Genomic DNA, 56256 nt, shown 5'->3' on the forward strand with positions numbered 1-56256 from the left:
TCGGAGCTGGGGCGGTAATCGCGGCGGCGGCCCGCGCGGCGACCGCGGTCGCCGCTGATCGACAGGGGCGCCGCGCTGCCGGCGCCCCTATCGCTCGCGGGTGGCGATCAGCCCATTGGACAAGAAGGTCATCACCGGTATGTCATGCTGGTTGAACACCGTCATCCGACTCTTGAATATGCCCATTTCCGGCCGGCTCGCCGACCGACGCTTGTCCAACACCTCGCTTTCGCAGCGTAGCCGATCGCCCGGATAGACCGGCGTCAGCCAGCGCAATTCGTCGATCCCGGGCGATCCCAGCCCCGCCTGGTCGTTCGCCTTCAGATGCTCGACCAGCATCGCCATCGTCATCGCGCACGTATGCCAGCCGCTCGCCGACAGCCGCCCGAAATGCGTCCGCGCCGCCGCTGCGTCGGACAGGTGAAAGGGCTGGGGGTCGTATTTCTCGGCAAAGGCGATCACCTCGTCCCGCGTCACGGCATAATCGCCGAACCGTGCCGTGCTGCCGACCTCGATGTCCTCGAAATACTGCACCCGTCGCTCTCCTATCGTTTGAGCACCTGCCTAAACGGTGCGTCGTTTCCGTCCAGCCCCTGGCCCGCGGGCAGGTTCAGCAGATCGCGCAGCAAGGGATTGATGTCGGTATTGTCGAAGCTGGCCAGGCGCTTGCCGCCGACGAAGGCCGGGCCGTTGGCGATGAACAGCGCCGCCATGTCGGGCGCCTGATTGTCGTAACCATGCGCGCCGCCGCTGAACGCGGTTTTCACCGCCGTCTTGGTGATCATCCACCCCGGCTCGGCCAGGCAGATATAGGGCGGCACTCGCGGATTGGTGCCGTAACGCAGCCGCGCCGGGATCTCCCCCTTGCGCCAGCATTGCATGTGCGCGTGGGGTTTCAGCAGCGCCGCCTCCAGCGCCTGCTGCCGCCCCGGCATCGGATACAGACCCATATAAGGCCCGCTGTTGAGCGTGCGATACGTGCGCGGGTCCGCGATCCGGTCGATCGCGATCGTGCGCGTGCTGCTGGTCGCGGACATGCCGTGGTCGGCGACGATGACCAGATTCGCCGGCAGGTTGAGGTCGCGCAGACCCGCGACCAGCCGCCCGATCTGGCTGTCGACCTTCGCGGCCGCCTGCGTCACCTCGGGCGATTGCGGTCCATACGCATGGCCGGCGGTGTCGACGATGTCGAAATACAGCGTCACGAAGCGCGGCCGTGTGGCCGCCGGGCGGCGCAACCAGTCGATCACCGAATCGACCCGCTGTTCGCCCGTCACCGCCTGGTTGAACTGCTGCCAGTCCTCGGGCCGGGTGGCATGCGCGACCGTGCCATGGCTGTCGGGCAGCAACGTGCCGCCCCAGCCGACATTGGCGCCCGGCCAGAACATCGTCGCGGTGCGGACGCCCGCCTTTTCCGCGGTGACCCAGATCGGTTCGGCCTGGTTCCACCAGAAGGGATCGTCGTTGGCCATGGTGAAGGTCTCACCGGGGCGTGCGGCGTCTTCCATCGAGTTGCCGACGATGCCGTGGTGGTCGGGCACCTTGCCCGTCACCAGCGTCCAGTGGTTGGGGAAGGTCACCGACGGGAAGGACGGCCGCATCGACGCGGACACCCCGCCCGCGGCCAGCGCGTTGAGGTTGGGCGTAACGCCACGGTCGAGATAATCGGGCCGGAAGCCGTCGATCGACACGAGGATCGTCACGGGCGGCGTCACCGTGCGCGGCAGCGGGGCGGGGGGCGCGTCCGGCTCGGCAGGCAAGGCCGCCGTTTGCAACGGCGCGGGCTGCGTCACCGGCGACAGCGCCGGCGGCGTGGCGGGCAGCGCGCAGGCGCCGAGCGCGAGCGTGGCGAGAAAAGCGGTCGGACGAAGGTTCACGCGGCGATCACCCCGATCATGGCAGGCATGCTTGCCTTTAGCCGCGAGCGGGGAGGGGCGACAAGGGCAGAGCAGGCGGCGCCTCCGGCTGCCCATCGCACGTCCTTCCCGCGAAGGCGCGAACGATGAAGAGGGGGCAAGGCGAGCCCGGCAGGCCGCCTCAGCCCCGCCCGCTTACACGTTGAAGCGGAACAGCATCACGTCGCCGTCGTGGACGACATATTCCTTGCCTTCCTGCCGCAGCTTGCCCGCTTCGCGCGCGCCCGCTTCGCCCTTGCAGGCGACGTAATCGTCGTACGCGATGGTTTCGGCGCGAATGAAACCGCGTTCGAAGTCGGTGTGGATCTCGCCCGCGGCATTGGGGGCCTTGGCGCCGGCATGGACCGTCCAGGCGCGCGCTTCCTTGGGGCCGACGGTGAAGAAGGTCAGCAGCTTCAGCAGCTTGTACCCGGCGGTGATAACGCGGGCGAGGCCGGTTTCCTCCAGCCCCAGCTCGCTCAGGAACTCGCCGCGATCCTCGGGCGCCATCGTCGCGATTTCCGCTTCGATCGCCGCGGAAACGACGACCGCCTCGGCGCCTTCCGCCTTCGCCTTTTCGAACACCTTGGCCGACAGCGCATTGCCGTTCGCCGCATCGGCTTCGTCGACGTTGCAGACGTAGAGGACGGGCTTCGCCGTGATCAGCTGCGCCTGCGCGAAGACGCGCGCCTCTTCGGCATCCTTGGGCTGCGTCAGGCGCGCGGGCTTGCCGTCGCGCAGCAGCTCCAGCGCCTGACCCAGCACGGCCGCGCCGATCTTGGCCTCCTTGTCGCCCTGCTGCCCCTTCTTGATGAGATTGGGGACGCGCTTTTCCAGGCTTTCGAGGTCGGACAGCATCAGCTCGGTCTCGACCGTCTCGGCATCGGCGATCGGATCGACCTTGCCCTCGACGTGCGTCACGTCGCCATCGGTGAAGCAGCGCAACACATGGACGATCGCGTCCACCTCGCGGATATTGCCCAGGAACTGATTGCCCAGCCCTTCGCCCTTCGACGCACCGCGGACCAGGCCGGCGATGTCGACGAAAGCGAGCTGCGTCTCGATGATCTTCGCCGAGCCCGCAATCTCGGCAAGCTTGTACAGCCGCGGGTCAGGCACCGCGACGTTACCGACGTTGGGTTCGATCGTGCAGAACGGATAATTGGCCGCCTGCGCCGCTGCCGTTTCGGTCAGTGCGTTGAAAAGCGTGGACTTGCCGACGTTGGGCAGGCCAACGATGCCGCAGCGGAAACCCATGGGTCGTGCTCTGTTTTCTGCAAAGGGAATGGAGGCCGCGGCCTTAGCCATATGGCGCGCGATTGACCAGCCGTTCCGCGGTTTTCGCATCTCGGCGATGGAATCCACCGGCTCGTCGCAGCGGCACGCTGCCGCAATTGTGCCTTGATTGATACCGCGTCGTCTATGTCGTGCAGCGGATACGTCGCGGGAACGACGGCAGACAGATACGCACGCTGCAACGGGGGCTTATGCGTCGGTCGGGGTGGATGATGGCAGGGCTGGCCGCGGCGACGGCCGCGGGGGCACAGGCGCAGGTCGCGCCGCTTGCGATCCTGACCGCGCCCGCGCCGATGGCGGCGCAGCGAACGCCGCTGCTCGCGCCGATTGCGCTCGGCGGTACGCTCGACCGTTCGACGCCGCTCACCGCACGGCTGCGGCTGCGGGTCGCGACGATGACGACCAGCGCGGGCCCCAATGAGCGCGTGCATCAGCGTCTCGCGAGTTCGATGGTCGAATATTATCCCTTCGCGGACAGCGGCTTCCACCTGTCCGCTGGGGGCCGTCTGTACGACGTGCGGGCCGGCGAGCAGGTCGGCAACCGTCCGCTGATGCTGTCGCAGCGTCCGACGCTGGGCGCCGGTGGCGGCCGCATCGGCCTGCGCCGCACCCCGGCGCTGACCTTCGGCTACACCGGCACGATGCTGGCCGACACCACGATCGGGCTGGAGGTCGGCGCGATGAAGGGCCGCGCCTATGAAATCGGTGGTCGCCTGACCCGCCCGACCGCAGGCGAGCGCGGCGGCGTGGGCAATGGCCCGATCAACCCCGTGGTCAACGTCTCGTTCGGCCGGCGCTTCTGATCCGATCCTGCTATCGCGGCACGCGACCCGTTCAATCGCGCCGCCGCTTCGCCTAGGGTCGCCGACGATGCTGCCGCCCTTGCCCCATGGCGAATTGTCCGCCGACCTGATCCTGCCCGCCTTCGCACCCTGGTTCGATGTCGCGGGCCTCGCCGTGTTCGCCGCCTCGGGCGCGCTTGCCGCGGCGAAGCGCGGGCAGACCGCGGTGACGCTGGCCTTCTTCGCGCTGATCACCGGCGTCGGCGGGGGGACGGTGCGCGACCTGTTGATCGGTGCGCCGGTCTTCTGGGTCCACGATCCGCGCGCGGCGACCGTATGCCTCGCGATGGCCGCGGCGATCTGGGTGACGCCCGAACGCTGGTGGCGGGACGAGGCGCTCGCCTGGTTCGACGCGATCGGCCTTGCGGCCTATGCCGTCTATGGTGCGGCCAAGGCACTGGGCTATGGCATCCCGCCGCTGCCCGCCGCGCTGATGGGCGTGGTGACCGCCTGTGTCGGTGGCATCATCCGCGACGTGCTGGCGGGCGAACCGTCGATCCTGATGCGCCCCGAACTCTACGTCACCGCCGCGGCGCTCGCGTCGGGCCTCTACGTCGCGCTCGGGCTGGTCGGCCTCGCCGGCGCCCCCGCCGCGATCATCGCCGCCGCCGCCGGCTTCACGCTGCGCGCTTTCGCGATCCGCTACCACCTCGCGCTCCCCGCCTATCGCGGGCGGGGGTAAGGGCGGCCCGCCGTCGATCCGACACGAATCCGCCACCAACCGCGCGCATCCTGACGCCACCCGCATACGGCGGCTGGAGACGGTCATGCGCACGACGATCGGTACTTTTCTCGCCCTACTCACGCTCGCGGCATCTCCGGCGACCGGCCAGACGCCGCGAGATCCGGTCGGCGACCTTTGCGCCGCGCGCGCCGATATCACCGTGCCTGCCACGCAGGTCTACCATCGCCGCAACGGCGCAACGATCGTCTTCGTCGCGGTCGCGCATGAGCATGACGCGCAATCGCCCTCCGCGCAGGCGATCAAAGCGGCATTCGATCGCGCCCACCCGACGATCGTGCTGGTCGAGGGCGCCTCGGCGGACAAGAGCGCCGACTCCGCCTATCGCGCCTTCCTGTCGCAGCGCGCCGCCGACCAGTTTGCGCACGGCCATATCCAGGAGAATCTCTACGCGGTGAAGCTCGCGACCGACGCGAAGACGGCGTTTTCCGGCTGGGATATGAGCCCCCGCGACGAATATCGTGCCGATATCGACGCCGGCTACGACATGCGCGACGCCCTCGGCGCACATCTGCTGCGCGCGCACGTCGATCCCTTCGGCCCGGTCCCCGCCAACCGCATCGCCGACGAAATGCGGTCGATCCCGCATCTGCGCCAACCCAAGGACTTCGACTTCGCCGCCTGGTATCGCGGCGCGTATGGTGCGCGTCTCGACCTGATGGCCGGCACGCCCTGCGGCACCGGTCCGGCGAGCGCGATCGTCAAATTCGAAAGCATCGCGCGCACCCGCAATCTCGCCCGCCTGATCGATGCGAATGCCACCTCCGGCGCGGTGGTGCTGGTGGAAGCGGGCGCCAACCATTGGCTGGCGCTGCGTGACTATTTGGACCGCACATCCTGACGGATGGTCAGGCGGCGGGGCGCCAGCAGGGTTCCAACTGCTTCATGCTGGCCTCGGCCCAGTGCGCCAGCGCGCCGTCGTTACTGAACACGGTGATGCTCGCACTCGACCCGTCGGGTTGTTCGCTGGATAAGAGCTTTAGGGTATACCCCGTCCCGTCTGTCCAGACGACCGGCGGCCATAGTGGATGGGCAGGAGCGGTGGCCGGAATCACCGAAAGGGCGGTGGGTACGTCGTTCAAATTTCTCAGCACGCCGATCAACGCCGGACAGGCGGCGGAGTCGGTCACCGTCACGGTCAGGCGACCTAGCGGGTCCATCACCTTGCGCCGTGCCCGCCACACACCTGATGCGGCGTACCCGCTCCGCCACATGTCGATGATCTCCCATCCTCGGCACAGCGAATGGCCCGCCATCAACTGCACATCGGTGGCATGCCTGGGTTCGGGAACGCCTTCCTCACGGGACGTCATGGCGGCCCGCTCGATCTGCCCGCAATCGAGCAACGGCTGCGGCGCGGCCGCTTGCGCCGCACCCAGCAACATGGCCAGGATCATTGCCCCGCCCCCGCGCACGCTGTTCCGACCGTGGCGGCGGGGCCGGTCACGCCCGGCGGCAGCGGCGTCGCGCCGCCCGGTCCGATATGCAGCGTCGCATTGGCGACCTGCCACGGCGTGCCGGCGGGAAAGCGCACGCCGTCCAGCGTCACGTCCAACGGGTGCCGCGCGTCATAGCCGCGCGCGATCAGCTGCCCGCCGTCGCCCTGCACATTCGCCAGCACGATGTCGCGATAGACGGGGATCGATCCGCCCTGCGCCTTGGGATCGTAGCGCGTGTCGAAATCGATCGGCCGCGCCACGCCGCGCAGGCAGATGTCCTGATAGCGTATGCGCTGCACCAGCCCGCCGCGGCTGGGGTCGCTCTTGATCCGCAGGCCCGATGTCGTGCCGTCGAACGTCAGCCCGCGCACCAGCACGTCGGACACGCCGCTCACCGTCTCGCTGCCGATCGACACGCCGTGCCCGGCATGGACGTGGCTGTCGAGGATCGAGACGTAGCGCACGCCGCCGCCGTTGCCGGCCTTGATCGCGATATCGTCGTCGCCGGTGCTGAAGCGGCTGTGCGCGATCGTCACGTCCTCGCTCGCGCCCGGATCGATCCCGTCGGTGTTGCGCGCATCGGCAGGCGCATCGATCGTCACGCCCCAGGCGGTGAAACCACGCACGTGATTGACCGCGACGTGGAAATTCGCCGCATTGGCGAAGCGCGTGGCGTACAGCACCAGATTGCGTCCGCCATCCACCGTCACCAGCCGCGGCACGTTCTGCTTGCCGCCTTCGCGTTGCGCGCGGCGTGCGAGCTGCCACCACGTCTCGGTGCCGCCCGCCATCGTCGCGCCGCCCGCGCCGTCGATCGTGCCCGCCCCAATGATCGCCGCATCGGTGGCATCGGAGAAGTGGATCAGCGGGCGACAGCCATGGCCCTTGGTATCGATCGTCCCGCACAATCCCTGTCCGGCATCGAACCGCCGCGGATCGGGGATCGCGCGCAGCGTCGCAGCGGGGTCCAGCCACAGGGTCACGCGCGACGGCATTTCGATCGGCCCGCTCTCATACAGACCGGGGCCGAGCCGCACCGCGGCTCCGCGACACCGCCGCAACGCCGCCTCGATCTCGCGGCGCCGATCGCCGGACGTGGGGGACAGCGTGGCGCAGGCGGCGGTGGGCAGCTGCGGCTCCACCACGGTTCGCCGATCCTGTGCCGCGGCCGGTGCCGCCGCCACGCCCAACGCAAGCACGACCGCAGCACACCGACGCATTGGCTCAGACCCTTACGACACCCACATCCGCGAAGCGCTTCGGCTCGGCAGGCGGGCTGGCGGGGTCGGCCAGCTCGCATTGCCAATAGCCCACGTCGATCCACTGGCCCTGTTTGTAGCCGATCTCGCGGAACACGCCAGCGCGGCGGAAGCCGACCGTCTCGTGCAGCTTGATCGACTGGTTGTTGGGCAATGCGATCCGCCCGATCGCCTGGGTAAAGCCCTGCGCGCGCAGCGTGTCGATCAGCGCTTCGTACAGCAGCCGCCCGACGCCCTGCCGTTGCGCGACATCGGCGACGTAGATCGTCGTCTCCACCGCCCAGCGATAGGCGTCGCGCTCCGAAAAGCGGGTGGCATAGGCATAGCCGAGCACGCCGCCCGTCTCCGCGCCGTTGGTCGCGACCATCCAGGGGTAGAGCCCCTGCGACGACGCCATCCGCGTCCGCATCGCACGCGCGTCCGGCGCCTCCGTCTCGAACGACACCGTCCCGGCGAGCACGTGCGGCGCATAGATGGCGGCGATCGCGCCGGCATCCTCCGGCGTCGCGGCGCGCACCCCGATCATGCGCCGAAGCCCAGCTTCGCCAGCACCAGGTCGAACAGCCTGGCGTCGCTGTCGGCGGTCGCGCTCGGCCCGATGCCGCCGCATTCCAGGCAGCGCGCCTGCACCGATCCGCTGCGCGCGAGGCGGCTGACGTCGCCCACCGCCTGCGCGACGAGGCCGCGGCGCTCGGCCGCGATGCGCCCGAACACGTCCGCCGACGGGCTCGCCGCATCGTCGTCGTCCTTGCGGCTGGCCAGCGCGGCGGCGAACTGCGCGGCGGCGCTCGGTTCCTTCTCCAGATATTCGGCGTGGACCTTGGCGGGGTCGAGCTTCGCGCGCTTGGCGGCTTCCGCCACCGCATCGTCCAGCCCGCCGAAGCGATCGACCAGCTTGATCTGCCGCGCGGTGCCGCCGTCCCACACGCGTCCCTGCGCGATCGCATTGACCTGATCGACGGTCATGTGGCGCGACTGTGCGACGCGGGTCAGGAACTGGCGATAGCCGTTCTCGATCCCCGCCTGCAGGATCGTGTCGAGCTCGGGCGTGGTGCCGGCAAACACGTCGGGCTGGCCCGACAGCGGCGTCGTCTTCACGCCATCCGTCGTGATGCCGATCTTGGCCAGCGTCTTCTCGAACGTCGGGATGATGCCGAAGATGCCGATCGAGCCGGTGATCGTCGACGGTTCGGCGAAGATCACGTCGCCCGGCGTCGACACCCAATAGCCGCCCGATGCGGCCAGCCCGCCCATCGACACGACGATCGGCAGCCCCTTCTGCTTCGCCTGCAGGATCGCGAGTCGGATGCGTTCCGACGCCATCACCGATCCGCCCGGCGAATCGACGCGCACCACGAGCGCCTTCAGGTCCTTCTTGGCGAGGCCGTTCAGGATCAGCTTGGCGATCGTGTCGCCATGCGCGCTGCCCGGGCCGCCTTCGCCGTCGACGATATCGCCCGCGATCGTGATGACGCCGATCGCGTCGCCGGTCTTGGGCAGCGGATGCGCCGCGACCCAGCTGTCATAGCTGATGCGGTTGTAGAAGCCCGCCGCCTTCTTCGCATCGCCGCCGACGATGGCCGCGACGCGCGCACCGAAGGCGGTGCGATCACCCAGCGTATCGACGATGCCTGCCGCCTTGTTGGCTTGCGCGATGTCACCGCCCGCCGCGACGATCAATGCGTCCGGGCTGGCGAGGAACTGCGCCACCTGCGCCTTCGGCCGGGCCTTGGCGATCGCCTCCTTCCACTGGCTGAAGATCGACCCCAGCAGCGCCTGGCTCGCCTCGCGCGCCTCCGGGCTCTGGTCGGTGCGGGTATAGGGTTCGACGAAGCTCTTGAACTTGCCGACGCGATAGACGTGCGTGGTGACGCCCAGCTTGTCGATCAGCCCCTTGTAATACAGCTGGTTGCCGCCCGGCCCCATGAAGATCGTGCCGCCCAGCGGATTGACCCAGATCTCGCTGGCGTTGGCGGCGAGGCGATAGCCCGCATCGGTATAGGCGGTGGCATAGGCCAGCACCGGCTTCTTCGTGTCGCGGAACTTGCGGATCGCGTCGGCCACCTCGTTCAGCGTCGCCGGATAGCCGCCGCCGAAGCGATCGAGGTCGAGCACCAGCGCCTTCACCCGGTCGTCGGTCCGCGCCTCATCGATCGCGCGCAACACGTCGCGCGCGCGATACTGGCGCGGCCCCTGCTGGCCCGACAGCATCGCGAACGGCGCCTGTTCCTCGGGCTGTTCGACGATCGTGCCGTTGAGGTCCAGCACCAGCGCCCCCGGGCTGATCGCCTTCATCCCCGGTCGCGCGCTCAGCGCCGCGAACAGCAGACCGAAGAACAACAGCATCGCGATCAGGACCAACCCGTCCTTGATCGCCACCAGCAGCTTCCATGCGCCCCGAACCAGCTTCACGCGATGCTCCTTATCGTTGCCTCTAGCGCTAGAGCAGCCGAGGGCGCCGCGCAACGGGGCGTGTTGGGCCGGTAATACGGATGTATGATCCGGTTCGTCAGTTCGGATTGATCCAGCTCGTCTTCTGATAAAAGTAGCGGACTTTCCTGTCCGATGGCGAAAACCGGCCACGGGTCATCATGGCGGTGCATGTCGCTGTGTCCAACGACGGCACACCAGAGCTTCTTGCGACCTTGCAGGCGGTCGGCCTGCCGTTCGCATCGACCGTCACCAGAATGCGCACAATGCCCTGCTGACCGCTACGGAAGGCGTCTGCCGGGTAATCGGCAACCTGTATCCAGTCGCGGTTCAGCTGACCTCCCGTGTCGATCATGGCATCGGGATCGGCCCCCCAGGACTTGAGCAGGTCGCGGCCGCACGCCTTCGCGGCAGCGAAGGCTTTGTCGATACCCCCGATCGGCACGGACACCGGAAAAATTGCTGCAGCGTCGATCGACAGCTGCTTGGCCGTCCTGATCTGCTGCCATTTTTCAGGCTCCAGCAACAGGCGCAGCGCATAGCCGCCCTGCTGCGTCGGCGCAGCGATCCACGACGCTCGCAGCGACGGTCCCGTCGGCGCAAGCGTGATGGTAGCGACGCCGGACTTACCCCGAGACACGGGCGTCGCCGTCAACAGGACGAGGTCACCGCCGCCGTACACGGGATCGACGTCGATCGCCAGAATTGCAGGCTTCGGCCCATCCCCGAACGCGCGGTTGATGATGCACTGGTTCGGTGCATATTCGACGCCCCATTTCGTCGCCGATCGGTCGACATGCGCCGCCGGAGTCGCGGCTTGCAGGGCGAGGGCGATGATCGCGCCCGCGATCATTGTGACACCCTCCATGCGACGGGATCAAATACGTAGCGGGTCTCTTTTGACGAGGGTTCGAACGTGGCGCGCTTCATCATGATCCGGCACGTCGTCGCATCGAGCGACGGCGAACGCGAGCTGACGACCACTTTGCAGTCGCGTGGTCGTCCCTTGGGATCGATCGTCAGCAGGATCCTCACCGTGCCCGATTCGCCATTGCGCAGCGCTTCAGGCGGATAGTCCAAATTGGTTATCCAGTCTCCGGGACTCTTCGAACCGGAGGTGTCGATCATCGCATCGGGGTCCGCGCCCCAGGATGTCAGCAGCGTCCGGCCGCACGTCTTGGCAGCGGCGATCGCCTTGTCGATCCCCTTGACCGGTACGGATACGGGCGATGCGAACGGCCCCTGGATCGTCAGCGTGTCGCCCGCCGTAATCGCGGCCCAGCCGTCCTGGCCGACCCAGATCTCGATCGCCGCCCGCGCGTCCTTCGATCTGCGGGCGAACCATATCGGCCGCAGCGTCGCGCCGCCCGGGGCGACGGTCATCGTGGCAGTGCCGAAAGTCCCCTTCGTCGCAACGCCGGGAATGAGCAGGACGATATAACCGGTGCCGGTCATCGGATCTGCATCGACGGCAAGGAACGACTTGACCGGGCCGGACCCGAACTGCCGGTTGATGATGCACTGTCCGGGGCTGTAGTCCACGCCCCACTTGCCTGCCGCATCTATACTGCCGCCCGAAGGTGCGGCGGCCTGCAACGCCAGCGCGACCAGTCCGATCATCATGCTTATCCCCCGATATTTTTTGCGAGCCTAGCATTGCTGCGCGCCGCTGCAACGGGATGCCACTGGCAGAACGATCGCGTCTCGCCTAACCTGCCGCCGCGCACCGCGAAACCGGCGTCGGGCGCAAGTATTGGGGGGAAGATGTATGCGTATCGTGCTGGGCGGCGTGGCGGTGTTGGCGTTGGCGATCGGCGGGGCGGGCGCCTCGCGCGCGCAGATCGGGGCCGGTGCTGTCGATGCACGCGCGTTCGGTGCGCGTGAGGACGTCCGGCAGGTCAGCATTTCCCCCGACGGCAAGCGGCTCGCGATGGTTCGCGCCGCGGCGGGGGCGGGCACCGCGCTCTACGTCGCCGATCTCACCGGCGACGCAACGCCCCGACCGATCCTCACCTCGAGTGGCCGGCCCGATCAGCTGACGGGGTGCAGCTGGTCGACCGCGACGCGGCTCGTCTGCAATATCTCGACGCTGATGACGACCAACGGCATGCGGCTGGGCTACAGCCGCGTGCTGACGCTCAACGCCGACGGCAGCGACATGAAGCCCCTGTCGGGCGAGACGCGCGACCGCATCGATGGCTTCGGCCAGTTCGGCGGCGGCATCATCGATTTCCTCGCCGATGATGCGGCGGGCGGTGATGCGAAGGGCGGCTCGGTGCTGATGACGCGCGATTACGGTGCGCAGATGACCACCGGCTCGATCACCGCGTCCACCGCGTCGGGCCTAGGCGTCGAGCGCGTCGATACGACGACGCTGCGCCGCCAGCAGGTCGAACGGCCCAGCGGCCGCGCCAGCGAATATATCACCGACGGCCACGGCACCGTCCGCATCATGGGCATCACTGCCGCCAGCGACAGCGGCATGCTGCGCGGCCGCACGACCTATATGTACCGCAAGGCGGGCGATCGCAGCTGGCAGCCGCTGTCCGTGGTCAACGACGATGGCGGGGTATCGCACGGCTTCGATCCCTATGCCGTCGATCGCGACGCCAATGTCGCTTATGGCTTCGACGATCACGGCGGACGCCAGGCGCTGTACCGCGTCGCGCTCGACGGCAGCCTGAAGCGCGAACTGGTGCTCGATCGCCCCGACGTCGACGTTGATTCGCTGATCCGCATCGGCCGCCAGCAGCGCGTCGTCGGCGCCAGCTTCGCGACCGACCGGCGCGAACGCGTGATCTTCGATCCCGCGCTGAAGGCGCTCGCCGCCTCGCTCGGCCGCGCCTTGCCGAAACAGCCGATCGTCAGCATCGTCGATGCCAGCGCCGACGAACAGAAACTGGTGCTGTTCGCCGGCAGCGACGTCGATCCCGGCAGCTTCTACCTGTTCGATCGCACCGCGAAGAAGCTGTCGCCGATCCTGTCGGTGCGCCCGCCGCTTGGCGGTCGCACGCTCGCCAGCGTCAAGCCGATCAGCTTCAAGGCGGCGGACGGCACGATGATCCCCGCCTATCTCACGCTGCCCGCCGGCAGCAGCGGCAAGGGGCTGCCCGCGATCGTCCTGCCGCACGGCGGCCCCGGCGATCGCGACGAATGGGGCTTCGACTGGTTGCCGCAATTCTTCGCGGCGCGCGGCTATGCGGTGCTCCAGCCCAATTTCCGCGGCTCGACCGGCTATGGCGCGGCGTGGTTCCAGAAGAACGGCTTCCAGTCGTGGCGCACCGCGATCGGCGACGTCAACGATGCCGGCCGCTATCTGGTGTCGCAGGGCATCGCCGCGCCCGACAAGCTCGCGATCGTCGGCTGGTCGTACGGCGGCTATGCGGCGCTGCAATCGGCGGTGCTCGACCCGGCATTGTTCAAGGCGATCGTCGCGATCGCGCCGGTCACCGACCTCGAAACGCTACGCGGCGAACATCGCAACTTCACCAATTTCGAACTGGTCGACGGCTTCATCGGCCATGGCGCCCATATCCGCGACGGCTCGCCCGCGCAGAATGTCGACCGCATCGCCGCGCCGGTGCTGCTGTTCCACGGCGACCTCGACCAGAATGTCGGCATCGGTGAATCGCGCCTGATGGCCAGCAAGTTGCGCGGGGCGGGCAAGCCCGTGACCTTCGTCGAATATAAAGGCCTCACCCACCAGCTCGACGATAGCGACGTGCGCACCGACATGCTCGGCAAGAGCGACGCCTTCCTGCGCACCGCGTTGCATATCGAAGGGTAAGGGCGTTGGGAGCCAGCCCCTGTGGCCGGCTCCCCCTTTTGCCTTTAGTTGGTCGCGATGCGCAGCGTCGCCATCAGGCGGCGGCCCGGCATCACCACCAGGTCCTTGTTCAGCGCGGTGCTCAGCCGCTGCGTGTCGTTGGTCAGGTTCTGGCCGACCAGCGCGATCTCCATATTGGGATGCGAGGCGAACGGGCGCACCGCCAGCTGGCCGTCGAGCGCCACGTAACCCGGCGTCGGCGTATCGAACACGCCCGCTTTGTCCTGTTTGCCGGCGTAGATCAGGTTGAACCCGGCATCCAACCGGTCGCCGGTCCAGTTCAGTCCGCCGCCGATGCGATAGGGCGGGATGCGCGGGACGTTGTTGCCGTCGTCCAGCGTCGCACGCGTATAGTCGGCGAGCACGTTGAACCGGTATACGCCGTGCGACGTGTGGACGAGGTCGTAGCTCGCTTCGCCCTCGAACCCGCGGAAATGCGCGCCCTGCTGGCGGTAGTTCAGCTCGCGCAGGTCGTGGTCGTCGTCCTGAGTCGCCTGGCACGCGCCGTCGTCGGTGCAGTACAGGCCGGTCAGGTCACCATAGATGTAATTCTTGAACCACGAACTGTAGACGCTGCCGTCGAAGCGGAACTTGCCCGACCGGATGCGCAGCGTGCCCTCCAGCGAATTGGCACGCTCGATCTTCAGCCGCGGATCGCCCGTCTCGAACGTGTTAGGTCCGTCATGCCCGCCGCGCGCGAACAATTCGGTCAGCGCCGGCGCGCGGCCGGTGCTGGAGAAGGTGACGCCCAGCTTCACCGCGGGGCTGACCGTATACAGCGCCCCGATCGCACCGCTCAGCGGCGTGTAGCGCGGCGTGGCGGCGACGTTCGATGCGGGCGTGCCGGTCAGATGCACCTGCTCGATCCGGCCCGACGCCTCGACGTGCAGCGGCCCGGCGATCTTCGTGTCGGTGAAGACGTATCCTGCGATGCTCTCCATCGTCGCGGGGAACAGGTACGAGCTGTCGTCGCCCACCGCCGAGAAGTTGCGGTGCTGATATTCGACGCCCAGCGCGGTGTTGTCGATGAAGCCGATCCGGTTGGTCAGCAGCTCGGCGCGCGCATTATATTCCTTGTTGCGGAACGTCGTGTCGATCGTGCCGTCCGGTTCCTTTTCGTCATGGCTGTAATTGGCGTAGCTGCCATCCAGGCTCAGCGACTTGAGCAGACCCGATCCCAGCGCGAACGACGATCGCGTCATCACCTTGGTCTGGCGCATGTCGATATAGGTGGTGTCGCTGGGGATGCCGTATTGCGCGTCATATTGCGTGATCGCCGCGCCGACATGGCTGTCCTTGTTGCTCCCGAAGAAATACGACCCGCCGACCGATCCGCCGAAGCCCTTGAAGAAGCTGTTCTGCTGGACGCCGAGCGGGGTGTCGTAATTGCCCTCGTGCCGGCCGAAGCCATCGGCGTGCAGCGCCAGGTCGCCGACCGTCGCATCGACCAGCGCGGCGCCCTGATACAGGTTGGACACGGTGCCATAGGTGCCGTTGACCTCACCCGAGAACGGCCGGTCGGACAGGTGCATCGGCACGCGATCGTTCAGCACGTTGACGACGCCGCCGATCGCCTGGCTGCCGTAGCGCAGCGTGCCCGCGCCGCGCACCACCTCGATGCTGCGCGCGGCGAGCGGATCGATCGGCATGCCATGGTCGGGCCCGATGTCGGACACGTCGGAGGAACTGAGGCCGTCTTCCAGGATGCGCACGCGTGTCGCGTCCATGCCGCGGATGATCGGGCGGCTGGCGCCGGTCGCGAATCCGGTCGCGGCGATGCCGGGCACCTTGGCCAGCGCATCGGAAATGCTCGCGCCGCCGGCCTTCAGGATGTCCTCGGCATCCACCTTGGCAGAGATGGCGGGCGTGTCGTCACGATCGTGCTGGATCGGGCTGGCGGTCACGATGATGTCACGGCCGGTGTCGGCCGTCTGGGAGGCGGGGGCGGCGGTCTGGGCGAGCGCGCAGGCGGGGAACAGCGCGGCGCTGGCCGCACCGAGGAACAGGAAAGAACGCATCGACGTCTCCGGGAAATCGGGCACAGGCGCGCATCGGCCGCAATCGGCGACGCGCGAGGGGGGAGGGATCAGAGCGGAGAGTCGATCGGCGGCGCGCGACTGCGCCAGCCATGGCCGCGCGGTGCGGGCAGGGGATAAGCGGCGACGGCGTGGACGGGCCGGATTGCCGCCGCGGGCACTGGGGCCACCGTCGCCGGCGCCGCATCGGGCATCAGCGGTTCGAACGCCGCGCGCGCATAGCAGAGCGTGCAATCCGCGTCCGCCGTCACCAGCGTCGTCGACCGGTCCGTGCCGTCGCGGGCGGTGAGATGCAGCGGATGCACGTGCGCCTGTGCGATGCCCCCGCCGCCCAGCAGCGCGCACAGCGCCAGCAGCGCAAGCATCAGCATGCCCGGCTGCGGCCGGCGCTGGCAGGGTCGCGTGTGTCTCATCCCGCCCCGTCCCGACACGAGCGAACCTGTCTAAAAGCTGAATGAGAGACAACATATCATCCTTGTCATGTTGCCCCACACGCAAGTTGCTGAAATCGCTCGCCCACGCGGATTGCGGCCGGATTGTTGCCGCCTGTCATCATCCCGTCGCACGCCGCGCGCAGACTGCACCGCCATCGGATTCGGATCGTTCCGGACGGCGCACATTCCTGTTACGATCGCGTAGAACCGCAAGGGGGACCCAAGGCCATGATCCGCGCCCGCTGCCATGCTGTCCTGCTCGCCTGTACGATGGCGACCCCCGCCACGGCCCAGCAGGCGACGACCGCGCCCCCGCCCGTGGCCCAGGCTGGCAACAAGGCTCCCGGCCCGGATATCGTCGTGCGAGGGCTGAAAGACCGCAAGCGCGGCACCTGGCGCCGGGCCGATGGCGCGCACATCATCGTCTATAGCAAGGGAAGCGCCGACGAACTGGTCCGGGTCACCCGCAACATCGAACGGCTGCATCAGTTGCTGACCCGTCTGTACCGACGGGGCGGCGGCGCCGACGACATGGTCCGGCCGCAGATCACGCTGCTCGATCCCGACACCGATCTGTCGAGCCTCGGTCTGCAGAATGCGCGCTGGCAGCAGGGGCCGTTCATGGCGCCCTTCGCGGGCACCGTCTATTACGACCCGCGCGAGGACGGCGAGGTGATGGCCGTGTCGCGTCGCGATACGTCCATCAAGCTCAATACCGTGCGTGCCTTCAACGAGGATTGCGACGACGTCGTGCAGTATGCCGGGACCGACGCGGTCGGACTGTGTTCGAAGATGGCACCGCATCGTAATCCGCTGGGCGTGGCGTGGGAACGCTCGCTCTACGCCGCCTACGCCGAACGCTTCATCCTCACCTATGCGCCGGCCAGCGATCCGCGCTGGTATCTGGATGGTATCGGCGCGCTCTTTTCATCGATCGCGATCCGGCCCGACGGCGCGATCGACTATGCCCGCGTGCCCGATCAGTTCCAACAGGTGCTGACCGCCTATGGGCCGGCTGACGTGGCCGGCGTCCTGACAGGCCGCTACCTGACCGACACCGGCGACGCCGCGCGCTGGTCCCCCTATCACGCGTGGCTAGTCAGCCACTTCTTCCTCTATTCGGCGCTGTCGTCCCAGCGCAGCGACCAGTTCCGCCGCTATATGGCCGCGGTGCGACAGGGCAAACCCCTTGCCGAAGCCGCCACCGTCTTCGGCGACCTTGCCGCCTTGCAGCGCGAGATCGGCCGGTACGCGCGCCGCGACTTCGCCTACGCCCATGGCCAGGCGCCGCAGCCTGATGTGCCGCCGCCCGCCGTCACGCAACTCTCGCCCGCAGACTCCGCACTGGTCGAGGCGCGCCTCGCGCTGGGCGGCCGTGGCGACGGCTGGCTCGACACCATCCGCGCCGCCACCACCGGTGTCGACGATCCCGACGCGCTGCGCGTCGCCGCGACGGCGGAATGCGGCAGCGGACATGCCGACGCCTGCCTCGCTGCCGCCGATCGTGTGCTGGCCAGCCGCCCCGACGATGCCGCGGCGCTCGCGTCGAAGGGGCGCGCGCTGACGCTGAAGGCAATCGCCGCGACCGGCACCGATCGGACGACCGGCCTCGCCGCCGCGCGGCAGCTTCTCGCCCGGGCGATCACGCTCGATCGGGACGCGCCCGCGCCGCGACTCGCCTATGTGCGAAGCTTTCTCGACGCGGGGCAGGCGCCGCCCGACGATGCGGTGCTCTGCCTTGCGCAAGTGATCCGCCGCGTGCCCGCCGCACCCGCGCCGCGCCTGCTGCTCGCCGAATCGTTACTGAAGCAGGGCAAGGCGGATCTCGCTGGCCGTGTCGCCTTCTCGCTGACGCATGGCCCGTTCGATTCCCCAGAACGACGCACCGCGGCGACGCTGTTCGCCTCGACCGGCACCGCTGCACGCGGCAGCTAAGTCGCCGCTTTTCGGGCCAGCGCGACGAGCCGCGCCAAAACGTCGACGACTTTCTTCGGTTCCCGTCCCGCCGATCTCTTGACGGTCCCCGGCCCGCGACACATATCCCGGCCGTTGGCACTCGCGCATCGTGAGTGCCAGATTTTTGTAACACTGACTGAAAAGAGGGACTTCGCAATGAACTTTCGTCCGTTGCATGACCGCGTCCTCGTCCGCCGTGTCGAGGCGGAAGAGAAGACGGCCGGCGGGATCATCATTCCCGACACCGCCAAGGAAAAGCCGCAGGAGGGCGAGGTCGTCGCCGCCGGCACCGGGCTGAAGGCCGAAGACGGCAAGGTCACTCCGCTGGACGTCAAGGCTGGCGACCGCATCCTGTTCGGCAAGTGGTCGGGCACCGAGGTGAAGGTCAACGGCGAAGACCTGCTGATCATGAAGGAAAGCGACATCCTCGGGATCGTCGGCTGATTGTGACGTGCAGGGCTGTTTTTGGCCCTGACGTACTGTCCACTTCCACAACTTCCAATTTTCGAAAGGGTAGCCACCATGGCAGCCAAGGACGTAAAATTCGGCCGCGACGCGCGTGAACGCATTCTGCGCGGCGTCGACATCCTCGCCGACGCGGTGAAGGTCACGCTGGGGCCGAAGGGCCGCAACGTCGTGATCGACAAGAGCTTCGGCGCGCCCCGCATCACCAAGGACGGTGTGTCGGTCGCCAAGGAAATCGAGCTCAAGGACAAGTTCGAGAACATGGGCGCGCAGATGGTGCGCGAAGTGGCCTCGAAGACCAACGACATCGCCGGTGACGGCACCACCACCGCGACCGTGCTCGCCCAGGCGATCGTGCGCGAAGGCATGAAGTCGGTTGCCGCCGGCATGAACCCGATGGACCTGAAGCGCGGCATCGACATCGCCGTCGCCAAGGTGGTCGAGGACGTGAAGTCGCGCTCGAAGCCCGTCTCGGGCTCGTCGGAAGTCGCGCAGGTCGGCATCATCTCGGCCAATGGCGACAAGGAAGTCGGCGAGAAGATCGCGGAAGCGATGGAGAAGGTCGGCAAGGAAGGCGTCATCACCGTCGAAGAGGCCAAGGGCCTCGAATTCGAGCTGGACGTCGTCGAGGGCATGCAGTTCGACCGCGGCTATCTGTCGCCCTACTTCATCACCAACCCGGAAAAGATGACGGTCGAGCTGAACGATCCGTACATCCTGATCCACGAGAAGAAGCTGTCGAACCTCCAGGCGATGCTCCCGATCCTGGAAGCCGTCGTCCAGTCGGGTCGCCCGCTCCTGATCATCGCCGAGGACATCGAGGGTGAGGCTCTGGCCACGCTCGTCGTCAACAAGCTGCGTGGCGGCCTGAAGGTCGCAGCGGTCAAGGCTCCGGGCTTCGGCGATCGTCGCAAGGCGATGCTGGAAGACATCGCGATCCTGACCAAGGGCGAGATGATCTCGGAAGACCTCGGCATCAAGCTCGAGAGCGTCACCGTCGGCATGCTGGGCACCGCCAAGCGCGTCACGATCGACAAGGACAACACCACCATCGTCGACGGTGCGGGTGAAGCCGATGCGATCAAGGGCCGCACCGAGGCGATCCGTGCGCAGATCGAGAACACCACCAGCGACTATGACCGCGAGAAGCTCCAGGAGCGTCTCGCCAAGCTCGCCGGCGGCGTGGCCGTGATCAAGGTCGGTGGTGCGACCGAGGTCGAGGTGAAGGAGCGCAAGGACCGCGTTGACGACGCGCTGCACGCGACCCGCGCGGCCGTCGAAGAAGGCATCGTCCCCGGCGGTGGTACGGCGCTGCTGTACGCGACGAAGGTGCTCGAAGGCGTCACCGGCGCCAACGAAGACCAGACCCGCGGCGTGGACATCGTCCGCAAGTCGCTGACCGCGCTGGTGCGTCAGATCGCGCAGAACGCTGGCCATGACGGCGCCGTCGTCTCGGGCAAGCTGCTCGACCAGACCGACACGTCGTTCGGCTTCAACGCTGCGACCGACCAGTATGAAAACCTGGTCGCCGCCGGCGTGATCGATCCGACCAAGGTCGTCCGCACCGCGCTGCAGAACGCAGCCTCGGTCGCCGGCCTGCTCATCACCACCGAGGCGACCGTCTCGGAACTGCCCGAGGACAAGGCTCCGGCCATGCCCGGCGGCGGCGGCATGGGCGGCATGGGCGGCATGGACTTCTGATTTCGGACCGGGGCAGGCGCTGCCTGCCCCGGACACGACATCAGAACGGCCGGCGGGTCGGCTCCGCCGATCCCGTCCGACGTCACGGCAGCGGCTCCGCCGCTGCCCGCCAAGCAAAACAGGGGCCGGGGGCGCAATCCTCCGGCCCTTTGTTTGACCCCATAGTGGTGGTACGCTCGGGCTATGGAGTACGCATCCTCCTATGATCCGATCACGGCCGGGGCGTTTGCCCAGTTCGGCTTCCCCGAACACCTCAAATGCGAATTGGTCCACGGCATCATCCGCAGACGTAACGACCGCACTCCCGCCCAAGCGAAGATCAGCAGCAACGTCCTGACGTACTTGCACAGCAAGCTTCGTGGGACCGACCGTCGGCCTTACGGTTTCGACACAGGCGTCCGTGTCACGGATACCGACGTCCGCTGCCCGGATGTCAGCGTCTGTTACGACAGCTCCGCTACTCACTGTCGTGAGGTGCCGCGCGTCCTCACTAACCCGATCGTTATAATCGAAGTCTGTTCAGGCTCGACCGGCCGCTTCGACGAAACCGCGAAACTCGGCCAGTATCGCCACCTGCCGTCGCTCGACACAATCGTCTTCGTCGATCCCGAAGCGGAAACGGCCCGCGTCATCCAGCGCCTCGGCCCCCAGTCATGGCGTGACGACCTGTTCGCCCAGCCCCACGACGTCATGCTGCCGGCGCTCGACCTGACCATCCCGCACACAGAAATCTTTGCTCGGGACTGACCCCAGCAACCCCATCGCCGCCCGCTCGTTACGCCGGCCATGAACCACGACGCGACCCGTACCGACATTCCCGCTGACGGTGCCATCCTCGGCTACGGACCGATGCTGCCGCTGGTCGCTGCCGGGATCGGCGCATGGCTGCTGCCGCCGCCCTGGCCATTCTGGGCGACGCATCTCGGGATCATCTGGGGTGCGTTGATCCTCGCCTTCATCGCCGGGGTGCGGCGCGGCTTCGGCTTCGGTAATCCGGGCGCGTCGAAGCCGGTCGAGATCGCGACCTGCATCGCCTATTTCACACTCGCCGGTCTGGCGCTCGTCGTCGAACAGGCGTCGACGGCGCTGCTGCTGCTGCTCGTCGGCTATGTCGCCGCGGGCTTTCTCGATCGCCGCGCTGCGATCGCCGGCAACGCACCCGCTTATTTCGCGGCGCTGCGGCTGCGCCAGCTGTTGATCGGCGCGGCGGGGATCGCCGCGCTGTTTGCCCGGGCCGTCATCACCTGACGGCCCGGCTGGCTCCGCTTACTTCTGCATCGCCTCGATCAGTTTCTTGACGTCCTGGCTGCGACCGCGCGGCACGATCATTACGTCGTTGCCGCACGCCACCACAATCAGGTCGCTGACGCCCACCGCCGAGATGCGGACGCCGTCTGATCGGATCAGGCAATTGTTCGTGTCGATCGCCAGCACCTCGCCGCGATGGTGGTTGCCACGCTCGTCGCAGGGGCTGATCGCAAGCAGCGCGTCCCAGCTGCCGACGTCGCTCCAGCCCATAGCCACCGGCACCACCGCGACGCGATCGGCGCGTTCCATCACCGCATAGTCGATCGAATCCGACGGCGACGCCCCGAATGCGTCCGCATCCGGATAGACCCGCACGCCCTCGCGTCTGGCCTGCCGCATCGCCGTCTGCGCCGCGGTCAGGATCGCCGGGGCATGCGCCGCCAGCGCGCCCAGGAACATGTCTGCGCGGAACAGGAAGATGCCGCCGTTCCACACATGGTCGCCCGCCGCCAGCATCGCCTCGGCACGGTCGCGCGGCGGTTTTTCGACGAATCGCGCGACGCGATGCACCCCTTCGGCCAGTTGGTCGCCGACCTGGATCCAGCCATAGCCGGTTTCCGGCGCATCGGGCGCGATCCCGAACGTCACCAGCCAGCCCTCCGCGACCATCGGCATCGCGGCGTCCACCGCGGCGCGAAACGCCTCGACATCCGCGATGACGTGATCGGACGGCATGACGAGCAGCGCGTCCTCCGCCCCCGCCGCCAGCGCGGCGAGCGCGATCGCCGGCGCGGTGTTGCGGCCGACCGGCTCCAGGATCACCGCCTGCGGTTTGGCGTCGGCGGCGGCGAGCTGTTCGTCGATCGCATCGGCATGCCGCGCATTGGCGACGACGATCGGCGCTGCGAACGCCTCGCCATGCGCCCGTCGCGCGGTCAGCTGCAGCATCGTCTCGTCCGCCGTCAGCGGCAGCAGCTGCTTGGGCATTTCGGGGCGCGACATCGGCCACAGCCGGGTGCCCGATCCTCCCGAAAGGATCACAGGAACGATCGTCATATAGGTCAGGAAACTCCTAGGAAGTCTCTTCCTAAGCCAGAAAAGACCGGAAACGTAACGATAATCCTCGCCGCTTGTTCAAGCTTTCTTCGTATTTTTCTGCGACGCCGCTGACAGCCTGTCGGAAAAGCTTACAGGACGGCGTCGGAGGAGCCGGGCATGATCCGCCTGTTCAAGCATTACGTGCCGCATGTCGTGCTGTTGCTCGGCCTGGTCGACGCGCTGTTGCTGGTGCTGGCCGGCGAACTCGGCTGGGTGCTGCGCGCCTATCAGATCGGCATGCACGTCGATCCGATCACGACGCGCCTGCCGCAATTGCTGTCCTTCGCCTTCGCCTTGCAGGTCGCACTGATTGCGGTCGGCGCCTATGGCGTCGCCTCGCTCCTGTCGCTCCGCTTTGCGGCGGCACGGCTGGCGGTGGCGCTGCTGATCGGCGTATCGTGCCTGTCGATTCTGTTCTTCCTGATCCCGCCGCTCGCGCTGTGGCGGTCGAACCTCGCCTATGCGACGCTGATCGCGGCGGTGTTGCTAGTAATCGTACGCGGCGTCGTCGGGCGTCTCGTGGGGGGAGACCTGCTCAAGCGGCGCATCCTCGTGCTGGGGGCGGGCGCGCAGGCGAACCGGATCCGCGAACTGGCGCAGCAGCCCGGCGCCAACGTCATCGTCGCCGGCTTCATCGCGATGCGCGATGGCGAGACGGTGGTGCCCGACGCAATCCCGCGCGGCGCCATCCCCAATCTCGCCGCGCACGTCCTCGACCACCAGGTCGCCGAGGTGGTGCTGGCGTTGGAGGAACGTCGCAACGCGCTGCCGCTGCAGGACCTGCTGCGCGTCCGCACCACGGGCGTCGCCGTTACCAATATCTCCAGCTTCCTCGAACGCGAGACGGGGCGGATCGATCTCCGCTCGGTCAACCCGTCGTGGTTGATCTTTTCGGACGGTTTCGCCTCGGGCCGCATGGTGTCGAGCGCCTTCAAGCGCGCCTTCGACGTCATTGCCAGTCTGATGTTGCTCGCCTTCACACTTCCGATCATCCTGCTGACCGCGGTGGCGATCCGCCTCGAATCGAAGGGCCCCGCCTTTTACCGCCAGCGCCGCGTCGGCCTGTACAATCAGGGCTTCGACATTCTGAAGCTGCGCTCGATGCGCCAGGATGCCGAGGTGCCGGGGCACGCGGTCTGGGCGGAGAAGGACGATCCCCGCATCACCCGCATCGGCCGCATCATTCGCAAGGTGCGGATCGACGAGCTGCCGCAGGCCTGGTCGGTGCTGAAGGGCGAGATGAGCTTCGTCGGCCCGCGCCCCGAACGTCCGCAATTCGTCGCGCAGCTCGAACAGCAGCTGCCTTATTATGCCGAGCGGCATATGGTGAAGCCCGGCATTACCGGCTGGGCGCAGATCAACTATCCCTATGGCGCTTCGATCGAGGATGCGCGCCACAAGCTCGAATACGACCTCTATTATGCCAAGAATTATTCGCCGTTCCTCGACCTGCTGATCCTGTTGCAGACGTTGCGCGTGATCCTGTGGCCGTCGGGCGCGCGCTAGCATCATGGTGATGCTGATCCTCTGGGGGCATGCGCTTGCCGCGCTCGGTTTTGCGGCATTGACGCTCGCCTGGTCGCGTCGGGCGGCGGCGGTCGGCCTGCACAGTCGCATGCTGGTCGCGGCGCTGGCGGTGACGGCGCTGTGGGCGCTGGCGGTGGCGGGGATCGGCGAAGCGGACCTCGTGACGCGCGTCGTGCAGTCGTTGCGCAACCTCATCTGGCTGGCGGCTATGCTGGTACTGGTCCGGCGGACCGGCGCCGGCGTGGCGGCGGTGTATGCGCTCTACGCGGCGACCGCGACGGTCAGCGCGCTGGCGATCGGGTGCGCATTGCTCGAAACGCTGCCGTTCGCGGCGACGACGCTGGCGACGCTCGCCGACCTGCGGCTGATCGCGCGCATGCTGGCGGCGGTCGGCGGGCTGATCCTCGTCCACCAGCTCGCCTTCGTGGGGCGCGAGCGAGAACGCGGGCGGATCGTGCTGATCGCGGCGGCGATCGCCACCATCTGGGGCCTCGACCTGCTCGTCGCCGCGGCAGACTGGGGCTGGGGCGCGTCGCCCGCGGTGGTCGTGGTCCGCGGCTTTGCCCTGACCGTCGCCACCGTGTTCCTCGCGGTGCCGTTGCAGGCCGACCGGCGCGGCCTGTCGCTGTCGCACGACGTCGCGATGCGGCTGTTCGTCGCGACCGCGATCGCCGCCTATGTCGGCGCGACGTTGCTCGCGACGCAGGTCGCTGGCCGGTACGCGGGCGATGCCGCGCGCGTGGCGCAGACCGCCATCGTGCTCGGCGCGACCACCGCGCTGATGACCTTGCTGTCGACGCCCTGGCTGCGCGCCTGGACCAAGGTGAAGGTCGCCAAGCATTTCTTCGACCACCGCTACGACTATCGCGCCGAATGGCAGCGCTTCACCGCCACTTTGGGATCGCCGGGCGAGGGCGCCGACCCGCTCGACCGCCGCATCGTCCGTGCGATGGCGGAGCTGACCGGATCGCCTGCCGGCCTGCTGCTGATACCCGCCGGCATGGCCCTTGAGGCAGGCGCAGCCTGGCACTGGCCCGAACACCCGCCCGAAGCGGCAGCGGGCGACACCGCGCTTTGCACCTATCTGGCCGCGACCGGCCGCATCGTCGCGCTCGACCAGGTTCGCCGCGGCGACGCGCCGGGGGGCGAGGGCGCGGCGGTCCCGGCATGGATGTGTACGCAGGACGAGGCCTGGGCGCTCGTGCCCCTGTTGCACGGCACCAGCCTGATCGGGGCGATCCTGCTGGCCCGCCCGGCGGTGGACCGCGCGCTCGACTGGGAGGACCTCGATCTGCTCCGCGTCGCCGGGCGGCAGGCGGCGAGCTACCTTGCCGAGGATCGCGCGCATGCCGCGCTCGCCGATGCCGCGCGCTTCGACGAATTCAATCGACGCTTCGCCTTCATCCTCCACGATATCAAGAACATGGTCAGCGGGCTCAGTCTCGTCGCGCGCAATGCGGAGCGGCATGCCGACAATCCCGCCTTCCGCGCCGACATGGTCGAAACCCTCAAGGATTCCGCCGCCCGCATGAACGCGCTGCTCGCCCGCCTGTCGCAGCATCATCGCAGTCTGCCCGAACCGCTACAGCCGGTCGACGTCGCCGTGCTCGCCGCACGCCTGGCTGGCGCCCGCCGCGCGCAGCATGTCATCGAAGTCGCAGGGCAGGGGACGGCGCTCGCGCAGCCCGGGCGGCTCGAACAATTGCTCGGGCACCTGCTCCAGAACGCCGTCGAGGCCTCGCCCGCCGACGCCCCGATCGCGATCGCGATCACGACGGAGGGCGCGCGTGTCGAGATCGACGTGGTCGATCAGGGCTGCGGGATGAGCGCTGCCTTCATCCGCGACCAATTGTTCCGCGCCTTCGCCTCGTCCAAGCCCGATGGCTTCGGCCTCGGCGCCTATGAGGCGCGCGAACTGGCGAGCGCGATGGGCGGCACGCTGACCGTTACCAGCCGCGAAGGCGCCGGCACCCGCTTCCGCGTCACGCTGCCGGCCGCGACGGCGCTGGAGGCAGCGGCATGACCGAGGTGCGGCCCGTCCTGCTCGTCGTCGAGGACGACCTCGCGCTGCAACGCCAGTTGCGCTGGGCCTATGAAGGCTATGAGATCGTCACCGCCGCCACCCGGGCCGAGGCGATCGATGCGCTGCGCCTGCACGAACCCGCCGTCGTCACGCTCGACCTCGGCCTGCCGCCCGATCCCGACGGCACCAGCGAAGGCTTCGCGACGCTAGCGGAGATGCTGGCGCTCAAGCCCGACACCAAGATCATCGTCGCCTCCGGCCATGGCGCGCGCGCGAGCGCGCTGGACGCCATCGCGCTGGGGGCCTGGGACTTTTACGCCAAGCCGATCGACATCGACGCGCTGGGCCTGATCGTCGCGCGCGCCTTCCACGTCCATGGGCTCGAGGCGGAAAACCGTCGCCTCGCCGCGCGGGATACCGGTCACGCCGGATTCGGCGGCCTGATCTACGCCTCGGATGCGATGGCGAAGGTGGTGCGCACCGTCGAACGCGTCGCGCCGGCTGACGTCTCGGTCATGCTGCTCGGCGCCAGCGGCACCGGCAAGGAACTGCTGGCGCGTGGGCTGCATCAGGCCTCGCCGCGGCGCGCCGGTGCCTTCGTCGCGATCAACTGCGCCGCCATCCCCGAAACTCTGCTCGAAAGCGAATTGTTCGGCCACGAAAAGGGTGCGTTCACCGGCGCGGTGAAGACGACGCCCGGCAAGATCGAACAGGCCGCCGGCGGCACCCTGTTCCTCGACGAAATCGGCGACGTACCGCTGCCGCTCCAGGTCAAATTGCTGCGCTTCCTGCAAGAGCGTGTCATCGAACGCATCGGCGGGCGCAAACCGATCCCCGTCGACACGCGCATCGTCTGCGCCACGCACCGCGATGTCGATGCGATGGTCGCCGACGGCAGCTTCCGCGACGACCTCTATTACCGCCTCGCCGAAATCGTGGTGCGCATTCCCGCGCTCGCCGAACGGCCGGGCGATGCCGCACTGCTCGCCCGCGCGCTCGTCCACCGCCATGCCGCGGTGATGAAGCTGCCGGTCACCGGCCTCGCCCCCGATGCACTCGCCGCGATCGAGGCATGGGGCTGGCCCGGCAACGTCCGCGAGCTCGAAAACCGCATCAAGCGCGCCGTCATCATGGCGGACGGCAAGCTGGTCACTGCCGCCGACCTCGATCTCGTCGCCGCGTCCGATGATGGCCTGCCGCTCAACCTGCGCACCGCACGCGAGGCGGCCGATCGGCAGGCGATCCGCCAGGCGCTGGCGCAGGCGGGCGGCAACATCTCCGGTGCGTCGCGGTTGCTCGGGATCAGTCGCCCGACGCTGTACGACCTCCTGAAGAGCTACGACCTGCATGGCTGATCCGCGCTATCCGATGCTGCGCCGTCGCCGGCGGCGGCGCGGGATGCGGCTCCGGCTGCCGGCGTTCACCCGCGCCCGCGCGGTTGCGCTCGGGGTGCTCCTCCTCGTGCTGATCGCCGCGGCCGCACTGGCGCTGCGTCCGCATGCCCGCCCCGCACCGGCCGAGGCACTCGCCGATGCACGCACCGCCTTCGGCCTCGGCAATTTCAGCGCCGCACGCAATCACGCGCTCGCCGCGCTGGCCGGCGACTCCGTGTCACGTCCCGCGATGCTGCTGCTCGCGCGCAGCTATCTGCGGCTGGGCGAGGGCGCCGCGGCGGAGGGCACATTGGCGCGCGCCGGCAAGCTCGGCGAACCGGCGGCGGCGCTCGCCGGCCTGCAAGCGCAGGCGCGGCTGTTGCAGGGCGATCCGCAGGGTGCGCTCGACCGCGCCGACCAGGCCGTGGCGAACGATGGCGACGCGGTCCGCGCGCGGGCGCGCGCCACCGCGCTCGGCGGCGATGCCGGTGAAGGCGCGCGACTGCTGACCGACTGGATCGCCGCGCACCCCGATGACGTGCTGGCGGTGATGGACTTCGGCCGCATCCGCCTCGATGCCGGCGAACTCACCGGCGCCACGCAGGCGGCGGCGCGCGCGGTGCGGCTCGCCCCCGGCGATCCCGGCCCGCTGACCTTGCAGGCGGAGGTGGTGCGCACCCGCTACGGCCTCACCGCCGCATTGCCCTGGTTCGAAGCGGCGTTGCAGCGCGATGCTTATTATACGCCCGCGCTGATCGGCTATGCCGCGACGCTGGGCGAGCTGGGGCACAACGCCGACCTGCTCGATGCCGCCCGCGCGGCGCTCGCCGCCCGGCCGGGCCATCCGCAGGCGCTGTATCTGCAAGCCGTGCTCGCCGCACGCGCGGGCAAACCGGGCCTCGCCCGCGCGATGCTCTACCATGCCGGCGGCGCGCTCGCCGCCACGCCGGGGGCGATGCTGCTCGACGGTGGCGCCGATCTCCAGGCCGGCCGGTACGAGGGCGCGACCGGCACTTGGCGCCGGCTCGCCGAGGCGCAGCCTGCCAATCTGGTCGTCCGCCGCCTGCTCGGCGGCGCGATGCTGCGCGCGGGCGATCCCGCTGGCGCGCTTGACTGGCTGGGCCCGGCAATTCAGCGCCGCGACGCCGACGCCTATACGCTGACGCTCGCCGCCCGCGCCTATGAAGCGCGCAGCGATCGCCTGACCGCCGGGCAATTGCTCGACCGCGCGGCCCGCGGCGCCACCGACAGCGCGGGCGGCTTCGCCAGCGACGACACCGTTGGCACGCTGCGCGCCGCAGCTGCGGGCGATCCCGGCGAGCCGCATGCGCTGATCGAGGTGATCCGCGGCCAGCTCTCCGCCGGCGACACCGCGGGCGCCATCGCCCAGGCGCGCGTGCTGGTCGCGCAAAGCCCCGGCGCGCCGCCCGCCCAGCTCGCGCTCGGCGATACGCTCGCCGCCGCGGGCCGCTATGCCGAGGCCGCGCCCGTTTATGCCCGCGCCGCCAGCCTGTCGTTCGACGAGGCGACGATGCTGCGGCTGGTCGACGCCTGGGGTCGCGCGGGCCGCCCCGAACAGGCGGCGGCGGCGCTGTCGCTGTTCCTCGAACAGAATCCTCAGAACCTGACCGCGCAAGGCCTGCGCGGCCGCCTTCAGATCGAGACTGGCGAAGCCGATGCCGGTATCGAGACGCTGGAAGCGGTGCGCCGCATCGCCGGCAACCGCGACGCCGCGCTGCTCGCCGATCTCGCGCGCGGCTATGCCGCCACCGACGACGGCGCCGTCGCCCGCCGCTACGCCCGCGCGGCCTATGCGCTGTCGCCGATGAACCCCGGCGTGTGCGACGCCTATGCGCTCGCCCTTGCCGCGGACGGCGACCTTGCCGGCGCGCGCCAGCTCGCGGCCAAGGCGCTGGCGCTCGCCCCCGGCGACCCGCGCCTCGCCGCACATGCCCGAGCGCTCGCCCGCTGATCGCTTGCGCGCGGCGGCCGGCCACGCCATGACGCACGCCATGGCCGATCCCGCCACCGACCCGCTGCTGCGTATCGCCGCGGCCCTCGACCGCCTGTCGCCCCCGCCGCCGCCGGGCGCCGACCCCGCCGCGCACCCCGCGTATGTCTGGCGAGGCGACGTGCTGGTCGCCGCCCGCGCTTTCGCGCCGCTGCCGCCCGAATTGCTGGTCGGTATCGACAAGCAGAAGTCCGCGCTGATCGAGAATTTACGCCGCCTCGCGGCCGGCGCCGCGGCGCAGGACGTGCTGCTGTGGGGCGCGCGCGGCACCGGCAAGTCGGCGTTGGTGAAGGCCGCGGTCGGCGCGGTGCAGGCCGAGGGCGGCGGCATCGCGCTGGTCGAGGTCGCGGCGCTCGACACGCTGCCGCAACTCTTCGCCCGCCTCGCCAGCGTCCCCCGCGCCTTCGCGCTGTTCCTCGACGACCTCGGCGTCGAAGCGCCTGCGGAAGGCCGCATCCTGCGCTCGCTGCTCGAAGGCGGCGCAGAGGCGCGCCCGGCCAACGTCCGCCTGCTGGTGACCGCCAACCGCCGCCACCTGATGCCGCGTGACATCGAGGAGCAGAGCAGCGCGATCAACCCGCGCGACAGCATCGACGACCAGCTCGCGCTCGCCGACCGCTTCGGCCTCAGCCTCGGCTTCCACGCGCTCGACCAGGACGGCTATTGCGCGATCGTCGCCGGCTACGCCGCCCGTTACGACCTGCCCTTCGACGCGGCCGAGGCGATCAACTGGGCCACCCGCCGCGGCAGCCGCTCGGGCCGCGTGGCATGGCAATATGTCACCGAAGTCGCCGGCCGCCTGGGGCGGAGCCTGCCTTAATCCGAAGACCGACGCCCCTGCCCTTCGTCATCCCGGCGAACGCCGGGATCCACGGACACGGTGACGCAGGCGAGGGCACGCGACCCACAAGCCGCCCGCACCCATGGATCCCGGCCTCCGCCGGGATGACGAAAGAGGAGAGGCCGCCTTTCATAAAAACCGTCATTCCCGCGAAGGCGGGAATCCAGAACCGCTACCGCTGCGGCTCCTGCAACTGCGTCGGCGCGTCTGGGGCGCAGCCTGTATCGCCCTCTCCCTCTGGGAGAGGGAAGGGGCCCGCCGCGTTAGCGGTGGGAAGGGTGAGGGTGGGTGCGGAACGGTCACCGACTGCCACCAGCCGTCCCGCACCTACCCTCACCTGTCGCCGGCAGCGCGCTCACCCCATCCCCTCGACCTGCTCCGCCAGTTCCAGCCAGCGCATCTCCGCCGTGTCCTTCTCGGCCCGCGCCGCCTCGATCGCCGCGCTCAGTGCAGCGAAGCGCTTGGGATCGCGCGTGTAGAGCGCCGGGTCCGCCATCGCCGCCTCGTCGCGTGCGATCGCCGCATCCAGCGCCTCGATCCGCGCGGGGAGCTGGTCGTAATCGCGCTGGTCCTTGTAGCTGAGCTTCGTCTTCGCCTGCACCGGCGCGGCCGCGACCGGCTTGGGCGCGGCCTTCTTCGCCGCCGCCACCGGCGTCTTCCGCTGCCGCTCCCAATCCTCATATCCACCCGCGACCACGTCGACCGTCCCCGATCCGTCGAGCCCCAGCGTCACCGTCACTGTGCGGTCCAGGAAGTCGCGATCGTGGCTGACGATCAGCACCGTCCCCGCATAATCGGCGATCACCTCCTGCAACAGGTCGAGCGTTTCGAGGTCGAGGTCGTTGGTCGGCTCGTCGAGCACCAACAGGTTCGATTCACGCGCAAACTCGCGCGCCAGCAGCAGGCGCGACCGCTCGCCGCCCGACAGCGTCCCGACCTTTGCCTCCGCCAGCGACGGATCGAACAGGAACTCCTTCAGATAGCCGTGGATGTGCTTGCGCACGCCCAGCACGTCGATCCAGTCGCCACCGTCGGCCAGCACCTCGCGCACCGTCTTGGTCGGCGCCATCAGGCTGCGCTGCTGGTCGATGACGATGCCGTCCAGCGTCTTGGCAAGCTTCACCTCGCCCTCGTCTGGCGCCATCTCGCCGGTCAGCAGCTTCAGGAGCGTCGTCTTGCCCGCCCCATTGCGCCCGACGATGCCGATCCGGTCGCCGCGCGTGACTCGCAGGGTGAGGTCCTTGATGATCGCACGCTCACCGAAGCTTTTCGACGCATGCTTCACGTCGATCACGACCTTGGTCTTGCTGTCGTCCGCCGCCGTCGCGAGGTTCGCCGCCCCCTGCGGCCCGATCATCGCCGCGCGTTCGGCGCGCATCTCCTTCAGCTTCGCAAGCCGCCCCTGGTTGCGCCGCCGCCGCCCGGTGACGCCGCGCTGCAGCCAATGCTCCTCGATCTTCAGCTTGGCATCGAGCCGCTGCGCGTTGCGCTCTTCCTCGGCATAGACCTGCTCGGTCCATGCCTCGAACCCGCCGAAGCCGATTTCGGCGCGGCGGATCGACCCGCGATCCATCCACAAGGTCTGCCTGGTCAGGCGCGTCAGGAAGGTGCGGTCGTGGCTGATGACGACGAACGCGCCCTTGAACCGGCCCAGCCAGTCCTCCAGCCAGTCGATCGCGGCGATATCGAGGTGGTTGGTCGGCTCGTCGAGCAGCAGCACGTCGGGGTCCTGCGCCAGCGCGCGCACGATCGCCGCGCGCCGCCGCTCGCCACCCGACGCGGACGCCGCCTCTCGGCCAAGGTCGATACCCAATTGGTCGGCGATCGCCTCCGCCTCATGGGGCAGGGGCGCATCGTCCCCGCGAAGCACGTAGTCGGCCAGGGTGGCGCAGCCCGCCAGGCTCGGCTCCTGCTCCAGCAGCACCACGCGCGTGCCCGGTACGATCACGCGCCGCCCCTCGTCGGCGTCGATCGCGCCGGCGATCAGCTTCAGCAGCGTCGTCTTGCCCGCGCCGTTGCGCCCGATCAGCGCCAGCCGGTCGCGTGCGCCGATATGGATGTCGAGGTGGCGGAACAGCCAGCCGTGGCCCTGGATAACGCCAAGGTCTTCGTAAGCGAGAATGGGGGCAGCCATGATGCGCCCGCAGGTAGGCGGCGGCGCGTGTCCCGGCAAGCGTGGCGAGTGGCTGTGCCTGAATGGTATGCAACCGTGTCATTCACAGGGTGTTCAATGCCTCCCGCTTATGCAAGGCGTCATGAAGATGGTTCTGCCCGTGTTGCTCCTTGCCCTGGCCGCGCCGGTGCCCGCGTTCGCGCAGGCGCCTGACCAGCGTCGCAGCGACCAGGAACGCGCCTATGACGCCCGCCGCAAGGGCGAGATGCTGTCGCCGCGCGCGATCGAGGCGCGGGTGATCCCGACGATGAAGGGCTATGAATATCTGGGCTTCGACCTCGATTTCGGCAGCTCGGTTTACACGCTCAAGTTCATGCGCGATGGCGTCGTGGTATGGGTCGATGTCGATGGCCGCTCGGGCCAGATCATCGGCCGGACCGGAAGATAAAGAGGGACTGACATGCGCGTTCTGATCGTCGAGGACGAGCCGAATCTCGGGACACAGCTCAAGAACACGCTCGAAGGCGCGGGCTATGCCATCGATCTCGCCACCGATGGCGAAGAGGGGCATTTCCTCGGCTCCACCGAGAATTACGACGCGATCGTCCTCGACCTCGGCCTGCCCGAGATCGACGGCCTGACCGTGCTCGACCGCTGGCGCAAGGAAGGCAAGACGATGCCCGTTCTCGTCCTCACCGCGCGCGACAGCTGGTCGGACAAGGTGGCGGGGCTCGACGCCGGCGCCGACGATTACGTCGCCAAGCCGTTCCAGACCGAGGAACTGATCGCCCGCCTGCGCGCGCTGATCCGCCGCGCGTCGGGCAATGCGTCGAGCGAACTCACCGCCGGCGACGTCCGCCTCGACACCCGTTCGGGCAAGGTGACCAAGGCCGGCGAGCCGGTGAAGCTGACCGCGCAGGAATATAAGCTGCTCAGCTACCTGCTCCATCACAAGGGCAAGGTGGTCAGCCGCACCGAGCTGATCGAACATATCTACGATCAGGATTTCGACCGCGATTCGAACACGATCGAAGTGTTCGTGACGCGCATCCGCAAGAAGCTGGGCCAGGACGTCATCACCACGATCCGCGGTCTCGGCTACAGCCTCGAAGACCCCGACGCCTGACCGGCGCCGCTTACACCCCGTTCGTGCTGAGCCTGTCGAAGCACGGTGAGTCTCACTGCCCTTCGACAGGCTCAGGGCGAACGGTTTCGTGAAGACGTCTATGGACACCCCCCCGCTCGCCGAATCGCCGCCCAGCAAGCGGGCGAAGACCACCGGATCGCTGTCGCGCCGCATGATCCTGATCGCGGCCGCGTGGATCGGGCTGCTGCTCGTCGGCGGCGGCTTTGCGCTCGACCGCGTGCTGGTTTCCGCCGTCACGCGCAACTTCGACGACCAGCTGCAATATGTGCTGCGCTCGCTGCTCGCCTCGTCGGAGATCGGACCCGATGGCGAGGTGCTGTTCGGCCGCGACGCCGCGACCGATCCGCGATTTGTCGAGCCCTATTCAGGCCTGTACTGGCAGGTGTCTGCGCCAGGGGCGCGGGGCAGCAGCGACACGGTCTTCCCCTCGCGCTCGCTGTGGGATCGCCGACTGCAATTTGGCGCCACCCATGATGACCGCAACGTCCATATCTACGACAGCCGTCAGTTCCGTGATGAAAAGCTGCGGATCGTCGAGCGCGACGCGCAGCTGCCCGGCTCTCCGATCCATTGGCGCTTCCAGGTCGCACAAAGCCGTGCGGCGCTCGATGCGCAGATCACCGTGCTGCGGCGGACGTTGGTACGCAGCTTCGCGCTGCTCGGGCTGGGCCTCGTCGTGCTGGCGTGGCTCCAGACCTCCTACGGGCTGTGGCCGCTGCGCCGCGTGCGCGAAGAGATCGCGCGCATGCGTGCCGGCCAGTCGAACCGCATCGACACCGCCATGCCCGACGAGGTCGCGCCGATGGTCGAGGAGCTGAACGCGCTCATCGAACATAACGAACGCCAGGCCGAGGAGGCACGCCGCCACGCCGGCAACCTCGCCCATGCGCTGAAAACGCCGCTGACCGTCATCATGAACGCCGCGACCGCCCAGTCGGAAGACCTCGCCGACACGGTGATCCGCGAAGCACGGACGATGCGGCGCCAGGTCGACCACCATCTCGCCCGCGCCCGGGCGGTCGGCCGCCGCGGCTCCGCGCACAGCCGTGCCGACGTCTGGCCCAGCCTCGAATCGGTCGAGCGCGCGGTGGCACGGCTGTACCGCCACGTCCGCATCGACATCACCGGGCCCAAGGATCTGCAGGTCCATGTCGAACGGCAGGACCTCGACGAAATGCTCGGCAATTTGGTGGAGAATGCGGCGAAGTACGGCGGCGGCAGCGTCTTCGTGACGGTGACGGGGCAGGCGGGCTTCGTCGAACTGATGATCGAGGACGACGGCGTCGGCATCCCCGAGGAAGACCGCATCCGCATCTTCGACCGCGGCGTCCGCCTAGATACGGGCAAGCCCGGCACTGGGCTGGGCCTCGCGATCGTCCGCGACGTCGCCGAAATCTACGGCGGCACCGTCGCGCTGGAGGAAAGCGAGGACCTCGGCGGGTTGCTCGTACGGTTGCGCCTACCCGCCGCCAACTGAGGCACGGCACCGCCGCCCCAATCCCCCCGTCACCCCGGACTCGTTCCGGGGTCCACTCTGCGGCGAGGGGGGCGCTCGAGCCTCTTGCCTCCCCCCAGCGGCCCAGTGGACCTCGGAACAAGTCCGGGGTGACGGACAGAAGGGGAAAGGATTGCCGCCGCCACACCTCCACCGCTAACGCGCGCCATGCCCGCTTTCCGCCCGATCCTTGCCGGCGCCCAGTTCGGTGACCGCCTCCGCGCCGGCCTTGGCGCCGCCTGCGGCATCCTGTTCACCGGCCTGATCGCCGCGCTCGCCACCCACGCGGGCATTTCGCCCCTGCTCGTCGCCCCGATCGGCGCGAGCGCGGTGCTCGTGTTCGCAGTTCCCGCCAGCCCCCTCGCGCAGCCCTGGTCGGTGATCGGCGGCAACAGCGTTTCGGGCCTATGGGCGCTGCTGGTGGTCGCGCTCGTACCGCACGCGGCGCTCGCGGCCGCAATCGCGGTCGGCGGCGCGATCGTCGTCATGTCGCTGGCGCGCTGCCTGCATCCGCCCGGCGGCGCGGTGGCCTTAAGCGTCGTGCTGCTGACCGCCGCCCACACGCCGGCCAGCCTGTGGTTTCCGCTATCGCCGGTCGCGCTCGATTCGGCGCTGCTTGTCCTCGCGGGCCTCGCCTTCCACCGCATATCCGGCCACGCCTATCCGCACCGGGTCGCGCCGGTGCCAGCGTCCCCCTTCACCGATGGCGACATCGACGCGGCACTCGCCGAGATGCACGAGACGTTCGACATCGCGCGCGAAGACCTCGACGCGCTGCTCGCCCGCGCCGCGCATCATGCGCGCGTCAGGCAGGCACCGCCAGCCCGCTCAACACCTCGGCGGTGATCGCGAGGCTCCGCTTGCGCGCCTCGTGGTCGTAGATCGCGCTCGCCACCATCACCTCGTCGACACCGGTCCGCTCAAGGAACGCCGCGGTCTGGCGCGCCACCGTCTCGGGCGATCCCACCGCCGAACATTGCAGCACATGGTCGAGGATCCCCGATCCCTGCGGCCCCAGTGAGGCGCGATAGCCCGCGACCGGCGGCGGCAGCTGGCGCGGATTGCCGGTGCGCAACGCGACGAACGACTGTTGCTGCGAACTCGCCAGCAGTTCGGCCTCTTCGTCGGTGTCGGCCGCGAAGACGTTGAACCCCGCCATCGCATACGGCCGATCGAGCTGCGCCGACGGGCGGAAATCGCGCCGATAGATCGCCAGCGCCGCATCCAGCGCGTCGGGCGCGAAGTGCGAGGCGAAGGCATAGGGCAGCCCCAACGCCGCCGCGAGCTGTGCCCCGAAGGTGCTCGACCCCAAAATCCACAACGGCACGTTCGCGCCCGCGCCGGGTGTCGCCGCGATTCCCGTGCGCCCGTCGTCCGCAAAATAGCTCTGCAATTCCATCACGTCGCGCGGGAAGGCATTGGGGTCGCTGTCCAGCGTCCGCCGCATCGCCTGCGCGACGCGCTGGTCCGATCCCGGCGCGCGGCCGAGACCCAGGTCGATTCGCCCCGGGAACAGCGCGTCGAGCGTCCCGAACTGTTCGGCGATGATCAGCGGCGCATGGTTGGGCAGCATGATCCCACCCGCACCGACGCGGATCGTCTTCGTCGCGGCGGCGACATGGCCGATCACCACCGCGGTCGCCGCGCTGGCGATGCCGCGCATGCCATGATGCTCCGCCACCCAATAGCGCTGGAAGCCCAGCGTCTCGGCGTGGCGCGCCAGGTCGGCGGCACGGCTGAGCGATTGCGAGACGGTGCCGCCTTCGACGACGGGCACCAGATCGAGCAGGGAAAAGCGTGTCATGCCACGAATATGGTTATGCGAGTGATCGCTCGCAATCATAGAGTGGCTTGTCCCGCCCCAAGCCAAAGCACGCCGCCCTTGCTTGTGCAGGGCCGCCGCCCCGCCTAGACGCGCGGCGATGCTGCCCGCGCTCGCCCATATCGACACCTGGATCTTCGATCTGGACAACACGCTCTATCCGGCGCGCGCGAACCTGTTCGCGCAGATCGACCAGCGGATGACCGATTATGTCGCGCGCCTGCTCGAGCTGCCGTGGGACGAGGCGCGCCGGCTCCAGAAGGACTATTTCCACCGCCACGGCACGACGCTGACCGGGCTGATGGCGGAACACCACGTCGATCCGCACGACTTCCTCGCCGACGTTCATGCGATCGAGATGGACGTGCTGGAGGCCGACGCCCCGCTCGCCGCCGCGATCGCGCAACTGCCGGGCCGCAAGCTCGTCTTCACCAACGGCGACAAGCCCTATGCGCTGCGCGTCCTCGACCGCCTGGGCCTCGGCGACGCGTTCGAGGCGGTGCACGACATTCACGCGATGGACCTCGTGCCCAAGCCGCACGCCTCGGCCTATGCCGGCCTCTGCGCCGCCTTCGCGATCGATCCCACCCGCGCGATCTTCTTCGAAGACATGGCGCGCAACCTCACGCCCGCCAAGGCGATCGGCATGACCACGGTCTGGATCGACAACGGCTCCGAACAGGGGCCGGAGGACGCGCGCGACCATATCGATTTCACCGTCCACGACCTCGCGCCGTGGCTGCAACATGTCATGGAGGCATCATGAGCCAGGATCTTCAGCCCATCATCGATTCCGCGTGGGAGGCCCGCGCCGATCTGGGCTTCGGCACGATGGGCGAGGTCCGCAATGCGGTCGACAGCGCCCTCGCACTGCTCGACGCGGGCAAAGCGCGCGTCGCCGAACCGGACGGCAATGGCGGCTGGCGCGTCAATCAGTGGCTCAAGAAGGCGGTGCTGCTCTCGTTCCGCCTCAACGACAACAGCTTGATCGATAACGGCCCCGGCGCCGGCCATTGGTTCGACAAGGTGCCGAGCAAGTTCTCGGGCTGGAGCGAGGCGGAATTCCGCGCCGCCGGCTTCCGGGCCGTCCCCGGCAGCGTCGTGCGCCGCGGCGCCTATGTCGCCCCCGGTGCGATCCTGATGCCGAGCTTCGTCAACATCGGCGCCTATGTCGGCGAAGGCACGATGGTCGACACCTGGGCGACCGTCGGCAGCTGCGCGCAGATCGGCAAGAACGTCCACCTGTCGGGTGGCGCCGGCATCGGCGGCGTGCTCGAACCGCTTCAGGCCGACCCCGTCATCATCGGCGACGGCGCCTTCATCGGCGCCCGCGCCGAAGTTGCCGAGGGCGTCCGCGTCGGCGAAGGCGCGGTACTGTCGATGGGCGTCTATCTCGGCGCCTCGACCAAGATCGTCGACCGCGAGACGGGCGAAGTCTTCAAGGGCGAAGTGCCGCCCTATGCGGTCGTCGTCCCCGGCTCGATGGGCGGCGGTGACGGGAAACCGTCCCTCTACTGCGCCGTCATCGTCAAGCGCGTCGACGCCCAGACGCGCAGCAAGACCAGCATCAACGACCTGTTGCGCGACTGAGTTTCCACCCAACCCCCATCGTCACCCCGGCTCAAGGCCGGGGTGACGATGGTTCCGAGTGCCGCGGTTCCGAATGACCGGGCGCACCGCCACCCCCCGGTCGAATCAGCGTTGTACCCCGCCCCGCCAGCGTCTATCAGGCCCGTTATACACGTTAAACGGAAGGCTCCCATGTCCGACGCCAGCACGCTCCTCGACCGGGTTCTCGTCCTCGAAATGGTGCGTGTCACCGAAGCGGCGGCCATCGCCGCCTCGACGCTGACCGGGCGCGGCGACGAAAAGGCGGCGGATGCCGCGGCGGTCGAGGCGATGCGCGCCGCGCTCAACGAACTCGACATCGACGGCACCGTCGTGATCGGCGAGGGCGAGCGTGACGAGGCGCCGATGCTGTTCATCGGGGAAAAGGTCGGCAGCGGCAACGGCCCGGCGATCGATATCGCGCTCGATCCGCTGGAAGGCACGACGATCTGCGCCAAAGCCGGTCCGAACAGTCTCGCGGTGCTCGCCATCGCCGAAGCGGGCGGCCTGCTCAACGCGCCCGACGTGTACATGGATAAGATCGCAGTCGGCCCGGGCCTGCCCGCCGGCGTCATCGACCTCGACAAGACGCCGACCGAGAATATCAAGGCGATCGCCGCGGCCAAGGGCGTCGCCCCCAATGAGATCATCGCCTGCGTCCTCGACCGCCCGCGCCACGAAGCGCTGATCGCCGAGCTGCGGTCCTTGGGCGTCGGCGTGATGCTGATCGGCGACGGCGACGTCGCGGGCGTCATCGCCACCGCCGATCCCGACACGACCATCGACGTCTACATGGGCTCGGGCGGCGCGCCGGAAGGCGTCCTCGCCTGCGCCGCGCTGCGCTGCGTCGGGGGCCAATTCAAGGGCCGGCTGCTGTTCCGCAACGACGACGAACGCGCCCGCGCCCGCAAATGGGGCATCGCCGACCTCGACAAGCAGTACGACCTCGAGGAACTGGCCAAGGGCGACTGCATCTTCGCCGCGACCGGCGTCACCGACGGTTCGCTGCTCGAAGGCGTCAAGCGCCGCAAGGGCAAGATGACCACCGAAAGCGTCGTCATGCGCGCCTCCACCGGCACCGTCCGCTGGGTCAAGGGCGAGCACCGCACGGCATAAAAGGGCAGGGGGGAGGGACCCGTCTCCCTCCTCCGTTCGCCCTGAGCCTGTCGAAGGGCCGATCGCCCCGCGCACCGCCCATGCGTGTGGACAGCCGCCCTTCGACAGGCTCAGGGCGAACGGCGCGCCTGGGGACGGCTCCCCGCGCAGAGGCGCAGAGGACGCAGAGCCGATATCGCGCGACAGCGCGCCCGCACCCTCCAAGACAATAGCGAGCAACGCCGCCGCACCCGCGCCCCCTCCGCGTCCTCCGCGCCTCTGCGCGCACCCCTCTTCTTCTTCGCGTCTTCGCGGCTTCGCGTGAGCCGAACCCCCGCTCACCCCCCGTTCACCCGCCCGCCGCTAACCACCCGTCGCATGCTCGCCAGCGTCCGTCGTTTGCCCGTGACCCCGCCGCCCGGCCCGCCTATGATCGCTCGCGTGCCTGCCCTGAAGCGCCTCGTCATCGCCGCCGCCGCCAGCGTGCTGCTGGCCGCCCAGCCGGCCTATGCCCAGTCGATCCTGCGCGATGCCGAGACGGAGGCGATGTTCGCCGACATGTCCACGCCGCTGGTCAAGGCGGCGGGCCTGTCGCCGCGCGACGTCAAGGTCGTCCTGATCAACGACGATTCGATCAACGCCTTCGTCGCGGGCGGCCAGACCGTCTACGTCCATTCGGGCCTGCTCCAGGCGGCGACCAGCGCCAATCAGGTGCAGGGCGTCATCGCGCACGAACTCGGGCATATCGCCGACGGGCACGTCGTCCTCGCCGATGCCGGCATCAAGCCCGCGATGCACATCACGCTTCTGTCGATGGTCCTCGGCCTCGCCGCCGTCGCGGCTGGCGCGGGCGAGGCGGGGGCGGGGCTGATGGCGCTCGGCCAGCAGGCCGGCATGGGCAAGTACCTCTCGTTCAGCCGGACGCAGGAATCCTCCGCCGACGCCGCCGGCGCGCGCTTCCTCAACACCGCCGGGATCACGGGGAAGGGGATGCTCACCTTCTTCAAGACGTTGCAGCAGCAGGAATATCGGTACGGCGTCGAGAATATCGATCCGTTCATGCAGACCCACCCGCTGTCGGGCGAGCGCATCGCCAATCTGACCGCCGTGCTCACTGCCGCGCCGTCGTGGAACACGCCGTCCGATCCGGCGCTCGAGGAACGCTTCCGCCGCGTCAAGGCGAAGCTCGAAGGCTATGTCATGCCGCCCGAGCGGACGCTGCGCGACTTCCCCGACACCGACACCAGCATCTATGCGCATTACGCGCGCGCCTATGCCTATCATAAGGCCGGCTATCCCGACAAAGCCGACGCGGAATCGCTGGCGCTGATCAAGGCCAAGCCCGACGACCCTTATTTCCAGGAAATCCGCGGCCAGATCCTGCTCGAAGCCGGCAAGCCCGCCGACGCCATCGCGCCCCTGCGCGCCGCGACCGAAGGGTCACGCAACAACCCGCTGATCGCCACCACCTTCGGCCACGCGCTGATCGCGACGGAAGACAAGACGCATTATCCCGAGGCGATCCGCGTGCTGCGCGTCGCCACGGGCCGCGACGATCAGAACCCCTTCGCCTGGTATCAGCTCGGCACCGCCTACGAACTGACCGGCGACACCGCGCGCGCCGCGCTCGCCACCGCGGAGCGCGCCAGCATGGACGGCGACATGCGCACCGCCGCGCAAAGCGCGCGTTACGCGCTCGCCAATATTCCGAAGAACACGCCCGACTGGATTCGGGCGCAGGACATCGCCATGGCCGCGCAGAACGACATGGACGACAACCCCAAGAAATATAAGAAGAGATGACCCGATACACTTTCCCGCTGATCGCGGCTCTTGGTGCCGTGATCGGCGCCGGCGCCGTCTGGAGCTACGATCGCTTCGCCTCGCCGGGCGGCCCCGACCAGGCGCGGATCGAGCGCGTCGTCCACGATTACGTGCTCAGCCATCCCGAGATTATCCCGCAGGCGATGCAGAAGCTGCAGGACCAGCAATCGGGCCAGGCCGTTGCCGCCAACCGCCGCGACATCGAAACCCCGTTCGGCAGCGCCTGGGCGGGCAATCCCAAGGGCGACGTCACGCTGGTCGAATATTTCGACTATAATTGCGGCTATTGCCGCGCCTCGCTGCCGATGATCGCCGACCTCATCAAGCGCGACCCCAAGCTGCGTGTCGTCTATCGCGACCTGCCCATCCTGTCCGACGAAAGCCGCGTCGCCGCCCGCGCCAGCCTGCTCGCCGCGCAGCAGGGCAAGTTCCAGGCCTTCCACGACGCGCTCTACGCCGGCGGGCCGGTCAGCGACGCCTCGATCCAAGCGGCAGCGACGAAGGCGGGCGTCAGCCTGTCGGGCCTGCAAAGCCCCGTCATCACCGCCGAAATCGCCAAGAACATGCAGACCGCGGTCAAGCTCGGCATGAACGGCACCCCCAGCTGGGTGGTCGGCGACCGCATCCTGTCCGGCGCCCTGCCGATCGAGGAAATCGAAAAGGCGATCCAGGCGGCACGGGCGCGGTAGGCGGACCGGCCGTCGCATTAGCACTTTGTCAAAGTCCGGAATGCTAGTCCTGTCGAAAGGACATTTCATGACGGTCTTCAAGCGTTTGCATTTCGACCGGTCGCTATCCCGGCGGTTCTCGGCACCGCGAACGATCCTGCTGGCGACGCTCGCGATCGTTCTCGCGCAGCTGACCGCCTACGCCCTGATCCACGCCAGCCGCGAACAGCGGACCCGGTTCGACACGCATGCCGCGGCGCTCGCCGATCTGTCGCGTGCTTTGTCCAACGCCGAGGATGCGCTCCACAACGTCGCGGGCGTCCGCCACGACGGCAAGGCGATCGCGCAATTCTACACCTCGCTGCGCGACGTCGAAACGATCGTGCCGCGCCTGCGCATCGATCAGCGCAGCTATGCGCTCGATCCGGGCATCCACGGCGAAATCCAGACGCTGGTGCAGGGGTGGCGCCGCACCGTCGCCGCCTATGAAACGCACGATGACGCGCGCGCCGTCGGCATCCTCACGCTGCCCGCCGCCGAACGGGCGATGGAGGAAGTGCAGGCATCGGTCGGGCGGGCGATCGATCGCAGCCGGGCGGATGCCGCGGCCGCATCGCAGCGCATCTGGATGATCTTCAACCTGTTGTTCTGGTTCCAGATCGCGTCGGTGATCCTGCTCGCGCTGGCGATCGGCCGGTCCTACCGCCGCGTGATCGCCGAATCGCGCGGCCGCCTGGATGCGATGACCAGCGAAGCGGCAACCCGGCGTCGGCTGGAGCTGCTGTTCGGCATGCACGACATGCTGCAGGCGGCGGAGGATCATCGCGACGCGAACCTGATCCTGTCGGCGACCGCGTCGCAGCTCGCGCCGAGCGTGCTAGGCGCGCTGTACGTCTTCAACAATTCGGGCGACCGGCTGCATTTGTCCACCCAATGGGGCGATGCGCGCGCCGACCAGCTGTTGCCGATGACGATCACGCCCAACGAATGCTGGGCGCTGAAGCGGGGAAAGCCGCACGTCAACGGCGATGGCGACCAGTCGCTGCGCTGCATGCATGCGCACCACGGCGCGTCGGCCTCGATCGAAGTGCCGATGATCGCGCGCGGCAACATCCTCGGCATGCTGGTGATGGTCGCCCCGGAAGGCGAATCCGCCGACACCGGCGAACTGCGCCTCGTCGCCACCGCGCTCGCCGATGGCATGTCGCTCGCGCTGTCGAACATCGCGCTGCGCGAACGCCTGCGTACCCAGGCGCTGCGCGACGGGCTGACCGGCCTCTACAATCGCCGCTACATGGAGGACGCGCTCGAACGGCTGTTCGACGGAAACGGCCCCGCCGCGCCCGCTTCGTCGATCATCATGATCGATCTCGATCACTTCAAGAGCATCAACGACGAACACGGGCACGCCGTCGGCGACAATATCTTGCGCGACGTCGGCCCGCTGCTGCTGGTCGGGCTGCGCAAGACCGACGTCGCCTGTCGCTATGGCGGCGAGGAACTCGTCGTCGTCCTGCCCAATTGCGATCACGACCACGCCGTCGCCCGTGCCGAGGTGATCCGCAGCCGCATCGCCGAGCTGTCGAGCGCCTATAATTTCCCGATTTCGGCATCGCTCGGCGTCGCCACGTCGGAACGGCACGGCCGCACGATCCCGGCGCTCATGGCCGCCGCCGACGCCGCGCTCTACGATGCCAAATCCGCGGGTCGCAACCGGGTGATGAGCGCCGACCGCGCCCGCGACGCGATGGCGGACATCCCCCTCGCAGCGGAATGACGAACGGGCGCCGATCGCAGACGGATCGGTGCCCCCCTTTTTCCAGCCGCTTGAGCACCCTATCTCCCGCCCCGCAAAGGGGGCGCAACGATGCCGGAACCGATCCTCGCCGTGTCCGGCGTGTCCAAGACCTATAAGGGCGGCTTCACCGCACTCCACAGCGTCGACCTGACGATCAACAAGGGCGAAATCTTCGCGCTGCTCGGCCCCAACGGCGCCGGCAAGACGACGCTGATCAGCATCATCTGCGGCATCGTCACGCCGTCGACCGGCACGATCCACGTCGCCGGGCATGACGCCATTGCCGACTACAAGGCCGCGCGCCGCCGCATCGGTCTCGTGCCGCAGGAACTGTCGGTCGACATGTTCGAAACCGTGCTCGCCACCGTCACCTTCTCGCGGCGGCTGTTCGGCCGGTCGGGCCACAGCGCTTATATCGAACAGATTCTCCGCGACCTGTCGCTGTGGGACAAGCGCGATGCCAAGATCATGGAGCTATCGGGCGGCATGAAGCGCCGCGTGCTGATCGCCAAGGCGCTGGCGCACGAACCCGAAATCCTGTTCCTCGACGAACCCACCGCCGGCGTCGACGTCGCGCTGCGCCGCGACATGTGGAAGCTGGTGCACGGCCTGCGCGAACGCGGCGTCACCATCATCCTGACGACGCATTACATCGAAGAGGCCGAGGAAATGGCCGACCGCGTCGGCGTCATCAACAAGGGGCAGCTGCTGCTGGTCGACGAGAAATCGGCGCTGATGAAGAAGCTCGGCAAGCGCGAACTCGACCTCGCTCTGGTCGAACCGCTGTCGGCGGTGCCCGACGGCCTCGACCGCTGGCACCTCAGCCTCGAAAACGACGGCAAGACGCTGCGTTACGTCTTCGACGCGACCGAGGAACATACCGGCATCCCCTCGCTGCTGCGCGAACTCTCCGCACGCGACATCGCGTTCAAGGACCTCGAAACCTCGAAATCGAGCCTCGAGGACATCTTCGTCGACCTGGTGGGCGAGCGGGCATGAGCGCGCAAAACACCGTCGTCGGCGCGACTTTTGTGACTTTCCGAAAGGCGGGCCGCGCATGAATCTCCACGGCGTCTGGGCGATCTATCGCTTCGAAATGGCCCGCGCATTGCGTACGCTCTGGCAGAGCCTCGTCGCGCCGGTGCTCACCACCAGCCTCTATTTCATCGTCTTCGGCGGCGCGATCGGCAGCCGGATGCAGACGGTGGACGGCGTCGGCTACGGCAGCTTCATCGTGCCGGGGCTCATCATGCTCAGCCTGCTCACGCAGAGCGTCGGCAATGCCTCGATCGGCATCTATTTCCCCAAATTCACCGGCACGATCTTCGAACTGCTCTCCGCCCCCGTCTCGGCGATGGAGATGGTGCTGGGCTATGTCGGCGCGGCGGCGACCAAATCGGTGGTGCTGGGCGTCATCATCCTCGTCACCTCGGCCTTCTTCGTGCCGATCCGCGTCGATCATCCCGCCGCGGTGGTGGCGTTCCTATTGCTCACCGCGATCGCGTTCAGCCTGTTCGGCTTCATCCTCGGCATCTGGGCGAAGAGCTTCGAACAACTGAACTTCGTGCCAATGCTGCTGATCACCCCGCTGACCTTCCTCGGCGGCAGCTTCTATTCGATCGACATGCTACCCCAGCCCTGGCGGACGGTCAGCCTGTTCAACCCGGTCGTCTATCTGGTCAGCGGCTTCCGCTGGAGCTTCTTCGGCAAGGGCGACGTCGACATCGGGCTCAGCCTCGGTGTCACATTGGGCTTCCTGATCGCCTGCCTCGCCATCATCGCCTGGATCTTCAAAAGCGGCTGGCGCCTGAAGAACTGACCCCGTCATCCCGGGCTTGACCCGGGGTCCCGCTTCTTCCGCGGCGTCGGGATCAGCGGGACCCCGGCTCGTCGGCCGGGGTGACGGAGTGGGACGTCAATCCGCCGCCCGCACCCGCGACGCCACCCACGGCCGCAGCACCAGCGCGTTGAGGTCGACCAGCGCATGCACCGCGATCGCCACCCACAGGCTGCCGGTCCCCAGGTACAGCGCCGCGAGCAGCGCGCCGCCAATCAGGTTCGCCGCCATCCCCGCCCAGCCCTGATAGCGGTGCATGGCGGCAAAGGCGGCGGTGCCCACGCCCATCCCGACCGCGCCCGACCCGCAGGCCAGCGTCACGATCAGCGGCAACCACAGGCGGAAGAACAGCTCCTCCGTCACCCCCGCCGATATCGCCAGCACCGCCGCCGGCCACAGATCGCCGTCGCGCCGCGGCAGCAGCGCGCTGGCATCGCCGATCGTCCAGGGTCCGCGCCCGCGCCGCGCCCGCCACCACGTCAGCGCCAGCCCCAGCGCGCTACCGCCCGCCAGCCCCAGCGCGATCGTCGTCGCCGAAATAGCCCCCGGCGGCAGGCCGAGAGTCTGCGCCAGCGGCAGGAAGGCAAGCGGCATGCCGCCGATCGCCCCCAATCCCCCGATCGCCGCCAGCCCCAGCAATGCCGGCAGGCCGTACCCCAGCCACAGCCCCGACGCCCAGCGCAGGTGCCGCGCGGCAAAGCCGATCCGCCACCCCGCCATCAGCTGCCCGCGCCACAGGATCAGCGCCTGATAGCCCAATGTCAGGACGAGGAGGATCGCGACCAGCATTGCCGCCGCCTATCGGTTCGTGCCCCTTCGCACCAGTCCGCCCGCCCACAGGCTGGCAAGCGCGGCCAAAGCCGTGTAGATGCGCGCTCCAGTCTATGGCGTCCGATCCCCCCCGCACCAGCCGATTCACCGCCTCCCGCGACGCCGGCGGCGTGCGTGGCCTCGTCAGCCGCGCCTGGGGCCGCTGGTGGGTGAAGGGGCTTGCCATCCTCGCCGTGCTGGCGGTCGCCGGATACGGTGTGCTGTGGGTGACGGTGCTGCGGCAATTGCCCTCGGTCGACCAGCTGCGCAGCTACGAACCGCCATTGCCCACCAACGTCCGCGGCGCCGACGGCGCGCCGATCCAGTCCTACGCCCGCGAACGCCGCGTCGAGCTGAGCTACGCCGAATATCCGCCGCTGCTCGTCCGCGCCTTCCTGGCGGCAGAGGACAAGACCTTCTTCGAACATCACGGCGTCGACTATCCGGGGCTCGGCGGCGCGGTGATCGATTACGTGCGCAAGTTCGGCACCGGCCGCCGCGCCAAGGGCGGATCGACCATCACCCAACAGGTCGCCAAGAATCTGCTGATCGGCAACGAATATTCGCCTACCCGCAAGTTCAAGGAAGCGATCCTCGCCTATAAGATCGAGGACACGCTCACCAAGCCGCAGATCCTGGAACTGTACCTCAACCAGATCGCGCTCGGCCGGAACGCCTTCGGCGTCGAGGCGGCGAGCCACGCCTATTTCGACAAGGAGCTGAACGAGCTCGACCTCGCGCAGCTCGCCTATCTCGCCATCCTGCCCAAGGGCCCGTCGAACTACGATCCTGTCCGCCACGCCGATCGTGCGCTCGCGCGCCGCAATTACGTGCTGGGCGAGATGCTGAAGAACGGCTTCATCACGCAGGCCCAGCACGACCAGGCGGTATCCGAACCACTCGGCACCATCCTGCGCCGCACGCCGAAATACGAACGCGTCGGCGGCTATTTCGTCGAAGAGGTCCGCCGCCAGCTGATCGACAAGTTCGGCGAGACCGAGCGCGACGGACCGTTCAGCGTCTATGCCGGCGGCCTGTGGGTGCGCACCAGCCTCGATACGCGCTTGCAGGACCTGGCCGCGCAGGCGCTGCGCGACGGCCTGCTCCGCTACGATTCGGGGCGCGGCTGGTCCGGCCCGCTGCGCCATGTCGACCTCGACGATGCGGACGGCTGGCTGCAGCCTTTGCTCAACACCAACATCGGCCTCGACTATAAGGACTGGCGCGCCGCGATCGTGATCGCGCGCGACGGTGACGCGTGGCAGATCGGCTTCGCCGACGGCAAGACCGGCACGCTGTCGCGCAGCGCGGCGCAGATGCCCGTCCGGGGCAAGGGCGGCACCGCCTTCGCCGCGCTGAAGGCCGGCGACATCATCGCCGTCGCGCCGCAAGGTAGCGGCTACGCCATCCGCTCGGTGCCGAAGATCAGCGGCGGCTTCGTCGTCGAAGAACCGCAGACCGGCCGCGTGCTCGCGATGCAGGGCGGGTTCGACAGCCGCTTGCAGGCGTTCAACCGCGCGACGCAGGCGATGCGCCAGCCCGGATCGACCATCAAGCCGATCGTCTATTCCGCCGCGCTCGAAAACGGCATGACGCCCGCCAGCATCATCGTCGACGGCCCGTTCTGCGTCTACCAGGGCGCGCGGCTGGGCCAGAAGTGCTTCCGCAACTTCGGCAATTCGCGCGGGGCGGGGCCGCACACGATGCGCTGGGGCATCGAACAGTCGCGCAACCTGATGACCGTCCGCGCCGCCGCGACCACCGGCATGCCGCGCGTCGTCGACGTGATGAAGCGGATGGGCGTCGGCGATTACCAGCCCTATCTCGCCAATGCGCTGGGCGCGGGCGTCACCACCGTCAGCCGCATGGTCAACGCCTATGCGACGCTCATCAACCAGGGCCGCGCGCATGCGCCGACGCTGATCGACTTCGTGCAGGATCGCCACGGCAAGGTCATCTGGCCGGAGAATTGGCGCGGCTGCGACGGCTGCAACGCGCCCGACTACAATGGCAAGCCGATGCCGCGCCCCGGCGACCGCACGCGCCAGGCGATCGACCCGCTCACCGCCTATCAGATGGTCCACATCACCGAAGGCGTCATCCAGCGCGGCACCGCCGTCGTGCTGCGCGATCTCGACCGGCCGATGATGGGCAAGACCGGCACGACGACCGGGCCGACCGACGTCTGGTTCGTTGGCGGCACGCCGCAGTTCATCGGCGGTCTCTACGTCGGCTACGACACGCCCTCGAACCTCGGCGGCTATGCGCAGGGTGGCACCTTCGCCGCGCCGATCTTCAAGGAATTCGCGGTCAAGGCCTATGAGGGGCTCGACAAGATCCCCTTCCGCGCCCCCGCCGGCATCCGCATGGTCCGCATCGATCGCGCCACCGGCCGCCCGGTCTACGGCACCTTCCCGACCGACACCGATCCCAAGGCGGCGGTGATCTGGGAAGCGTTCAAGCCGCAGAGCGAGCCGCGCCGCGCGATCCATCGCGGGCCCACCCCCGCCGCCACCGCCACCGCCGCCGCCCCGCAACGCGCCACCAACACGCAGCGCGACAGCGATTTCTTGCAAAGGGAAGGCGGAATCTACTAGCGAACATTCTGTTCGTCATCCCGGCGCAGGCTGGGATCTTCCTCGTGGGGCACCATCTTTGCCGCATGAGATGCCAGCCTTCGCTGGCATGACGTTTGGTTTTGGAGAAGTTTCATGCGCGCCGAAGCGCAGTCCCACGTCGACCGTATCAATGACGCGCTGGCGCTGCTGCGCCGGTTCCTCGATTGGGACCGCGCGCTGCGCCGCCTCGACGAGCTGAACGCGCGCGTCGAGGACCAGGCGCTGTGGAACGACCCCAAGGCCGCGCAGGAGGTTATGCGCGAACGCCGCCGCCTGGACGAGGCGATCACCGCCACCCGCGCCATCCAGTCCGAGATGGACGACACCGTCGAACTCATCGAAATGGCCGAGGCCGAGGGCGACACCGCGATGGAGGCGGAGGGCGTCGAGGCGCTCGCGGCGCTGGCGGAACGCGCCGACCACGACAAGATCCAGGCGCTGCTCGCGGGCGAGGCCGACGCCAACGACACCTATATCGAAATCAACTCGGGCGCCGGCGGCACCGAGAGCCAGGACTGGGCGGGCATGCTCCAGCGCATGTACACGCGCTGGGCCGAACGCCGCGGCATGAAGGTCGAGCTGATCGACTATCACGCCGGCGAACAGGCGGGTATCAAGTCCGCGACTTTGCTCGTGAAGGGCGAGAACGCTTATGGCTATGCCAAGACCGAAAGCGGCGTCCACCGCCTCGTCCGCATCAGCCCGTATGACAGCGCCGCGCGCCGCCACACCAGCTTCTCCAGCGTCTGGGTCTATCCGGTGATCGACGACAATATCGTCGTCGATTACAACGAAAGCGACCTTCGCATCGACACGTACCGCGCGTCGGGCGCCGGTGGCCAGCACATCAACACCACCGATTCGGCGGTGCGCATCACGCACATCCCGACCGGCATCGTCGTGCAGTGCCAGAACCAGCGTTCGCAGCACAAGAACAAGGCAGAGGCGTACAACCAGCTGCGCGCGCGCCTGTACGAACTGGAACTGCAGAAGCGCGAACAGGCCGCCAACGCCGAAAACGCCACCAAGACCGACATCGGCTGGGGCCACCAGATCCGCAGTTACGTGCTCCAGCCGTATCAGCTGGTGAAGGACCTGCGCACCGGCGCCACCTCCACCGCGCCGGGCGACGTGCTCGACGGTGCGCTCGATCCGTTCATGGCCGCCGCGTTGTCGCAGCGCGTGACGGGCGAGAAGGTCGACGTGGAGGACGTGGATTGATCCGGCCCCGGGCCCGCGCCATCGCCGTCGCCACGGGGCTGTGCCTCGTCGCGTCCGCATGCGACGGGTCCAAGCCGCTGCTGAAGCGCGACGACGCGCCCAGCCAGTTCCCGGTCGCCGACCGCCCCGTCGCGCATATCGTCTCGGCCCGCTGGTCGAACGAAGAGGCGCGCGATCGCCTCAACGAAGCGTCGGAGGTGATGAACAAGGCCGGCATCGCCAAGGGCATGACCGTCGCCGACATCGGGGCGGGCGAGGGCTATTACACCATCCGCCTCGCGCAGCGCGTCGGCGAACACGGCCGCGTACTGGCCGAGGATATCGTCGCCAGCGTCCGCGATGCTTTGGCCGAACGCGTCGCCCGCGAAGACCTCGAAAACGTCGCCGTCCGCCTCGGCACCCCCGCCGACCCCAAGCTGCCGCCAGCCAGCTTCGATCGCGTCCTCATGGTCCACATGTACCACGAGATCGAACAACCCTACGAATTCCTCTGGCGCCTGCGACCCTCGCTCAAGCCCGAAGGCCTGGTCGTCGTCGTCGACGCCAACCGCCAGACCAAGAACCACGGCACGCCGCCCGCGCTCTTGAAGTGCGAGTTCGAGGCGGTCGGCTACCGCCAGGTCGCGATGACCGACATGCCGTCCGCGGGCGGCTACATGGCGACGTTCAAGGCGGTGGGGCCACGCCCGGAGCCGGAAGCGATCAAGCCGTGCGTGATGCGGGATTGATTGGGGGCGCTGGTCGCGTTTGACTGGTTGGTGACGAAACTAGCCGAAAGTAGACGTCAGTCGAAGGCGCTAATCGGCAGAAGCCTAATTCCGGATATAATTACGGCGCTCCCCTGTCCGTCACGCCAAATTGCTTAGACGCTCACAATAAAATTGCAGGTCGGGTGCCCTCCCGCACTGGGTTATGTGTTGACACCACAAACCTTTGGATACGACTTGCGCGCAATCATATAGCTGCATACCCTTGCGGTAATCGAGGGAGGGCGATCATGCATTACATTGATGTGCTTTCGAGTAACACGGAGATGGTAGAGCGACTGGGTATTGACGGTGCTCATTTAGCTTGGGTCATGGCTCAGTACCTTGAGGAAGGCGATCCGGAAGCGCTCGCGGCAATTGCTCTCACTGATGGCCCGGACGATAAAAAAATTGACTTTATATTTTTGGACCACGACAGCAAGAGGCTTGTTTTTGCTCAGGGATTTTATGCGGTAAAGCCTAGGGACTCAGCGCCAGCTAATAAAGCGTCGGATCTAAACACAGCTGCTGCGTGGCTAATCTCTGGCGATACCAGCCAGGTTCCAAAGAACCTTAAGGATATGTTTGAAAATGCTAGGGCTGCTTTGGCGGCTGATGAGATAGACACCGTTGAACTAATATACGTTCATAACTTGCCTGAGTCAGTCAACACGGCGAGAGAACTGCAAACTGCGGAAGAGCATATGCGTAAGGCGCTTGGCTCAGCGTCTATTGTGGTGCGGGCTGTGGAACTTGGTTCGTCCCAAATTCAACATCTTCATGACGCGCAAGACTCGCACATCGACGTCAAAGACGATGTCCATTTTCCTTCACCTTTCCTTTTGGAGGAAAAAGGTCCGACTTGGAACGCTTACGTAGCGTCCGTTCCGGGAATGTGGCTTCACAATGTTTATGCAAAGTATTCAGACCGCTTATTCTCGGCCAATTATCGTGGGTTCCTTGGGGGTGGTCGACGCAAGCGCGTGAACGCAGGAATCATTTCGTCTGCCGAGAGTCGGCCTGAAGATTTTTGGGCTTATAATAATGGTATAACTATTTTGACAATGGCGGTCAAAAATAGAAAAGACGGTCAAGCAACCCTTGCGGGCCTTTCGATTATCAATGGAGCACAGACAACAGGCTCAGTTGCGTCAGTCGATATATTGAAAAAGAGATTTGGTAATTTGCGCGTTCTCTGTAGGGTAATTGAAAGCTCGGACGCTGCCACAATCGCAGATATTGTAAGATTCAATAATACGCAGAACGCAATTACCAATTGGGATCAGTACAGCAATGATCCTGATCAGAAGCGCATTGCTTCCGAATTTGCGGAATTGGGTTTCAAGTACAATATCAAGCGCGGCTTCCTTGGTCAGGGTGAGCAGATTGGTGTCGACGAGGTAATTCAGCCCCTGCTGGCGTTCCATGGGCGGCCTCAGGACGCCGTGCGGGGTAAGGGGCAAATATTCGATCGCAAGCCGCTTTATCAAAACGCCTTTGACGGTAAAAAGGCACGTCATGTGCTTTTCGTCTATACATTGTCGAAAGCGATCGACAATTGGCGACTGGTGCTTAAGGCCAAGTCGAATGCTGGAAGCCTAATAGGTATTGAAAGCGATCAGCTTGATTTGATGCGGAACCTCCGTTTCAAATCCTTCTTTCTTGCCTTGATGGCAAGCACCGTAGAAACAGCATTGGGTAAGCGGTGCGATCCTCAGACGGTTGGTTTTCAGCCCGATTTTGCTAAAAGGCACACAATCGTCGAATTGACCGCGCGATGGTCGCCGTTGGTGGAAACTTTGCTCGCCCTTGTTACGGCAAGTGCAGAGGCAAGAAATTTTGCCAGTCGAATGTCTGATGAGAAATTTATGGCGGAACTTACTAAGCAGATGAACGCCTTGCTGTATGCTATGGGCGCTGCTGGTAAGCATGCGACGTTCGCTGAGCACGTCACCGGCGTTTAGCCCTCATATAGTGTGCTCAACATGATTCCGGTGGCGTCACGAACCGTCACCGGTCCTTCCAATTTCACCCCACCCACCCCACATCCGCCGTCATGCCGCGAGCGCTCTGCCCCGCTGCCCCCTTCCAGTCTCCGGTTCGAAAATGCGGGTTAGCGGCTCCGCATGTGACGTATCGTCCACATCGTCCACTTTGGAACCCGCGGTACGGCCCCGCCGCGTCTGAATCCGCGCCCGACTCACACCATCCCGAGCGCGCGCAGGCTGGTGATGCGGTCGCCCGCCAGGATCAGATGGTCGAGCAACTCCACCTCCACCGCCGCGCACACACGGGCCAGCGCGCGGGTGTAGGCGAGGTCGGCGGGGCTGGGGGTGGCGTCGCCGCTCGGATGGCCGTGGCCCAGGATCAGCGCGGCGGCGTCATGCGCCAGTGCGCCCGCAATCACCATGCGCAGCGACAGCGCGACCGACGCCCGCCCGCCGCCGACATCGATGCGGCCCAGAAGCCTCCGTTTCGGATCGAGATACAGCACCGCCGCGCGCTCCACCGCGCCCTCCGCCAGCCCGGCGAACAGCCGCGCCGCCGCTGCGGCGCCGGTCACCACGGGGGCGGGGGGCGAAGCGGGCACGGGGGCCATGACCGGGAAGGGGGGCGTCGTCGTCACGCTTATGTCCTGTCACGCCGCGCCGTGCCGTGCAGCGTCCCGCGCATCCGTTTCGGAGCAAGTCCCGCCGGGGTGGCGACTCGCACCCGCCTCCGCTACCCAGCGGGGATGCGCCAATATCTCGACCTCATGGACCGCGTGCTCACCAGCGGTGCCGAGCAGATGGACCGGACCGGCACCGGCACGCTCTCCGTCTTCGGCGCGCAGATGCGCTTCGATCTCGCCCAGGGCTTCCCCGTGCTCACCACCAAGAAGCTGCACCTGCGCTCGATCATCATCGAACTGCTCTGGTTTCTGCGTGGGCAGACCAACGTGCGCTGGTTGCAGGAGCAGCGGGTAAGCATCTGGGACGAATGGGCCGACGAGGCGGGCGAGCTTGGCCCCGTCTACGGCAAGCAATGGCGCGACTGGGATGCAGGCGACGGCCGCCACATCGACCAGATCGCCGAGCTGATCCAGCAGATCAAAACGCAGCCCGCCTCGCGCCGCCAGATCGTCTCGGCGTGGAATCCGGGCGAGCTGCACGCCATGGCGCTCGCGCCGTGCCATTGCCTGTTCCAGACGCGTGTCGCCAACGGCCGGCTGTCGCTGCAACTCTATCAGCGCTCCGCCGATATCTTCCTGGGCGTGCCGTTCAACATCGCCAGCTATGCGCTGCTCACCCACATGCTCGCGCAGCAATGCGGGCTGGAGGTCGGCGAGTTCATCTGGACCGGCGGCGATTGCCACCTTTACACCAACCATCTCGACCAAGCACGCCTGCAGCTGACCCGCCAGCCCGGCCCGCTGCCCCGCCTCGAAATCTTGCGCACGCCCCCGGGGATCGACCAGTACGAATACGAAGACTTCATCCTGCACGATTACGAGGCGCAACCGCACATCAAGGCGGCCGTCTCCGTATGATGACCTTCCACCTCGCGCGCGCCGACAATGGGGTCATCGGCCGCGACGGGCAGCTCCCCTGGCGGCTACCCGCGGATCTGAAGCGCTTCAAGGCGCAGACGATGGGCCGCGCGATGGTGATGGGGCGCAAGACGTTCGAAAGCTTCCCGTCGCCCTTGCCGGGCCGCCGCCACATCGTCCTGACCCGCGACTCCGCCTGGGCCGCCGAGGGCGCCGAGGTGGCCCACACCCCCGCCGCCGCGCTGGCGCTGGCGGGCGAGGACGTCGCGGTGATCGGCGGCGCGGAGGTGTTCGCGCTATTCCTCCCCCAGGCCGACCGCATCGAACTCACCGAAGTCCACGGCGACTATACCGGCGACGCCACCGTCCCTCCGTTCGACGGCTGGCGTGAGGTGGCCCGCGAGGATCACCCCGCCGAGGGCGACCGCCCCGCCTACAGCTTCGTGACGCTCGTCCGCCCCGACGCGGCGCACTGAAGGCACCGCCATCGCTTGACGCGGCGGCGATCCGTTTCCACTGGTAGCCGGTGGGTCATTCACGCGCTTCGTGCGTTGGGGGTGGCTGCCTCTTGCCTCGCTTCGAAAACGGTGCCCCGACCCGATGACCGATATTCCCAACACCCAGCCTGACAGCCGCGAAACCACGATCCTCGACGCCCCCGACAAGATGGTCGGCGTCCGCGACCTGTTCGGCATCGACAGCGACATGGAAGTGCCGGCGTTCAGCGAGGCGGACGAACGCGTCCCCGATCTCGACCCCGCCTATGTCTTCGATCCCGACACGACGCTGGCGGTACTGGCGGGCTTCGCCCACAACCGCCGTGTGATGGTGCAGGGCTATCACGGCACCGGCAAATCGAGCCACATCGAACAGGTTGCGGCGCGCCTCAACTGGCCGTGTATCCGCATCAACCTCGACGCGCATATCAGCCGCATCGACCTGATCGGGCGCGACGCGATCGTGCTGAAGGACGGCCAGCAGATCACCGAATTCCGCGAGGGCCTGCTCCCCTGGGCGCTGCAGACGCCGACCGCATTGGTCTTCGACGAATATGACGCGGGCCGCCCCGACGTGATGTTCGTCATCCAGCGCGTCCTGGAAACCGAAGGCAAGCTGACGCTGCTCGACCAGAATCGCGTCATCCGCCCGAACAAATGGTTCCGCCTGTTCGCGACCGCCAACACCGTCGGCCTTGGCGACACGAGCGGCCTCTATCACGGCACGCAGCAGATCAACCAGGGCCAGATGGACCGCTGGAACATCGTCGTCACGCTCAACTATCTGCCCGCCGCGACCGAGGCGCAGATCGTGCTCGCCAAGTCGGGCGAATACGACAAGCCCGAAGGCAAGAAGCAGGTGGATAACATGGTCCGCGTCGCCGACATGACGCGCAAGGGCTTCATCAACGGCGACATTTCGACCGTCATGAGCCCGCGCACCGTCATCACCTGGGCGCAGAACACGCTGATCTTCGGCGACGTCG

The 56256-nt window shown here is 67.7% G+C and carries 50 protein-coding genes (2 of these 50 cut by a window edge); 34 read left to right on the forward strand and 16 right to left on the reverse strand.

Going from position 1 to position 56256, the window contains the following annotated elements:
• Positions 1 to 58: the 3' end of a hypothetical protein gene (locus ACP7A3_RS07535; protein ID WP_241890780.1), read on the forward strand. Its footprint begins 605 nt before the window's first position; only the last 58 of its 663 coding nucleotides appear in the window; the start codon falls outside the window, past its left edge; the stop codon is at positions 56 to 58.
• 29 nt (positions 59 to 87) lie between these two features.
• Here the strand turns inward: ACP7A3_RS07535 and ACP7A3_RS07540 are convergent, their stop codons facing one another.
• The 3 genes from ACP7A3_RS07540 to ychF all read right to left on the reverse strand — a co-directional run bounded on the left by ACP7A3_RS07540 (position 88) and on the right by ychF (position 3152).
• The gene (locus tag ACP7A3_RS07540) at positions 88 to 534 is read right to left on the reverse strand and encodes a MaoC family dehydratase (protein ID WP_426256243.1); all 447 of its coding nucleotides are present in this window, start codon (positions 532 to 534) and stop codon (positions 88 to 90) included.
• Between the two features lie 11 nt (positions 535 to 545).
• Positions 546 to 1877: an ectonucleotide pyrophosphatase/phosphodiesterase gene (locus ACP7A3_RS07545; protein WP_426256242.1), complete on the reverse strand. Its 1332-nt coding sequence runs from the start codon at positions 1875 to 1877 to the stop codon at positions 546 to 548.
• Positions 1878 to 2051: 174 nt separating this feature from the next.
• Positions 2052 to 3152, reverse strand: coding sequence for a redox-regulated ATPase YchF (ychF, locus tag ACP7A3_RS07550; RefSeq protein ID WP_017977520.1), 1101 nt, complete (start codon positions 3150 to 3152; stop codon positions 2052 to 2054).
• Between the two features lie 251 nt (positions 3153 to 3403).
• On the opposite strand from ychF, the gene ACP7A3_RS07555 reads away from it, so the two are divergent.
• The 3 genes from ACP7A3_RS07555 (at position 3404) to ACP7A3_RS07565 (ending at position 5616) form a co-directional block, all read left to right on the forward strand.
• The gene (locus tag ACP7A3_RS07555) at positions 3404 to 3994 is read left to right on the forward strand and encodes a hypothetical protein (RefSeq protein ID WP_426262751.1); all 591 of its coding nucleotides are present in this window, start codon (positions 3404 to 3406) and stop codon (positions 3992 to 3994) included.
• A 67-nt stretch (positions 3995 to 4061) separates the two neighbouring features.
• Entirely contained in the window at positions 4062 to 4715 is a 654-nt protein-coding gene (locus ACP7A3_RS07560; RefSeq protein WP_017977522.1) for a trimeric intracellular cation channel family protein, read from the forward strand.
• An 85-nt stretch (positions 4716 to 4800) separates the two neighbouring features.
• Positions 4801 to 5616 (forward strand): hypothetical protein, encoded by an 816-nt coding sequence (locus ACP7A3_RS07565; RefSeq protein ID WP_426256240.1) that lies wholly within the window; start codon positions 4801 to 4803, stop codon positions 5614 to 5616.
• 7 nt (positions 5617 to 5623) lie between these two features.
• Here the strand turns inward: ACP7A3_RS07565 and ACP7A3_RS07570 are convergent, their stop codons facing one another.
• The 6 genes from ACP7A3_RS07570 to ACP7A3_RS07595 form a co-directional block, all read right to left on the reverse strand.
• Positions 5624 to 6172 carry a hypothetical protein gene (locus tag ACP7A3_RS07570; RefSeq protein WP_426256239.1) on the reverse strand — a complete coding sequence of 183 codons (549 nt, stop codon included), beginning with the start codon at positions 6170 to 6172 and terminating at the stop codon, positions 5624 to 5626.
• Positions 6169 to 7434, reverse strand: coding sequence for a glycoside hydrolase family 28 protein (locus ACP7A3_RS07575; protein ID WP_426256238.1), 1266 nt, complete (start codon positions 7432 to 7434; stop codon positions 6169 to 6171). Before ACP7A3_RS07575 ends, ACP7A3_RS07570 begins: the two co-directional genes overlap by 4 nt.
• Before the next feature lie 4 nt (positions 7435 to 7438).
• Entirely contained in the window at positions 7439 to 7999 is a 561-nt protein-coding gene (locus ACP7A3_RS07580; RefSeq protein ID WP_241890786.1) for a GNAT family N-acetyltransferase, read from the reverse strand.
• Positions 7996 to 9885, reverse strand: a complete 1890-nt coding sequence (gene sppA / locus ACP7A3_RS07585) for a signal peptide peptidase SppA (protein WP_426256237.1) — start codon at positions 9883 to 9885, stop codon at positions 7996 to 7998. Before sppA ends, ACP7A3_RS07580 begins: the two co-directional genes overlap by 4 nt.
• Before the next feature lie 97 nt (positions 9886 to 9982).
• Entirely contained in the window at positions 9983 to 10756 is a 774-nt protein-coding gene (locus ACP7A3_RS07590; protein WP_426256236.1) for an energy transducer TonB, read from the reverse strand.
• Positions 10753 to 11526 (reverse strand): energy transducer TonB, encoded by a 774-nt coding sequence (locus tag ACP7A3_RS07595; RefSeq protein WP_426256235.1) that lies wholly within the window; start codon positions 11524 to 11526, stop codon positions 10753 to 10755. Before ACP7A3_RS07595 ends, ACP7A3_RS07590 begins: the two co-directional genes overlap by 4 nt.
• A gap of 145 nt (positions 11527 to 11671) precedes the next feature.
• Between ACP7A3_RS07595 and ACP7A3_RS07600 the strand changes: the two genes are divergently transcribed.
• On the forward strand, positions 11672 to 13690 hold the full coding sequence (locus tag ACP7A3_RS07600; RefSeq protein WP_426256234.1) for an alpha/beta fold hydrolase: 2019 nt from the start codon (positions 11672 to 11674) through the stop codon (positions 13688 to 13690).
• Between the two features lie 44 nt (positions 13691 to 13734).
• On the opposite strand, the gene ACP7A3_RS07605 is transcribed toward ACP7A3_RS07600, so the two are convergent.
• Entirely contained in the window at positions 13735 to 15747 is a 2013-nt protein-coding gene (locus ACP7A3_RS07605) for a TonB-dependent receptor (RefSeq protein WP_426256233.1), read from the reverse strand.
• A 68-nt stretch (positions 15748 to 15815) separates the two neighbouring features.
• The gene (locus ACP7A3_RS07610; RefSeq protein ID WP_426256232.1) at positions 15816 to 16178 is read right to left on the reverse strand and encodes a DUF2946 family protein; all 363 of its coding nucleotides are present in this window, start codon (positions 16176 to 16178) and stop codon (positions 15816 to 15818) included.
• Positions 16179 to 16427: 249 nt separating this feature from the next.
• Here ACP7A3_RS07610 and ACP7A3_RS07615 point away from each other — a divergent pair, with 249 nt between their 5' ends.
• From ACP7A3_RS07615 to ACP7A3_RS07635, 5 genes are all read left to right on the forward strand, one after another.
• Complete coding sequence (locus ACP7A3_RS07615) at positions 16428 to 18134, forward strand: hypothetical protein (protein WP_426256231.1); 1707 nt, start codon at positions 16428 to 16430, stop codon at positions 18132 to 18134.
• 177 nt (positions 18135 to 18311) lie between these two features.
• A complete protein-coding gene (gene groES / locus ACP7A3_RS07620; RefSeq protein WP_017977532.1) occupies positions 18312 to 18599 on the forward strand; it encodes a co-chaperone GroES in 288 nt (95 codons plus the stop codon).
• Between the two features lie 78 nt (positions 18600 to 18677).
• A complete protein-coding gene (gene groL, locus ACP7A3_RS07625; RefSeq protein WP_043060274.1) occupies positions 18678 to 20321 on the forward strand; it encodes a chaperonin GroEL in 1644 nt (547 codons plus the stop codon).
• Between the two features lie 183 nt (positions 20322 to 20504).
• Positions 20505 to 21068, forward strand: a complete 564-nt coding sequence (locus ACP7A3_RS07630) for a Uma2 family endonuclease (protein WP_426256230.1) — start codon at positions 20505 to 20507, stop codon at positions 21066 to 21068.
• Between the two features lie 39 nt (positions 21069 to 21107).
• A complete protein-coding gene (locus ACP7A3_RS07635; protein ID WP_426256229.1) occupies positions 21108 to 21569 on the forward strand; it encodes a DUF3429 domain-containing protein in 462 nt (153 codons plus the stop codon).
• An 18-nt stretch (positions 21570 to 21587) separates the two neighbouring features.
• Here ACP7A3_RS07635 and ACP7A3_RS07640 read toward each other — a convergent pair whose 3' ends face one another.
• On the reverse strand, positions 21588 to 22625 hold the full coding sequence (locus ACP7A3_RS07640) for a mannose-1-phosphate guanylyltransferase/mannose-6-phosphate isomerase (RefSeq protein ID WP_426256228.1): 1038 nt from the start codon (positions 22623 to 22625) through the stop codon (positions 21588 to 21590).
• Between the two features lie 159 nt (positions 22626 to 22784).
• Here ACP7A3_RS07640 and ACP7A3_RS07645 point away from each other — a divergent pair, with 159 nt between their 5' ends.
• The 5 genes from ACP7A3_RS07645 to ACP7A3_RS07665 are packed head-to-tail and all read left to right on the forward strand — an operon-like array spanning position 22785 to position 30421.
• Positions 22785 to 24173: a TIGR03013 family XrtA/PEP-CTERM system glycosyltransferase gene (locus tag ACP7A3_RS07645; protein WP_426256227.1), complete on the forward strand. Its 1389-nt coding sequence runs from the start codon at positions 22785 to 22787 to the stop codon at positions 24171 to 24173.
• 10 nt (positions 24174 to 24183) lie between these two features.
• Entirely contained in the window at positions 24184 to 26217 is a 2034-nt protein-coding gene (gene prsK / locus ACP7A3_RS07650) for an XrtA/PEP-CTERM system histidine kinase PrsK (RefSeq protein ID WP_426256226.1), read from the forward strand.
• Entirely contained in the window at positions 26214 to 27572 is a 1359-nt protein-coding gene (gene prsR, locus ACP7A3_RS07655) for a PEP-CTERM-box response regulator transcription factor (protein WP_426256225.1), read from the forward strand. The genes prsK and prsR overlap by 4 nt, the downstream gene beginning before the upstream one ends.
• Positions 27565 to 29562 (forward strand): tetratricopeptide repeat protein, encoded by a 1998-nt coding sequence (locus ACP7A3_RS07660; RefSeq protein WP_426256224.1) that lies wholly within the window; start codon positions 27565 to 27567, stop codon positions 29560 to 29562. Before prsR ends, ACP7A3_RS07660 begins: the two co-directional genes overlap by 8 nt.
• 40 nt (positions 29563 to 29602) lie before the next feature.
• Positions 29603 to 30421 (forward strand): DUF815 domain-containing protein, encoded by an 819-nt coding sequence (locus tag ACP7A3_RS07665; protein WP_043060301.1) that lies wholly within the window; start codon positions 29603 to 29605, stop codon positions 30419 to 30421.
• A 376-nt stretch (positions 30422 to 30797) separates the two neighbouring features.
• On the opposite strand, the gene ACP7A3_RS07670 is transcribed toward ACP7A3_RS07665, so the two are convergent.
• Positions 30798 to 32576, reverse strand: a complete 1779-nt coding sequence (locus ACP7A3_RS07670) for an ABC-F family ATP-binding cassette domain-containing protein (protein WP_426256223.1) — start codon at positions 32574 to 32576, stop codon at positions 30798 to 30800.
• Between the two features lie 121 nt (positions 32577 to 32697).
• Between ACP7A3_RS07670 and ACP7A3_RS07675 the strand changes: the two genes are divergently transcribed.
• The 4 genes from ACP7A3_RS07675 to ACP7A3_RS07690 all read left to right on the forward strand — a co-directional run bounded on the left by ACP7A3_RS07675 (position 32698) and on the right by ACP7A3_RS07690 (position 36043).
• The gene (locus ACP7A3_RS07675; protein WP_286165152.1) at positions 32698 to 33003 is read left to right on the forward strand and encodes a hypothetical protein; all 306 of its coding nucleotides are present in this window, start codon (positions 32698 to 32700) and stop codon (positions 33001 to 33003) included.
• Positions 33004 to 33015: 12 nt separating this feature from the next.
• A complete protein-coding gene (locus ACP7A3_RS07680) occupies positions 33016 to 33681 on the forward strand; it encodes a response regulator transcription factor (RefSeq protein ID WP_017977544.1) in 666 nt (221 codons plus the stop codon).
• 100 nt (positions 33682 to 33781) lie between these two features.
• On the forward strand, positions 33782 to 35179 hold the full coding sequence (locus ACP7A3_RS07685) for a sensor histidine kinase (RefSeq protein WP_063687545.1): 1398 nt from the start codon (positions 33782 to 33784) through the stop codon (positions 35177 to 35179).
• Positions 35180 to 35365: 186 nt separating this feature from the next.
• On the forward strand, positions 35366 to 36043 hold the full coding sequence (locus ACP7A3_RS07690; protein WP_426256222.1) for an HPP family protein: 678 nt from the start codon (positions 35366 to 35368) through the stop codon (positions 36041 to 36043).
• Here ACP7A3_RS07690 and ACP7A3_RS07695 read toward each other — a convergent pair.
• Positions 36003 to 37001 carry an LLM class flavin-dependent oxidoreductase gene (locus ACP7A3_RS07695; protein WP_043059885.1) on the reverse strand — a complete coding sequence of 333 codons (999 nt, stop codon included), beginning with the start codon at positions 36999 to 37001 and terminating at the stop codon, positions 36003 to 36005. The two genes, ACP7A3_RS07690 and ACP7A3_RS07695, sit on opposite strands and share 41 nt — an antisense overlap.
• Positions 37002 to 37119: 118 nt before the next feature.
• Here ACP7A3_RS07695 and ACP7A3_RS07700 point away from each other — a divergent pair, with 118 nt between their 5' ends.
• From ACP7A3_RS07700 to ACP7A3_RS07735, 8 genes are all read left to right on the forward strand, one after another.
• Positions 37120 to 37785, forward strand: a complete 666-nt coding sequence (locus tag ACP7A3_RS07700; RefSeq protein ID WP_017977548.1) for a pyrimidine 5'-nucleotidase — start codon at positions 37120 to 37122, stop codon at positions 37783 to 37785.
• The gene (dapD, locus tag ACP7A3_RS07705; protein WP_426256221.1) at positions 37782 to 38609 is read left to right on the forward strand and encodes a 2,3,4,5-tetrahydropyridine-2,6-dicarboxylate N-succinyltransferase; all 828 of its coding nucleotides are present in this window, start codon (positions 37782 to 37784) and stop codon (positions 38607 to 38609) included. Before ACP7A3_RS07700 ends, dapD begins: the two co-directional genes overlap by 4 nt.
• A 171-nt stretch (positions 38610 to 38780) precedes the next feature.
• On the forward strand, positions 38781 to 39743 hold the full coding sequence (glpX, locus tag ACP7A3_RS07710; RefSeq protein ID WP_294313400.1) for a class II fructose-bisphosphatase: 963 nt from the start codon (positions 38781 to 38783) through the stop codon (positions 39741 to 39743).
• 408 nt (positions 39744 to 40151) lie between these two features.
• Positions 40152 to 41525 (forward strand): M48 family metalloprotease, encoded by a 1374-nt coding sequence (locus ACP7A3_RS07715; RefSeq protein WP_426256220.1) that lies wholly within the window; start codon positions 40152 to 40154, stop codon positions 41523 to 41525.
• Positions 41522 to 42235 (forward strand): DsbA family protein, encoded by a 714-nt coding sequence (locus ACP7A3_RS07720; protein ID WP_426256219.1) that lies wholly within the window; start codon positions 41522 to 41524, stop codon positions 42233 to 42235. Before ACP7A3_RS07715 ends, ACP7A3_RS07720 begins: the two co-directional genes overlap by 4 nt.
• A 67-nt stretch (positions 42236 to 42302) precedes the next feature.
• Positions 42303 to 43991, forward strand: coding sequence for a sensor domain-containing diguanylate cyclase (locus tag ACP7A3_RS07725; RefSeq protein WP_426256218.1), 1689 nt, complete (start codon positions 42303 to 42305; stop codon positions 43989 to 43991).
• Between the two features lie 90 nt (positions 43992 to 44081).
• A complete protein-coding gene (locus tag ACP7A3_RS07730) occupies positions 44082 to 45011 on the forward strand; it encodes an ABC transporter ATP-binding protein (RefSeq protein ID WP_063687559.1) in 930 nt (309 codons plus the stop codon).
• 58 nt (positions 45012 to 45069) lie between these two features.
• Positions 45070 to 45831 (forward strand): ABC transporter permease, encoded by a 762-nt coding sequence (locus tag ACP7A3_RS07735; RefSeq protein WP_426256217.1) that lies wholly within the window; start codon positions 45070 to 45072, stop codon positions 45829 to 45831.
• Between the two features lie 96 nt (positions 45832 to 45927).
• Here the strand turns inward: ACP7A3_RS07735 and ACP7A3_RS07740 are convergent, their stop codons facing one another.
• Positions 45928 to 46638, reverse strand: coding sequence for a CPBP family intramembrane glutamic endopeptidase (locus ACP7A3_RS07740; RefSeq protein ID WP_426256216.1), 711 nt, complete (start codon positions 46636 to 46638; stop codon positions 45928 to 45930).
• Between the two features lie 95 nt (positions 46639 to 46733).
• Between ACP7A3_RS07740 and ACP7A3_RS07745 the strand changes: the two genes are divergently transcribed.
• The 4 genes from ACP7A3_RS07745 (at position 46734) to ACP7A3_RS07760 (ending at position 53208) form a co-directional block, all read left to right on the forward strand.
• Positions 46734 to 49256, forward strand: coding sequence for a penicillin-binding protein 1A (locus ACP7A3_RS07745; protein WP_426256215.1), 2523 nt, complete (start codon positions 46734 to 46736; stop codon positions 49254 to 49256).
• 114 nt (positions 49257 to 49370) lie between these two features.
• Positions 49371 to 50498 (forward strand): peptide chain release factor 2, encoded by a 1128-nt coding sequence (prfB, locus tag ACP7A3_RS07750; protein WP_426256214.1) that lies wholly within the window; start codon positions 49371 to 49373, stop codon positions 50496 to 50498.
• Positions 50495 to 51226 carry a class I SAM-dependent methyltransferase gene (locus tag ACP7A3_RS07755; RefSeq protein ID WP_295562248.1) on the forward strand — a complete coding sequence of 244 codons (732 nt, stop codon included), beginning with the start codon at positions 50495 to 50497 and terminating at the stop codon, positions 51224 to 51226. Before prfB ends, ACP7A3_RS07755 begins: the two co-directional genes overlap by 4 nt.
• Positions 51227 to 51495: 269 nt before the next feature.
• Positions 51496 to 53208: an AIPR family protein gene (locus tag ACP7A3_RS07760; protein WP_426256213.1), complete on the forward strand. Its 1713-nt coding sequence runs from the start codon at positions 51496 to 51498 to the stop codon at positions 53206 to 53208.
• Between the two features lie 236 nt (positions 53209 to 53444).
• Here the strand turns inward: ACP7A3_RS07760 and ACP7A3_RS07765 are convergent, their stop codons facing one another.
• A complete protein-coding gene (locus ACP7A3_RS07765) occupies positions 53445 to 53870 on the reverse strand; it encodes a JAB domain-containing protein (RefSeq protein WP_426256212.1) in 426 nt (141 codons plus the stop codon).
• Between the two features lie 108 nt (positions 53871 to 53978).
• Between ACP7A3_RS07765 and ACP7A3_RS07770 the strand changes: the two genes are divergently transcribed.
• The 3 genes from ACP7A3_RS07770 to cobS all read left to right on the forward strand — a co-directional run.
• A complete protein-coding gene (locus tag ACP7A3_RS07770) occupies positions 53979 to 54773 on the forward strand; it encodes a thymidylate synthase (RefSeq protein WP_426256296.1) in 795 nt (264 codons plus the stop codon).
• On the forward strand, positions 54770 to 55249 hold the full coding sequence (locus ACP7A3_RS07775) for a dihydrofolate reductase (RefSeq protein WP_426256211.1): 480 nt from the start codon (positions 54770 to 54772) through the stop codon (positions 55247 to 55249). The genes ACP7A3_RS07770 and ACP7A3_RS07775 overlap by 4 nt, the downstream gene beginning before the upstream one ends.
• Before the next feature lie 124 nt (positions 55250 to 55373).
• Positions 55374 to 56256 carry the 5' portion of a cobaltochelatase subunit CobS gene (gene cobS / locus ACP7A3_RS07780; protein WP_017977566.1) on the forward strand. The gene runs 122 nt beyond the window's last position, so 883 of the gene's 1005 nt are visible here — the first part of the coding sequence; the start codon lies at positions 55374 to 55376; the stop codon falls past the right edge of the window.

The sequence above is a fragment of the Sphingomonas sp. DC5200-1 genome, from assembly GCF_049897245.1.
Lineage (GTDB): Bacteria > Pseudomonadota > Alphaproteobacteria > Sphingomonadales > Sphingomonadaceae > Sphingomonas > Sphingomonas aquatilis.

Excerpts from the sequence above, each read along its gene's own strand:
- ACP7A3_RS07560 (WP_017977522.1), top strand. The coding sequence starts at position 4,062 with ATGCTGCCGCCCTTGCCCCATGGCGAATTGTCCGCCGACCTGATCCTG.
- ACP7A3_RS07570 (WP_426256239.1), bottom strand. The coding sequence starts at position 6,172 with ATGATCCTGGCCATGTTGCTGGGTGCGGCGCAAGCGGCCGCGCCGCAG.
- ACP7A3_RS07660 (WP_426256224.1), top strand. The coding sequence starts at position 27,565 with ATGGCTGATCCGCGCTATCCGATGCTGCGCCGTCGCCGGCGGCGGCGC.
- ACP7A3_RS07675 (WP_286165152.1), top strand. The coding sequence starts at position 32,698 with ATGAAGATGGTTCTGCCCGTGTTGCTCCTTGCCCTGGCCGCGCCGGTG.
- ACP7A3_RS07770 (WP_426256296.1), top strand. The coding sequence starts at position 53,979 with ATGCGCCAATATCTCGACCTCATGGACCGCGTGCTCACCAGCGGTGCC.
- ychF (WP_017977520.1), bottom strand. The coding sequence starts at position 3,152 with ATGGGTTTCCGCTGCGGCATCGTTGGCCTGCCCAACGTCGGCAAGTCC.
- ACP7A3_RS07695 (WP_043059885.1), bottom strand. The coding sequence starts at position 37,001 with ATGACACGCTTTTCCCTGCTCGATCTGGTGCCCGTCGTCGAAGGCGGC.
- dapD (WP_426256221.1), top strand. The coding sequence starts at position 37,782 with ATGAGCCAGGATCTTCAGCCCATCATCGATTCCGCGTGGGAGGCCCGC.
- ACP7A3_RS07640 (WP_426256228.1), bottom strand. The coding sequence starts at position 22,625 with ATGACGATCGTTCCTGTGATCCTTTCGGGAGGATCGGGCACCCGGCTG.
- ACP7A3_RS07575 (WP_426256238.1), bottom strand. The coding sequence starts at position 7,434 with ATGCGTCGGTGTGCTGCGGTCGTGCTTGCGTTGGGCGTGGCGGCGGCA.
- ACP7A3_RS07690 (WP_426256222.1), top strand. The coding sequence starts at position 35,366 with ATGCCCGCTTTCCGCCCGATCCTTGCCGGCGCCCAGTTCGGTGACCGC.
- ACP7A3_RS07670 (WP_426256223.1), bottom strand. The coding sequence starts at position 32,576 with ATGGCTGCCCCCATTCTCGCTTACGAAGACCTTGGCGTTATCCAGGGC.
- ACP7A3_RS07565 (WP_426256240.1), top strand. The coding sequence starts at position 4,801 with ATGCGCACGACGATCGGTACTTTTCTCGCCCTACTCACGCTCGCGGCA.
- ACP7A3_RS07740 (WP_426256216.1), bottom strand. The coding sequence starts at position 46,638 with ATGCTGGTCGCGATCCTCCTCGTCCTGACATTGGGCTATCAGGCGCTG.
- ACP7A3_RS07730 (WP_063687559.1), top strand. The coding sequence starts at position 44,082 with ATGCCGGAACCGATCCTCGCCGTGTCCGGCGTGTCCAAGACCTATAAG.
- prsR (WP_426256225.1), top strand. The coding sequence starts at position 26,214 with ATGACCGAGGTGCGGCCCGTCCTGCTCGTCGTCGAGGACGACCTCGCG.
- groES (WP_017977532.1), top strand. The coding sequence starts at position 18,312 with ATGAACTTTCGTCCGTTGCATGACCGCGTCCTCGTCCGCCGTGTCGAG.
- prsK (WP_426256226.1), top strand. The coding sequence starts at position 24,184 with ATGCTGATCCTCTGGGGGCATGCGCTTGCCGCGCTCGGTTTTGCGGCA.
- ACP7A3_RS07580 (WP_241890786.1), bottom strand. The coding sequence starts at position 7,999 with ATGATCGGGGTGCGCGCCGCGACGCCGGAGGATGCCGGCGCGATCGCC.
- ACP7A3_RS07735 (WP_426256217.1), top strand. The coding sequence starts at position 45,070 with ATGAATCTCCACGGCGTCTGGGCGATCTATCGCTTCGAAATGGCCCGC.
- ACP7A3_RS07595 (WP_426256235.1), bottom strand. The coding sequence starts at position 11,526 with ATGATGATCGGACTGGTCGCGCTGGCGTTGCAGGCCGCCGCACCTTCG.
- ACP7A3_RS07635 (WP_426256229.1), top strand. The coding sequence starts at position 21,108 with ATGAACCACGACGCGACCCGTACCGACATTCCCGCTGACGGTGCCATC.
- ACP7A3_RS07615 (WP_426256231.1), top strand. The coding sequence starts at position 16,428 with ATGATCCGCGCCCGCTGCCATGCTGTCCTGCTCGCCTGTACGATGGCG.
- glpX (WP_294313400.1), top strand. The coding sequence starts at position 38,781 with ATGTCCGACGCCAGCACGCTCCTCGACCGGGTTCTCGTCCTCGAAATG.
- ACP7A3_RS07745 (WP_426256215.1), top strand. The coding sequence starts at position 46,734 with ATGGCGTCCGATCCCCCCCGCACCAGCCGATTCACCGCCTCCCGCGAC.
- ACP7A3_RS07725 (WP_426256218.1), top strand. The coding sequence starts at position 42,303 with ATGACGGTCTTCAAGCGTTTGCATTTCGACCGGTCGCTATCCCGGCGG.
- ACP7A3_RS07775 (WP_426256211.1), top strand. The coding sequence starts at position 54,770 with ATGATGACCTTCCACCTCGCGCGCGCCGACAATGGGGTCATCGGCCGC.
- ACP7A3_RS07700 (WP_017977548.1), top strand. The coding sequence starts at position 37,120 with ATGCTGCCCGCGCTCGCCCATATCGACACCTGGATCTTCGATCTGGAC.
- ACP7A3_RS07760 (WP_426256213.1), top strand. The coding sequence starts at position 51,496 with ATGCATTACATTGATGTGCTTTCGAGTAACACGGAGATGGTAGAGCGA.
- ACP7A3_RS07685 (WP_063687545.1), top strand. The coding sequence starts at position 33,782 with ATGGACACCCCCCCGCTCGCCGAATCGCCGCCCAGCAAGCGGGCGAAG.
- groL (WP_043060274.1), top strand. The coding sequence starts at position 18,678 with ATGGCAGCCAAGGACGTAAAATTCGGCCGCGACGCGCGTGAACGCATT.
- ACP7A3_RS07630 (WP_426256230.1), top strand. The coding sequence starts at position 20,505 with ATGGAGTACGCATCCTCCTATGATCCGATCACGGCCGGGGCGTTTGCC.
- prfB (WP_426256214.1), top strand. The coding sequence starts at position 49,371 with ATGCGCGCCGAAGCGCAGTCCCACGTCGACCGTATCAATGACGCGCTG.
- ACP7A3_RS07600 (WP_426256234.1), top strand. The coding sequence starts at position 11,672 with ATGCGTATCGTGCTGGGCGGCGTGGCGGTGTTGGCGTTGGCGATCGGC.
- ACP7A3_RS07665 (WP_043060301.1), top strand. The coding sequence starts at position 29,603 with ATGGCCGATCCCGCCACCGACCCGCTGCTGCGTATCGCCGCGGCCCTC.
- ACP7A3_RS07715 (WP_426256220.1), top strand. The coding sequence starts at position 40,152 with ATGATCGCTCGCGTGCCTGCCCTGAAGCGCCTCGTCATCGCCGCCGCC.
- ACP7A3_RS07605 (WP_426256233.1), bottom strand. The coding sequence starts at position 15,747 with ATGCGTTCTTTCCTGTTCCTCGGTGCGGCCAGCGCCGCGCTGTTCCCC.
- ACP7A3_RS07555 (WP_426262751.1), top strand. The coding sequence starts at position 3,404 with ATGGCAGGGCTGGCCGCGGCGACGGCCGCGGGGGCACAGGCGCAGGTC.
- ACP7A3_RS07720 (WP_426256219.1), top strand. The coding sequence starts at position 41,522 with ATGACCCGATACACTTTCCCGCTGATCGCGGCTCTTGGTGCCGTGATC.
- ACP7A3_RS07590 (WP_426256236.1), bottom strand. The coding sequence starts at position 10,756 with ATGATCGCGGGCGCGATCATCGCCCTCGCCCTGCAAGCCGCGACTCCG.
- ACP7A3_RS07610 (WP_426256232.1), bottom strand. The coding sequence starts at position 16,178 with ATGAGACACACGCGACCCTGCCAGCGCCGGCCGCAGCCGGGCATGCTG.
- ACP7A3_RS07680 (WP_017977544.1), top strand. The coding sequence starts at position 33,016 with ATGCGCGTTCTGATCGTCGAGGACGAGCCGAATCTCGGGACACAGCTC.
- ACP7A3_RS07645 (WP_426256227.1), top strand. The coding sequence starts at position 22,785 with ATGATCCGCCTGTTCAAGCATTACGTGCCGCATGTCGTGCTGTTGCTC.